Origin of the sequence: Citrobacter sp. KTE30, assembly GCF_000398825.1 — a bacterium.
Classification (GTDB): domain Bacteria; phylum Pseudomonadota; class Gammaproteobacteria; order Enterobacterales; family Enterobacteriaceae; genus Citrobacter; species Citrobacter freundii.
This window is the reverse complement of sequence record NZ_KB976055.1, coordinates 1,782,519-1,838,976: the sequence shown is the minus strand read 5'-3', so window position 1 is coordinate 1,838,976 and position 56,458 is coordinate 1,782,519. Positions and strand designations below refer to the sequence as shown.

Sequence of the window (56,458 nt, the reverse complement as noted above, 5' to 3'; positions counted from 1 at the left end):
CCCGTCGTGGCACCCACGCTCAGTACCGATATTGCCGCCGTTGCATTAGCAAACAGCGCGCAGTCGCGAAGCGGTTTGCCTTCTAGCAGCGCGGAGATAAATCCTGAAGCAAAGTTATCCCCCGCGCCGATGGTGTCGATGGCGGTAATTCCTGACACCGCCGGGACCTCCATTTTCATGTCAACACGCTTGATAAAACAGCCTCTCTTGCCGGTCTTAATCACGACGGTTTTCACGCCACAGTTCAGAAAACTGTCGGCAATCTCATCCAGCGTCTCTTTCCCAGTGAGCAGTTTTGCCTCTTCAAAATTGGGAAACAGATAATCCACGTAGCTCAGCGCTTCACGGATATCGTCCAGCGTTTCATTCAGTCGCGGTTTAATCATATCCGCGCAGATAATGAGCTTATGCGCTTTCGCCTGAGTGAAAATTGCCGTCAGTGCATCACCATCCAACAACGGGCTATTAAAAATACTCGCCAGCGACAGCAGCTTTGCTTGAGAGAAACGGTCAAAATCAACATCGTTTATATTCAGTTTCCATAAGCTGCCGTTACGGTTAGTCACAAAGGTGCGTTCACCATCAGCGGTGACTAAACCCACGTTAATGGAAGTATCAATATCAGCATCCTGCTTCAGGCTTTTAATATCAATATTCTCCCGACGGCAGTGGTCGACAATAAAATGCCCCGCAGCATCGTCACCTATCCGGCCTATTAACGCCGTGCGATGGCCGAGGCGAGAAATAATCGTCGCCTCATTAATAGCGTCACCTCCCGTGGTCATAGCTATTCGTTCTAATGGATAAGAGTCAACATCAAAGATATTTTTACTCACTGGTTGCAAGGGAATATCAACAATTGCCGCCCCTATACAAATAACCTCGATATTATCCATATTGTCATTCCGCTTTACCGTCTGAACCAAACAATTTGATTTTCTCCAGCGCGCGCGCTTTTACGGCTTTACGTACTTCACGTTCAACGTGCAGGAACGGCTGGTCCTGGTTCTCCTGCACCGCCACCATTGCGGCCTGGCACAGTTCGGTGTGAATATTGATTTTCGAAATGCCTAATGAAATGGCTTTTTTGATATCCGCGTCGCTAATGCCGGACGCGCCGTGCAGCACCAGCGGAACGGATACCGCCTGACGCACTCGTTTAACCACGTCAAAGTTCAGTTTCGGTTCGGAGGTGTAGACGCCGTGCTGGTTACCAATCGCTACCGCCAGCGAGTCACAGCCGGTACGCTCGACAAACTCAGCCGCCTGGCTTGGGTCAGTGTAGTGATAACCCGCCAGCGCCTCTTCGTAGACCGTTTCATTACCCACATGGCCCAGCTCTGCTTCGACCGGAATACCCAGCGGGTGGAAGAAATCGACCGCCTCTTTGGTCAGGCGAATATTCTCCTCGAAATCAAAAGCGGAAGCATCACGCATCAGTGAATTCATGCCGTGGGCCCATGCGTTATGGATTATCTCCATGCTGCGTCCGTGATCCCAGTGGGTAATAACCGGCACCGAGGCTTTTTTCGCCATAGAAACCATCATATGCGAAAAATCTTCAAACGAGGTATTACCCACAAAGCCGGTACCGAAGGAGATAATTACCGGCGATTTAGATTCTTCCGCCGCATCAATCACTCCCATTAACATTTCCGCATTCCACACGTTAAAGTGGGCAATTGCATAATGTTTATTTTGAGCATCATTTTCCCAATATTTAATATCTGCCAGCATGGTTATTTCTCCCTTTTCAATAGATTAATAATTTACTTTAATAACGCCTTTGATAATTTCACATTTGTTATTAACGGATTCATCAAACGCGCGCTGAACATCTTCATAATCGTAAATATGCGTCACCATCGACTTCACATCAAAACGCCCTGAGGAGATGGCTTCAATCGTGACCGGGTAGCGGTTGGCATAACGGAAAACGGTCTGAATAGACACTTCACGGTTAATTTTGAGGAAATTAATCGCTGAATCACCAGGTACAGTACCCACGATCATGATTTTCCCGCCGCGCATTACCAGATATGGAGCCTGCTTAACAGTGATCGCTGAACCTGCGGTTTCAAAAACAATATCGGCCCCCATATCTCCGGAGAACTGCTGGCAGCGGACAACGGTGTCCTCTTTCGCCCCGTTGATCACGGTCGTCGCGCCAAGTTGCTCGGCCATGGTCAGACGCTTTTCCAGGACATCAACCACCGCAATGTCGGTAGCACCCAAACATTTACAGGCTTGCAGGGTCATTAAACCAATACAGCCCGCCCCCAGAATGACGATTTTCTTGCCCGGTTTAACGTCCGCCAGCATTGCGGCATGCATCCCTACCGCCGCGGGCTCTACCAGCGCGCCTTCCATGGTGTCCATATTATCGGGCAACTTGTAAGTGAAGCTCTCCGGATGGCACAGATAGTGGGTTAGCGCGCCGCGATAATTAGGCTGCGTGGCCATAAAGTCAACATCAGGGCAGATGTTGTATTTCCCTTCCAGGCAGTAGCGGCAGTGACCGCACGGCACGCCCGGTTCGATATTCACCCGGTCGCCGGGTTTAAATTTAGTCACACGGTTCCCTACTGCCACCACCGTACCGGCGCATTCATGCCCCAGACCAATTTCCTGATTGGGATCTTTCGGCGGAATAAAAGGACCCGATTCAAAACCATGAACATCTGACCCACAAATTCCAACGTATTCCACTTTAATCAGCACTTCGTGCTCTTTTGGCACCGGGATATCGGCGGCAATAATTTTCATCGTGCCCGGCGTTTTTAATATCGCTTTTGAATTTTTCATTTTATTTCCCATCAATATTATTTGCTGGTAACTGCATCAATACCGAGACTTTCGACAGAGACGCCTTTGGTTTCAATTCCGATGGTAGCAATGGCGACAGCGACAATAATGGAGACCGCCCCCAGCAGTACAAATACACCCGTCACTCCATAACCGTTAAGCAATACCGCGACCGCATAAGGCGCAGCGATACCACTGATACGCCCTACTGCATTCGCCAGACCAGAACCGCGGAGTTTCGCTTCGGTTGGCCATATTTCCGGAACATAGACTGCCGAGGCGTAGCAAACGTACATATAGACAAAAGTAATCAGGAAGAAACCAATTAGCGTAATCAGCAGCATGCTGGTTTGCAGTGAATAGATATATCCCAGCACGGCAATTAACACTAATAACCCCACACCCATGGTCTTTCTCGGAATTTTATCCATTACCAGCATGGCGATAAAAATCCCAAACGGCGCGCCGAACATACTCATGGTATTTAAGACAATGGAGTCTTTCAGATTAATGCCCTGTGTCATAAATATTGTCGGTAGCCAATTAATTAAGGTGTACTGGACGACGTTCATGGCAATCAGAACAAAGGAACCCAAAATAACCCGCTTCAGTAACACCCCTGTTAATAATGCGGAGTACGGAACAGAACACGGTTGTTTGCCATCATCATCTATTACGACTGGTGGCAGCGGCTTACCGGTCTGTCGAATGACACCTTCCTCAATTGCCCGCATCACCTTTTCGGCTTCCTGGTAGCGCCCGCGAGACTCCAGCCAGCGAGGCGACTCAGGGAAACTGCGCCAAGCAATAACCGTTGCTATGAGCGACAGCACCGCAGGAATCAACAACTGTACGCGCCAGTTCCATTCCGCGCTGATAAGTGGCGTCAGCCCCATCGCAATCAGCGAACAGAGTGGATAAGACCAGTTGCCGATAAACGAGACCCGACTCGACCATGTACCACGATTTCTACCAGGCATATATTCGGTAAACCCGGCAAATAAGGTCACTAACAGCGCGCCTAATCCAACTCCCATTACAAAACGGCAGGCGATCAGAAAGGTCATATTGGGTGAAAACGCACCCACGATCATAGAAATAATATGAATCGCTTCATATAGAATAAATGCGTTTTTACGCCCGATTTTATCGCCAATAATTCCCCCACCGAGCGCGCCGAGAAACATTCCAGCCGTCGTAATGGCAGAGAACGTGGCGGTGGTGGAATTATCAGTCCAGCCAAGTTCTTTTAACTGCGCGAGAATTAATCCGCCGACGGCATTACTCCAGCAAACCAGTAATCCGAAGGCAACCATCGCAAACATTGACGTATGCCAGCGACAGTCAGGTAGCCTGTCCAGTCTGGCGCCGCAGTGCGGTTTTGCTATTTGTTCCATGCGATAACGTCCTTTTAATAAACATGTTATTCATCAAAGTCGTAAGTCATGATGACTTTAATCGCGGTTTTATTGACCATGGCGTCAAATCCTTCGCGCCATTGCGACAGGCCGATACGGTGAGTGATCATCGGTTTGACCTTGATCGCTCCGCTGGCCAGCAGGCGTATGGCGTTGCGCCAGGATGTAGAATCGTAGGCCATATGGCCAATGATGCTTTTGTTCCACGCGGTGATGTCGTTGATGGAGAAATCGAGAGGTTTAAAGCCCATGCCGACGCGAACGACTTCACCATTCGGGCGCAGCATTTCGATCGATTGTTTCAGAGCTATATTGGCACCAGAGCATTCAATGACTAGCCCCAGATTGTCTTTACCGCAGATTTCCTGGCAACGTGCAACCACATCTTCGGTCGAACCGTTAACGACAGCTGTCGCGCCCAGGTCTTTGGCGATGGGGAAGCGTACGGCAACATCCTCTTCCAGCCCGACCATCACAATATTAACGGCCCCCATAATGCGCGCCATTTGCACGGAAAAGAGCCCTAATGGGCCGGTGCCGAAAACCACGACGTCCTGGCCGGGAAGGAATTTGGATTGCTGAGCAATAGATTTGTAGGCGTTACAGATAGGATCCAGCACCGCCGCTTCTTCATAATCAACGCCTTGTGGGATTTCCCACAGCGCATGGCGGTGAATTTTGAGGATTTCTCCCGGCACCAGGCAATATTTAGAGAACCCTCCGCCCCATGTGTTGTTGTCGAGACCTAAGTTCACTTTTTCTGTACAACACAGAAAATCGCCTTGTTCGCAGGCCGGGCAAACACCGCAGACATGTCCACTATTGTCAGAAACCACCCGCTGACCGACTTTCCAGTCCTTAACTTTGTCGCCAACGCGGACAATTTTACCGGCGAACTCATGGCCGCGGATGGAGTTAAATTGATCAGATCCGCTATCAACATTGTAGTGTTTCATGTCCGCGCCGCAGATAGCCGCCGCTTTGATTTCAATCACGACGTCATCCGGGCCACAAACTGGTTCCGGTACATCAATCATCTTATAGCCGCCAAAGGCCTTGCCAAATCTTGCCAGTGCTTTCATTGAATTTTCCTTTGTGTTCAGTTTTGCATCAGTGACAATCATACTTATCCATATAATTTTTGAGGTCAACATCAAATCTTTAAAACACAGATTATTATCTGCATTTCACAACCAAGATCACAAATAAGTGCAAAGATGAATTGAAAACCAAGTGAACCTGGCAGCCGCTTCGCTAAAATGGCGTGAACCCCTTCGCATTTTTCCTGTTATGAAACTGTTAACCTGCGGGTGCTGTTTTTTTCGCCACGCCATTTCCGTGGCGTGTTTACTTGTTTAAATGTCAAAGAGGAACACCGATGAAACTATTGCCTTTGTTGGCAGCATTACCCTTGCTCTGCGCCAGCGTTGTTTCCGCCAACTCACTGATGTCAGTTGGCTACTTTAATGGCGGTGGCGACGTCACTGCCGGTCCTGGCGGCGACATCAATAAACTGGATGTTCGCCAGATAACTCATCTCAACTATTCGTTTGGCCTTGTCTACAACAACGAAAAAGACGAGACCAATGACGCCTTAAAAGACGCCAGCAAACTGCATCAAATTTGGCTTTCACAGAAAGTGCAGGATGATTTGCTGAAAATCCCACAGCTGCGTAAACAAAATCCAAACCTGAAAGTGTTACTTTCCGTCGGCGGCTGGGGAGCGCGTGGATTCTCTGGTGCGGCGGCAACGAAGGATACGCGCGCAGTGTTTATTCAGTCTGCGCAAGAGATAATTGCGAAATATGGTCTGGATGGCATCGATCTCGACTGGGAATATCCGGTTAACGGCGCCTGGGGACTGGTCGAAAGCCAACCGGCTGACCGCGCTAACTTTACCGCGCTGCTAACAGAACTGCGGGCCGCATTGGGGCATAAAAAGCTGCTGACCATCGCCGTGGGCGCAAATGCAGAAAGTCCGAAAAGCTGGGTAGATGTAAAAGCCATTGCACCATCGCTCGACTACATCAACCTGATGACCTATGACATGGCTTACGGCACCCAGTATTTTAACTCGAACCTGTATGATTCGACGCAATGGCCGACGGTCGCCGCGGCGGATAAGTACAGCGCCGATTTTGTGGTCAGTAACTATCTTGCTGCCGGTCTGAAACCGAGCCAAATGAATCTGGGCATTGGCTTTTATGGACGCGTACCAAAACGCGCCGTTGAACCAGGCATTGACTGGAGCAAACCTGACGCGCAGAAAAATCCTGTTACCCAGCCCTATTTCGAGCCTGCGCAAATTGAGTTGTTCAAATCACTGGGCGTCGACCTGAGCAAAGATACCTACGTGAAGTACAACGATATCGTGGCGAAGTTGATCAACGATCCGCAAAAACGCTTTAGCCAACATTGGGATGATGAAGCGAAAGTGCCGTGGCTGTCGGTGCAGTCTGCAGATGGAAAAGCACTTTTTGCCCTCTCCTATGAAAATCCGCGTTCGGTGGCGATCAAAGCCGACTACATCAAAAGTAAAGGATTGGGAGGCGCCATGTTCTGGGAATACGGTGCAGATGACCAAAACCAGTTGGCGAAGCAGTTAGCCGATTCGTTAGGCATCAAACACTGATCCCAACGCCTGGCACAATAGGTTATGATTAGCCCATTCTGCTGCGTCAACCTTTGGCGCAGCTCTTCATTTTCTACTGGAGGCATGCGCTTTTATGGCTTTTATCCCTAAAAATTACGCCCGTCTGGAAGTCGGATATCGGGAAAAGGCGCTAAAGCTCTTCCCCTGGGTTTGTGGACGTTGTTCCCGTGAGTTCGTGTATTCAAATTTGCGCGAGCTGACAGTACATCACATCGATCACGATCACTCCAATAACCCGGAAGACGGTAGCAACTGGGAGATGTTATGCCTGTACTGTCACGATCATGAGCATTCGAAATACACTGAGGTGGATCAGTATGGTTCTACCGTAGTGGCAGGGGAAGATGCGCAGAGAGACGTCGGCGAGGCGAAATACAATCCGTTTGCCGACCTGAAGGCGATGATGAACAAGAAATAACAGCAACTGCGGGCCCGACACCGATGTTTGCCGGGCCAGGTTAATCAGGATTTAAACGTCGCAATCGGTTCGGGCGTAATACCAAACTCAACCTTCAACTGCTGCTTGCTCTTCATCACCATCTCACCGTTGGTATCAATCGTCATATGCTGCGCGTCAATATTGTTTCGCGCCTGCCATAACATTACCAGCTGTAAGCTGTTCTCTTTTTGTTCTGCCGTTAGCGCTACCCCATCCGGCCATTTTCCGAGTTCAACGGCAGTCGATAAGCGCTGATAAACTTCCGGCGTCATACTGTTGATCATCTCATCAAGATTCATGTTAAATCCACTCTCCGTAGAATAATTTGCTGAATCGTTTCTTCAACCCTTGGTTTGCTCACCGTTTTCACTATCGGTGAAGTTCAAAGACGCTGAGTTAACGCAGTACCGTTCACCGGTAGGTTTCGGACCATCCGGGAAGACGTGTCCCAGGTGCGCATCACAGTTTCCGCAGCGGATTTCTATGCGCTGCATGCCGTGTGACGTATCTTTTATGTAATGGATAGCCTCATCGCTGACAGGCTCGTAAAAGCTGGGCCAGCCGCAGCCAGAGTCATATTTTGTCTCGGAACGAAATAGCGGTTTGTCGCAGATCAGACAGTGGTAGATGCCGTCACGCTTGTTATGCAGCAAACGCCCGGTAAATGGCGGTTCTGTCCCGTGATTCTGCGTCACGTAGAACTGCATTTCGGTTAAATTTTTTTTCAGTTCTTCTGGAGAAGGTTGATTAGCCATTTGCTCACATCTCGCTTTATCTAAACTCACATCGCGAGACAGATTCTAACAAAACATTAACACCGGAGTGCGAACTTTTGTTCTAAACTTGATCCTTGCGAAATGGCAGCCTGCAATTCGTGATCATAATCACGTTTTTATCTTGATTGCCCTTTAAAATTCGGGCCGCCGACCCCATGTGGTTTCAAGCCCAAAGGAAGAGTGAGGCGAGTCAGTTGCGCAAAGCTTAGGCAGCAGATTGATTTGTCGCAATGATTGACACGATTCCGCTTGACGCTGCGTAAGGTTTTTGTAATTTTACAGGCAACCTTTTATTCACTAACAAATAGCTGGTGGAATATATGACTATCAAAGTAGGTATCAACGGTTTTGGCCGTATCGGTCGCATTGTTTTCCGTGCTGCTCAAGAACGTTCTGACATCGAGATCGTTGCAATCAACGACCTGTTAGACGCTGACTACATGGCTTACATGCTGAAATATGACTCCACTCACGGCCGTTTCAACGGTACCGTTGAAGTGAAAGACGGTCATCTGATCGTAAACGGTAAAAAAATCCGTGTTACCGCTGAACGTGATCCGGCTAACCTGAAATGGGACGAAGTTGGTGTTGACGTAGTAGCTGAAGCTACTGGCCTGTTCCTGACAGATGAAACCGCTCGTAAGCACATCACTGCTGGCGCGAAAAAAGTGGTTCTGACTGGTCCGTCCAAAGATAACACTCCGATGTTTGTTAAAGGCGCTAACTTTGACAAATACGAAGGTCAGGACATCGTTTCTAACGCTTCCTGCACCACTAACTGCCTGGCTCCGCTGGCTAAAGTTATCAACGACAACTTCGGCATCATCGAAGGTCTGATGACTACTGTTCACGCGACCACCGCTACTCAGAAAACCGTTGATGGCCCGTCTCACAAAGACTGGCGCGGCGGCCGCGGCGCATCCCAGAACATCATCCCGTCCTCTACCGGTGCAGCTAAAGCTGTAGGTAAAGTACTGCCAGAACTGAACGGCAAACTGACTGGTATGGCGTTCCGCGTTCCTACCCCGAACGTATCCGTTGTTGACCTGACCGTTCGTCTGGAAAAAGCTGCTTCTTACGAAGAAATTAAGAAAGCAATCAAAGCTGCTTCCGAAGGCCCGATGAAAGGCGTTCTGGGTTACACCGAAGACGACGTAGTATCTACCGATTTCAACGGTGAAGTTTGCACTTCCGTGTTCGATGCTAAAGCTGGTATCGCACTGAACGACAACTTCGTGAAACTGGTATCCTGGTACGACAACGAAACCGGCTACTCTAACAAAGTTCTGGACCTGATTGCTCACATCTCCAAATAAGTTGAGATGAGTATCTGATCCAAAAAGGCGACTTCGGTCGCCTTTTTTTATGACCAAAATATTCACATACCAAGGATTGCATCATGATTAACAAAATTTTCGCTCTCCCGGTCATTGAACAGCTTACCCCTGTCCTCTCCCGCCGTCAGCTTGATGAGCTTGAGGTTCTTGTTGTCGATCACCCCCAGGTTAAAGCGTCTTTCGCGCTACAGGGCGCACATCTTCTTTCCTGGAAACCAAACGGCGAAGAGGAAGTCCTGTGGTTAAGCAACAATACCCCGTTTAAAACCGGCGTAGCGCTGCGTGGCGGCGTACCAATTTGCTGGCCGTGGTTTGGTCCGGCTGCTCAGCAGGGCCTGCCTTCGCATGGTTTTGCCCGTAACTTGCCATGGACGCTGAAAGCGCACAACGAAGACGACAATGGCGTGGTGTTGACGTTTGAACTGCAGAGCAATGCCGAAACACGTCAGCTTTGGCCGCACGAGTTCTGCCTGCTGGCCCGTTTCAAAGTGGGAGCCACCTGTGAGATGGAGCTGGAAGCTCACGGTGAGTTTGAAACCACCTCGGCACTGCATACCTATTTCAACGTTGGTGACATTGCGGCAGTGAAAGTTAGTGGTCTCGGCGATCGCCTGATCGATAAAGTGAATGATGCTAAAGAAGATGTGCTGGCTGATGGTATCCAGACCTTCCCGGACCGCACCGATCGTGTCTATCTGAATCCGGAAGCGTGCAGCGTGATTCATGATGATGCGTTGAATCGCAATATCGACGTTGTCCACCACCACCACCTGAATGTCGTGGGCTGGAACCCTGGCCCGGCGCTGTCCGTCAGTATGGGCGACATGCCGGATGATGGCTACAAAACGTTTGTTTGTGTAGAAACGGCTTACGCGACCGCTCCGCAGAAAACCACCGAAGAAAAACCATCTCGCCTCGCGCAGACTATTCGTGTTGCTAAACGCTAAGACAACTCTGCACAACATGCCGGATGCGGCTAACGCCTTATCCGGCCTACAAACACACGCAGTCGTAGGCCTGATAAGCGCAGCGCCATCAGGTAAATCAGTGCAACATGCCGGATGCGGCTAACGCCTTATCCGGCATGCAAACCACACGCAGCCGTTGGCCTGATAAGCTGCGTGAGCATCGTCATTTGGCAAATCAGGCCATATCCAGCGCTGTTTTACCTTTTGGCGCCGGATACGCCTTATCTAACTGCTTCAGCTCATCTACAGAGAGCGTTATCTGCAGCGCGGCGGCATTTTGTTCGACATGCGCTACGCTTGCGGCTTTCGGAATTGCTATTACACCCGACTGACGAATCACCCACGCCAGCAAAATCTGCGCAGCACTAACATTGTGCACGCGCGCAATGTCATTCACCACGGAATTAGAAAGCAAATCGCCACGCAGGCGTCCCGCCTGGGCCAGCGGACTGTATGCCATAACCGGCATCTGCTGCTGCTGGCACCACGGCAGTAAATCATATTCAATACCGCGCGAGGCTAAATGATAAAGCACCTGGTTAGTCGCACACTCCCGTCCACCGGGTACCTGCCATAACGCCTGCATATCATCATAATCGAGATTTGAGACGCCCCAACGGCGGATTTTCCCTTGCGCAATCAGTGTTTCCATGGCATCGACGGTCTCTGCAAATGAAAAATCGCCCATCCAGTGCAGCAAATAGAGATCCAGATAATCAGTTTTCAGTCGACGCAGGCTGGCTTCGCAGGCGGCAATGGCTTTCTCTCCACCGGCATTCCATGGGTAAACTTTCGAGACTAAAAAAGCGCTATCACGCCGTCCCGTTAATGCTTCACCCACCACCTCTTCCGCTGCACCATCAGCGTACATTTCTGCGGTATCAATCAATCGCAGGCCGAGATCCAGTCCGGCCTGCAGCGCAGACACTTCATCCCGGCGTCGGCTTGGATCCTCGCCCATGTACCATGTTCCCTGCCCAATAGCAGGAAGCGATACCTGGTTTGTAAACGTCACCTGTTTCGCTGTCATCGCACCCTCCTGTGTTAATGCACCACAGTAAAGCAAAACAACGTGCATGTGTCCTGTTAGGGTGCACAAATTGCACCATCATGATCTGGGGGTTGTCTTAAATTTAATGACGTAAAAAAGCCCGCAGAGATGCGGGCTAGTGTTTGACACGCAGTGGCATCAGAACTTATAGGTCACACCTACCGAGAAGATGCCAGACCAGGACTTATCGACCATCGGGCTGTCTTTCACTTCATCACTCAAACGCACATAACGGCCAGTGCCGTACACGTTCCAGTTGCCAAGGAAGTTATAGCTCGCGGTCAACTCCAGGTACGGATCCCATCCATCGTCAGCGTTGTAGCTATTCAGACCACTGCGGCGAGACTCGTGATTGGACACACCATAATAGTAGTCGTTGTAGTTTTCGCTGCTGTACTGCACACCGATACCCGGCGTCAGGGTCAGACCACCATTGGTGTAACGGTAGAGCCAGGCCAGATCCCAGATAAAGCCGTTGCTGTTATCCAGGGTATCACCCGCCAGCGCGGTACGCAGGAAACCATACTGGGTGTTATGTACATATGATAGGCCAGCCATCAAGCTGCTTTTACGCTTGTCGAGTTGGCGTAAAGCATGGCTATCGCTATCACCCGGCTTGAAATGCGTCGGATCATAGTACGCCATGATGGAAAGCTTATCTGCCGTATCATTCCACAAATAGTAACCGCCACCCAAGCCGCGGAACCACACATTATCGCCTTCATAGGTGACAACCGGAACAGGGTAAACATCGCGGTCATACTGTTTGTACGGGCTGTTAATCACACCAACACCCGCGCCAACAGTCCACTGACTTTCCGCCTGTGCGGTGCTAACTGCGGTTGCGGCAAGGACGCCAAGTGCCAGAAGTTTGAGTTTGGTCACAATCCATAATTCCTTATTCAAATGTGTAGCGGTCAAAGTGTAACCGCCAATACGCTTCAGCCCAACTATTTTACGTATTCACCCCAGAATGTAACCCCCTAATTTCTCAGCGAGTGATGACATTTTGCTTGCAGCACGGTGAACACCGCATGAATCCCGCTCCAATTCTTTACATAAGATGTGCTTTTTTTGCTGATGAGTTATTGATATGCCATTGAAATTCATTTGCGCACACAGGCAAGTTTTGCAAATGCCATCTACGCTTAATTTTAGAAGGTGTATCACCGAATACGTTGATCTCCTGACCACTAAAATGGCATGAGAGTTGCTTATTTCTTCAGCAGCGACGTCGTTCAGTTTACCTCTTCAGGGGCCTCTACTATTCATATGAACGGCTCTTAACATGTGCTAAAAAACGAAAGGACGGCATACCATGAATATATTCGATCACTATCGCCAGCGTTATGAAGCTGCCAAGGACGAAGAGTTCACGCTGCAGGAGTTTCTTACCACTTGTCGGCAAGATCGCAGTGCTTATGCCAACGCGGCAGAGCGGCTATTAATGGCTATTGGTGAGCCTGTCATGGTTGACACTGCCCATGAACCTCGACTTTCTCGACTCTTTTCGAATCGGGTAATTGCACGCTATCCCGCTTTTGAAGAGTTTTACGGCATGGAAGACGCCATTGAGCAGATTGTTTCTTATTTGAAGCATGCGGCTCAAGGTCTGGAAGAGAAGAAGCAGATTCTGTATCTGCTGGGGCCTGTGGGAGGGGGGAAATCATCTCTTGCTGAGCGGCTGAAGTCGCTGATGCAACGAGTACCGATTTATGTCCTGAGCGCCAATGGCGAACGTAGCCCGGTCAACGATCATCCGTTATGCCTGTTTAATCCGCAGGAAGACGCGCAGATCCTGGAAAAAGAGTATGGGATCCCGCGTCGTTATCTCGGTACGATCATGTCGCCGTGGGCTGCTAAACGTCTGCATGATTTTGGCGGGGACATTACAAAATTCCGCGTCGTCAAAGTCTGGCCGTCTATTCTGGAGCAGATCGCTATCGCTAAAACGGAGCCTGGTGATGAAAACAACCAGGATATTTCTGCGCTGGTCGGGAAAGTGGATATTCGTAAACTCGAACACCACGCCCAGAACGATCCTGATGCCTACGGTTATTCGGGCGCACTGTGCCGCTCAAACCAGGGGATTATGGAGTTCGTTGAGATGTTTAAAGCACCGATTAAAGTGCTGCATCCTCTGCTGACCGCCACCCAGGAAGGAAACTACAACGGGACAGAAGGTATCTCCGCCCTGCCGTTTAACGGGATTATTCTTGCCCACTCGAACGAGTCTGAATGGGTAACGTTCCGTAATAACAAAAACAATGAGGCGTTCCTTGACCGTGTTTACATCGTCAAAGTGCCTTATTGCCTGCGGATCTCTGAAGAGATCAAAATTTACGAAAAACTGCTTAACCACAGTGAGCTGACCCATGCGCCTTGCGCACCGGGCACGTTGGAAACGCTCTCTCGCTTTACCATTCTTTCTCGCCTGAAAGAACCTGAGAACTCGAGCATTTACTCGAAGATGCGCGTTTACGATGGCGAAAGCCTGAAAGATACCGATCCAAAAGCGAAATCCTATCAGGAGTATCGTGATTACGCCGGGGTTGATGAGGGAATGAACGGTCTGTCCACGCGTTTCGCGTTTAAGATCCTCTCTCGCGTATTTAACTTTGACCATGCTGAAGTGGCAGCTAACCCGGTTCATCTGTTCTACGTACTGGAGCAGCAAATCGAGCGTGAACAGTTCCCGCAGGAGCAAGCTGAGCGTTATCTTGAGTTCCTGAAAGGCTATCTGATCCCGAAATATGCTGAATTCATCGGCAAGGAGATCCAGACAGCTTATCTCGAATCCTATTCCGAATACGGACAGAACATTTTCGACCGTTATGTCACTTATGCGGATTTCTGGATTCAGGATCAGGAGTATCGCGATCCAGATACCGGGCAGCTGTTTGATCGCGAGTCACTGAACTCAGAACTGGAGAAAATTGAGAAGCCGGCGGGTATCAGTAACCCGAAAGATTTCCGTAACGAGATCGTCAACTTTGTTCTGCGTGCCAGAGCGAATAACAGCGGTCGCAATCCAAACTGGACCAGTTACGAAAAACTACGCACGGTTATTGAGAAGAAAATGTTCTCCAATACCGAGGAGCTGCTGCCGGTCATTTCGTTCAATGCTAAAACCTCGACTGACGAGCAGAAAAAACACGACGATTTTGTCGACCGTATGATGGAAAAAGGCTACACGCGTAAACAAGTGCGTTTACTGTGCGAATGGTATTTGCGCGTACGTAAATCGTCTTAACATAAGTGCCCGGTGGCGCATGCGCTTACCGGGCTTGCAAAACAATGTTCCGTAGGCCGGATAGCGACAGCGCCATCCGGCACTTACAGACATGGCGAACAGTTGGCAGTACGGGGGGCTTATGACCTGGTTTATTGACCGGCGTCTTAACGGCAAAAACAAGAGCACGGTAAACCGCCAGCGCTTCTTACGCCGTTATAAATCGCAAATTAAACAGTCGATCTCCGAGGCCATTAACAAGCGTTCGGTGACTGATGTGGATAGCGGCGAATCTGTCTCTATTCCGACTGATGATATTAGCGAACCAATGTTTCATCAGGGACGTGGTGGCCTGCGCCATCGCGTACATCCGGGTAACGACCATTTTGTGCAGAATGACCGCATTGAACGCCCACAAGGCGGCGGTGGCGGCTCAGGAAGTGGACAAGGCCAGGCCAGCCAGGATGGTGAGGGTCAGGATGAGTTCGTCTTTCAGATCTCTAAAGATGAATATCTTGATCTGTTGTTCGAAGATTTAGCACTTCCTAACCTGAAGCAGAATCAGCAGCGTCAGTTAACGGAGTATAAAACACACCGGGCAGGTTTTACCTCTAACGGTGTGCCTGCCAACATTAGCGTGGTGCGATCCCTGCAAAACTCACTGGCGCGCCGTACGGCGATGACAGCGGGTAAGCGTCGCGAACTGCATGCTCTCGAAGCGGATCTGGAAACCATCGCGAAAAGCGAACCAGCGCAGTTGCTGGAAGAGGAACGGTTACGCAAAGAGATTGCCGAACTGCGGGCAAAAATCGAACGCGTGCCATTTATCGACACCTTTGATTTACGCTACAAAAATTATGAAAAACGCCCCGACCCTTCCAGCCAGGCGGTGATGTTCTGCCTGATGGACGTCTCTGGTTCGATGGATCAGTCGACCAAAGATATGGCTAAACGTTTTTATATCCTGCTGTATCTGTTCTTAAGCCGGACCTATAAGAACGTGGAGGTGGTTTATATTCGCCACCATACCCAGGCGAAAGAAGTGGATGAGCACGAGTTCTTCTACTCTCAGGAAACCGGGGGGACCATTGTCTCCAGTGCACTGAAGTTAATGGATGAAGTGGTGAAAGATCGCTACAACCCTGCCCAGTGGAACATCTATGCTGCACAGGCATCGGACGGTGATAACTGGGCAGATGATTCACCGCTGTGTCATGAGATTTTGGCGAAAAAGCTGCTGCCAGTGGTACGCTATTACAGCTATATCGAAATCACTCGCCGCGCTCACCAAACCTTATGGCGTGAATACGAACATCTGCAATCAACCTTTGATAACTTTGCGATGCAGCATATCCGCGACCAGGATGATATTTACCCGGTATTTCGCGAACTGTTTCATAAGCAAAGTACGACCAGTAACAATTAATCTAAACAAATCAGTCAGCGCGTAGATGTGCTGACTGATTTTATAAATAGTGCCCCATCCTGTTTTTATTTTCCCTTAACAGAGCAGCAGGCAATGTAGTTTAACTGATGACGTTGCGAACGGAAGAAGCGAAACATTTTCAGGAACCGACGACGATTTTCGCTCGTGCGTAAGCCGTTAAACACAATTTTAACTGCCCCTGTAAGCCCTTCATCACGAATTAATCCGCGCGGTGACATCAGCGACATGTTGCCATTCTGCTGCAAGACCTGTTCGAACCCGCAGTTAAGAAACAAATCACGCCAGCCTTGTCTGGTCATTGGGCTAACGTTTGATTTCACCACATCGACAAGCTGGCCCTGTTCGCCCGCGCCCAGTTTTTGGGCGGTGAACATAATATCGTGGGTGAGCAGGCGCCCACCGGGCTTCAACACGCGATAATATTCGGCTATTAACTTCGCCTTCGCTTTATCGGCATACATTGTCAGCATGGCTTCGTTAATCACAACATCGAAACTGTTATCCGCAAAAGGCAGGGTACTGGCATTCGCAGCCATCACATGAATGTGATTTTCCAGCCCATTTGCTGCCACATTATTTCTGGCATTAGACAGCGCGGTTTTATCCATATCGATAGCGTAGACCGTACAACCAAAGCGTTGAACTAACTCTATCGCCGTCGTGGCCATGTTGCACGCCACTTCAAGCACCTGGCTGCCGGGCGTCAGCTGTGACTGGCTAAACAACCATTCTGTTGCTTCAACGCCGCCCGGACGCAGACGGGTTTTGCCCAAGCTGGCTAAAAATGTATGACCCGCTTTTTCAGTCGCGCTCATTGGCCTGTCTCCTTTTATAAGTTGCATTATAAATACAATATTAAGAGTTAAAGGTGAAGCGCGCGAATGATTTTTATTACAAAATGTCCTTGCCCGTAGCGTTAGAGCGGATGTATGCCGTGTGATAGACTGAACTATCAGACTTACAGGGCTGTAAATCATTATGAAATTGCATCATAAAGCGCTCAGGCTCTTTATCTCCGTCAGCGTAATTGTTTTGACGTCTTCTTTTTTGGTTTATGAGCTCATTGCCAGCGATAAAGCAATGAATGCGTACATGCGCTATATCAATGAGAAAGCCGACTCATCGTTTCTCTATGATAAGTACACAAATCAAAGCATCGCAGCCCATCTGATGCGCACATTTTCGTCCCCCCAGGAGCCAGCCTCTCTCGAACAGCAAAAAGCACTTTGCACCGCTTTCGACAGCGTTAACGGCGCTCATGGGCTCAACCTTACTAAGCACAACTATCTGCCATTGCACGGTACGTTGCAGACCACCTCAACAAAATGTAGTGAACAGCTTGATGACATTTTTCTGCTGCCTTCTTTTGACCGGGCGGTCAATGTTAATCGTCAGCAGAAAGATTACGGTCAGGGATTAGGGACGTTAGAGTATAAATTTCGATATTACGTCGATCTCAAAAATAACTACGTCTATTTCTATGATTTGATCGACTCGCGGAAATTTGCGATACACAACTGGTCGTTTTTGCAAAAAGGTACGCTGGGAATCGACCAAAATGATATTGATGGTATTTTCACCGGCCGCACGGTGATTTCCAGTATTTATGAAGATAACCTGACCGAGAAAAAAGTGATGAGCTTTTTAACACCGGTCTACTACACCGGTAAGTTAAAAGGTGTGGTGATGGTAGATATTAATAAAGAGAATTTACAGAATATTTTCTATACTAGCGACCGCCCTCTCGTCTGGCGCTATCTTAACGTAACGGTCTCGGATACCAGCTCCGGTAAAGAGATTCTCGTTCATAAAAGTGAAACCGATCTGTTCCGCTATGTTGACTATGAGAAGGACATACCCGGTGGTATACGCATCACACTCTCACTCGATGTTATGTATTTTATTGTCTCGTCCTGGAAGATATTCGCATTCTATTTACTGGCAACGATATTACTGCTGAATATGGTCAGAACGCATTTTCGGCTGTATCACAACGTCACGCGGGAAAATGTTAGTGATGCGATGACCGGGCTCTACAACCGTAAAATTTTAACGCCGGCGCTTGAGCAGCGTTTGCAACAGTTGGTGAACACGGGAACGCTCGTCACCTTTATCGCCATCGACTGCGATAAACTGAAAGTCATCAATGACACGTTAGGGCATAAAGAAGGCGATCGGATTATCACCCATCTGGCCAAAGCCATTCAAAGCTCTATTCGCAAAAGCGACTACGCCATCCGCCTCGGCGGCGATGAGTTTTGTATTATCCTCATCGACCACCCCAGTGATTTAACGCCCCGCCTGCTGGAGAGAATTCGCTATAACTTACAAATTATTGCGCATGATATATCCATCAGCTTCTCCGCCGGGGTTTATAATATGCAGCCGAACGACACTATTGATGATGCTTACAAAGCATCTGATGCACAGCTCTATCTGAACAAACAGAAAAAACACGCCGGTGCGTGATTATTTTTCTGCAGGATTTTCATTGTTGTACCAGGAGTAAGTCATGACGGAAGTGAACAAAGGTAACGCAACGCATCAGCGTTTAATTTCGCTGTTGTCAGAGCAAGGCGCAACGTACCGCGTGGTAAGCCATGAAGCCGTCGGCAAATGTGAGGCAGTTTCTGAAATTCGTGGTACCGCACTGGGCCAGGGAGCAAAAGCGCTGGTCTGCAAAGTAAAAGGCAACGGCGTCAATCAGCATGTCCTGGCGATCCTCTCAGCCGATCAGCAGGCCGACCTGAGCCGGTTAGCCAGCCATATTGGCGGGTTGAGAGCCTCTCTTGCCAGCCCGGCGGAGGTAGATGAACTAACAGGCTGCGTATTTGGCGCTATCCCACCGTTCAGTTTTCATCCTAATCTCAAGCTGGTCGCTGATCCGCTACTGTTTGAGCGTTTTCATGAAATTGCGTTTAATGCCGGGTTGCTGGAAAAATCCGTGATCATGGATACCGCAGATTACCTGCGTATCGCGCAACCTGAATTAATGCCTTTCCGCCGCGAACAATAATGGTCTGCGTTAGCAGTAAAAAACGTCGCATCGTGCGTTAGCCCAAAAAAAATCATAATCATTAAAAAAAGCCTGTTCCGTCACGCATTTACGCGTACAGTAAGCAGGCTTATTTTTTCTTTTGGCAAGGAAACTACGATGTTTGATGTCACTCTGCTGATCCTCCTCGGACTGGCAGCTCTGGGCTTTGTCAGCCACAACACCACTGTCGCTGTTTCAATTCTGGTGCTGATCATTGTCCGTGTTACCCCTCTGAATACTTTCTTCCCCTGGATTGAAAAACAGGGCCTGACCGTCGGGATTATCATTCTGACCATTGGTGTCATGGCACCGATCGCCAGCGGAACGCTACCGCCCTCCACGCTCATCCACTCCTTTGTAAACTGGAAATCACTGGTCGCTATTGCCGTCGGGGTATTTGTCTCATGGCTCGGCGGACGCGGCGTTACGCTAATGGGCAGTCAGCCCCAGCTTGTTGCCGGATTACTAGTGGGCACGGTACTGGGCGTGGCACTGTTTCGCGGTGTGCCGGTGGGGCCGCTTATTGCGGCAGGCCTGGTCTCGTTGATTGTTGGGAAGCAGTAGCCAGCCCGTTCAGATAACGGCCTGGCGTCTGCCCCAGGCCTTTTTTGAACATAGTGATAAATGCCGTGGTCGAATCGTACCCGAGCATTTGCGCGACCTGTTGTACATTGCGGCCATCGATCAACGCCTGCAGCGCCAGAATCAGCTGGAGCTGGTGACGCCAACGGCGAAAACTCAACCCCGTTTCTTTGACGACCAGACGAGCAAGGTTACGTTCACTCATCGCAAATACGCTGGCCCATTGTCCCAACGTCTGCCATTGTGCTGGCTCTTTCGCCATCGTTGCGACCATTCTGCGAATTTTCGGGTGATCGGAAACCGGTAACTGCATCTGCTCCTGTGGTTGCTGCGGGAGTTCATCAAACAACACTTGCGTCAGCCGCTGGGTTGCCGGCTCCAGTCGCTGAGCATCAGATTTGGACGCCAGCGCCAGAATGAGTTCCCGACATAACGGGGCGATTTTCAGCGTGCAGCAACGTTCAGGCATCACGACAGCCTGCGGCTCAATAAACAGAAAACACAATTGCGCGCCTACGGTAACGTGGTTGCTGTGTGGAATTTCGCCAGGGATCCACACAGCATATTGCGGAGGCACCATCCACATAGCATTTTCAACTTCACAGGTGATCGCGCCATGCAGAGCCAGGATCAACTGTCCCTTACGATGCTGATGCAGCGGACTGAAAAGTTCATCTTCCCGAGCCTGAATACAAAATGCGACCGCCGCATCGTGGTGCAAATCGGGTTCATATCCATCCAGTCTCAGCCCCAACATAAGAATGTCCTATTTTAGCGATAATCTGTCATTTTAGCTTGATTCATCCATAGTGTAAAAACGCTAAAGTATCGCCTCGCCTGACGATATGAGAAAAAAATGATTACTACACCTTCCTCCCGTGGCAAAAATGCAGCGTTGCTGATCGCGGGGATCCTGATGATTGCCACCACACTGCGCGTCACCTTTACCGGCGCAGCCCCATTGCTGGATGCCATTCGCGCCGACTACGGCTTGAGTACCGCCCAGACTGGACTTCTGACTACCCTGCCGCTGCTGGCCTTCGCGCTGGTATCCCCCCTGGCTGCCGCCGTTGCGCGCCGCTGGGGCATCGAACGTAGCCTGTTTGCCGCGATGTTGTTGATTTGCGTAGGTATTGCGATTCGTTCGCTGCCTTCCTCAGGGTTCCTGTTTAGCGGTACCGCCATCATTGGTTGCGGAATCGCGTTGGGAAATGTGCTGTTACCCGGATTGATTAAGCGTGATTTTTCCCAGCATGTGGCGAAACTCACTGGCGCATACTCGCTGACCATGGGCGCGGCGGCGGCACTGGGCTCGGCAATTGTGGTTCCATTGGCACTAAATGGATTTGGCTGGCGCGGTGCATTGATGGTGCTGATGGCCTTCCCACTGCTGGCGCTGATTATCTGGTTGCCCCAATGCCGCCAGACTGCTCATGCCAGCCTGAGTAACTCGCGCGCCTTGCATTCCCGCGCGATCTGGCGCTCTGGCCTAGCCTGGCAAGTGACGCTGTTTCTGGGGATCAACTCCCTTGTCTATTACGTCATCATCGGCTGGCTACCCGCCATTTTAATTAGCCATGGCTACAGTGAATCTCAGGCCGGTTCGTTGCATGGTTTACTGCAGCTGGCGACTGCCGCGCCGGGAATATTGATCCCTCTCGTCCTGAACAGATTTAAGGATCAGCGCGCCATCGCCGCTCTGGTTTCGTTAATGTGCGCTGTCGGCGCGGCGGGATTCGCCATAATGCCCGAACAGGCATTGCTATGGACCATCCTGTTTGGCTTTGGCTCAGGCGCGACGATGATCCTCGGCTTAACCTTTATTGGCCTGCGCGCAAGCTCAGCGCATCAGGCTGCAGCGCTCTCCGGCATGGCACAGTCTGTCGGATATTTACTGGCCGCCTGCGGGCCACCGCTGATGGGGAAAATTCACGACCTCAACGGTAGTTGGCTGATTCCATTAACGGGTGTCGCCGTGTTAGCGATGCTGATGGCGGTGTTTGGTTTGTGCGCGGGGCGCAATCGGGAGATCGCGAGCGCATAATGCAGAGGGCAGGTTCGCGGACAACCTGCCCAATATTTATCCGCGCGCGGCGCGCAGCATCGCCTGAACCAGAGGTACGGGTTTTCCCGCCAGCGCTCCGCGTTCATGCTGAAAGAGCGTGCCGACATAAAATGGATGTGTCACCAGCTCAATGGCACGAATATCACCAGCCTCATCCCAACCGGTCACACGGAGATCGCCGCGCTCCAGCTCAGCGGCAAAATCTTCCGATACGCCATAGTTGCAGTGATATCCCTCCGAGATAACATCCCGTCCGTAGGCTTTGGCAATCAGCGTATTGGCCCGAAGCTCAATATCATCCGTTTTTTCTACCAGCGAGCAGGTCAACGGTGCTATCACCATCCGACCCGTGGTGTCCGTCTCCGCGTGGGCAGCGTCGATCCAGCCCAGCACGTTGCGGGCATACTCCAGAATGGCATGTTGAAAGCCGCCACAGGTACCCAGGAATGGGATGCTGTTTTCACGCGCATAGCGTATCGCGATCAGCGCCCCTTCCAGGTGACGATAAGGACTGCCTGGAACGACCCAAATGGCATCATAACCTACAAGGTCCTCACTGCTGCTGATATCAGATGTGGTTAGCCAGTCATAATCAGCCACTAATTCCAGGACGGCAGCGGCATCATCAATGGCAAGAGGAATAGCCTGATGCGCCACAATATCGGGGTTGTAATCGCCCACCAGCGCAATGCGAAGCGTATCTTTAATCGGGGAAATTTCCATTAAACTTTCCTTATGTCCAGACAATGAGGGACACTATAAGGAGCCTCAGCCTACCGATTTTTTGTTGGTATCACAATCCCTTAAATTGGGAGTCAGGGCTGGCGGAATGCTATAATGGTCACGTTTTACGATCTTATTTAACCGTAATAGCGATAGCTTAATGGAGCGGATGAAGAGATGAATATTCAGTGCAAACGTGTGTATGACCCGGCAGAAAAAAGCGATGGTTACCGCGTGTTGGTCGACCGGTTGTGGCCTCGCGGGGTGAAAAAGAGCGATCTTATTTTCAACGAATGGAATAAAGCACTTACCCCGTCATCTGATTTACGTAAGGCATTCCACGCAGAGTTGATTGATTTCTCGCATTTTTCTGAGCAATATCGCGCTGAACTGGCTCAACAGCAGCAAGAAGGAAAGCGCCTCGCAGAGATTGCCCGACAGCAAACCTTAACGCTACTGTATGCGGCGAAAAATACCCAGCAAAACCACGCGCTGGTGCTCGCTGAGTGGCTACGTCAATGCTGACCGCGTATCACTTGCCCGTTGTCGGATGATCTCTACGCCAGAGCGCCCATTCATCAATCACTTCCCCACCGGGTAGTTTGCAGTCTGACCTTACGCCTTGCGGAGTCTGCACCGCAACCAGCGTACCGCCCTTTTGTTCGCAATACACCGATGCCGGATTCGCCATGCCGATTTTTGGTGGTTTAGGGGCATCAGGCTGCGTGGTACACCCCGCCAACACCAGCAAGCCGGGCAAAATAATAGACGCAAGTTTCATCTCTACTCCTGTTTAAAAGCATTATTCCGGCAGGTTACCCCGACTTCCCTTCTATCTCCATGTTTTACGTTCTAATTTCAATTTTATGATTACATTTCAGCCAGAAACACGTGTTTCATCTTGCTCCCTGATGTTCTATCATGCGCCCACGCCAGCCTTGTCATCACTCAGGAGTATTTACACCTCATGTCGGACATGATCCTTGCCAGAGTCTCACAATCCTTAGCCACGGAGCAGTCAGTTGAGAGTCTGGTACGCCAACTTCTGGAAATGCTGGAAGTAGTGACTGAGATGGAATCTACATACTTGACCAAGGTCGATCTGGATGCCCGTCTGCAGCATATTCTGTATGCGCGTAATAGCTGCCAAATGCAGATCCCCGAAGGGCTGTCCGTACCGTGGGATGAGACGCTGTGCAAACGCGCTATTGAGGAAAACTGTCTGTACAGCGACAACGTGCCCGTACGATGGCCGGAATGTACCACCGCTCGCGCACTGGACATCACCACTTTTCTGAGTACTCCCGTTCATCTTCCGGACGGAACGTTTTACGGTACGCTCTGCGCCACCAGTCGCCGCCAGCATGCGTTAAGCGAACGTGGTGAACAGGTGTTGCATCTGTTTGCCGGACTAATCGCCCAGTCTATTCAAAAAGAGTCGCTGGTTGCTCAGTTACGTGAAGCGAACGCTGCGCTGATTGCTCACTCCTACACCGATGCCCTGACCGGATTACCGAATCGGCGCGCAATTTTTGAAAATGTAGAGACCCTTTTTTCGCTCGCCCGCCACCTCAGGCAGAAGATAGTTGTCGCCTATATCGATTTGGATGATTTCAAATTGATCAATGACCGCTTTGGCCACGAGGTTGGCGACCAGTTCCTGATCCGGATTGGCCACCGCCTGCTGCGTAAATGTAGTGATAATGACATTCTCGGTCGACTGGGCGGTGACGAATTTTTAGTCGCTCGCCTGTCGCCGGATGATGACAGGGAGCAACGCGTTCGTCTGCAGCAGGTGAAACATCAGTTGCAGCAGCAAATTTGCGGCGACTACCAGCTGGGCGATATTCATCTGTTTTATCCTGGTGCCAGTCTGGGCGTGGTGGAAATTGATCCGCTGGAGACTGATGTAAACTGTGCGCTTCATCTCGCAGACAGCGCAATGTACAAGGATAAAAAGCGTCAGGATAAAACCGCTTTTGTCGTACATTAACCCCTGCTATGCTGGCTCGTCTTTAAATAACTCTGGTAGATAATCGTATGCGACTCGGTATTATTTTCCCTGTCATTATTTTCATTTCCGCTGTCGTTTTCTTATCCTGGTTTTTTATTGGCGGTTACGCTGCGCCTGGAGCATAACGATGAAAAAAACAACGCTTATTATGATTGGCGTGGCTATCATCGTGGTTCTGGGCACGGAACTGGGGTGGTGGTAACCAAAGAAAAAGGCCACTTATCAGTGGCCTCTATTGTCTGCATGTTTACTTAACTTTTGACTTTTCTATAGATAAACAACACCACAATCGCACCGATAACCGCTACGACAAAACTGCCAAAGTTGAAACCATCAACTTTACCAAAACCAAAGAAGGTACTGATCCAGCCACCTACTACCGCACCGACAACCCCTAAGATGATGGTCATAAAGAATCCGCCGCCATCTTTACCCGGCATAATCCATTTTGCCAAAATCCCAGCGATAAGACCGAAAATCACCCATGAAATAATGCCCATAATATCCCTCACTTATGTTTTTAAGTTAACGATTCGCTCGTTGTATAAAAGCATAGCATAGCGCTGAAAAATTAAAATTTGTGATCGGTATCACCTGCTATTTTCATCTTTTTCTGATCTTTCATAAGGTTAAACCATTCGATGGAGACATTTTCCCTGACGTAGCTCGTCATTAATGTCGAATCGTCAGTCATTCTGCTTTACTCATTCGCCCTCAGTCCCTGCAATTACTAGGTTTTCACTTCTGGCACGATTTATGCTTAAACAGCCGGTCACTATGACAAATCGTAGTCCGCGATGTGTATCGCGCGGCTCCGTTTACAATTCGCGCTATTTCAGCATTTAACAGGTCTGTTATTGATGAAAAAAATCACCAGTGTATGCCCATACTGTGGGGCCGGGTGCAAGCTCAAGCTTGTTGTTGAGAATAACAAAATCATCCGCGCCGAGGCCGCAGAGGGTGTAACGAACCAAAATCAGTTATGCCTGAAAGGCTACTATGGTTGGGATTTTCTTAACGACACTCGCCTTCTGACTCCCCGTCTGACTCGCCCGATGATCCGTTATGAAAAAGGTGGAAAATTCACTCCCGTTAGCTGGGATGAAGCCATTCGTTACACCGCAAAACGCTTATCTGAAATCAAAAATACCTATGGCCCCCGCGCCATTATGACCACCGGGTCTTCACGTGGAACAGGGAATGAAACCAACTACGTGATGCAAAAATTCGCACGTGGCGTTCTCCATACCAATAATGTCGATTGCTGCGCCCGTGTCTGTCACGGCCCTTCCGTTGCCGGGTTACAGGAAACATTAGGCAATGGCGCCATGAGCAATTCCATCAGCGACATTGAAAACTCAAAATGCCTGCTGATCTTTGGCTATAACTGCGCCGACTCGCACCCGATCGTGGCTCGCCGGGTAATTAAAGCTCGCCAGAACGGCGCAAAAATCATTGTCTGCGACCCACGTCGTATTGAAACTGCTCGTATAGCTGACCAACATTTGCAGTTAAAAAACGGTTGTAATATGGCACTGGTTAACGCCTTTGGCCATGTCCTCATCGAAGAGCAACTCTACGATCGCGAGTATGTACAAAAGCATGCGGAAGGACTGGAAACATACTGGGAAACCGTGAAGGACTATGCGCCTGAAGCCGTTGAACATTTAACGGGTGTTCCCGCACAGCAGGTTCGTCAGGCGATGCGTACATTTGCCGCAGCGCCATCGGCAACCGTGATGTGGGGAATGGGCGTCACCCAGTTTGGCCAGGCCGTTGACGTGGTTCGTGGTTTGTCGAGCCTGGCGTTGCTGACCGGCAATCTGGGACGTCCTAACGTCGGCGTTGGGCCGGTGCGTGGGCAGAATAACGTGCAAGGCGCGTGCGATATGGGGGTACTGCCTAACCAGTTCCCTGGGTATCAGGACGTGACCGATTTCACCGTCAGGGAGAAATTCGCCAACGCCTGGGGCATTGACGTTAATCAGATGGATGACAAGGTTGGGACGCGCATCACCGAAGTTCCGCATCTGGCTATTGAAGGCAAAATTAAAGCCTACTACATCATGGGGGAAGATCCGTTGCAAACCGAGGCCGATTTAGGTCTGGTCCGCGAAGGGTTTAACGCGCTCGATTTTATTGTCGTGCAGGATATCTTCATGACCAAGACAGCGGAAATGGCCGACGTCCTCCTGCCGGCTACCTCCTGGGGCGAACACGGCGGCGTCTTTACCTGCGCCGATCGTGGATTCCAGCGTTTTGAAAAAGCGATTGAACCCTCAGGTGATGTCAAGCGTGACTGGGAGATCATCAGCCTGCTGGCCAGTGAAATGGGCTATCCCATGCGGTATCAAAGTAACCAGCAAATCTGGGATGAGATGCGCGAGCTGTGCCCGCTGTTCTACGGCGTAACCTATGAGAAAATGGGTGAAATGGGGCATGTTCAGTGGCCATGTCCGGAGCTCGATCACCCCGGCACACCTTACCTTTACGCGAACAGCCAGTTTGATACCGCCAATGGCAAAGGCAAACTGTTTGCCGCACAATGGCGAGCGCCCGCAGAAGTTCCTGATGAAAAGTATCCGCTGGTCCTGTGTACAGTGCGTGAAGTTGGGCACTACTCCTGTCGTTCAATGACCGGCAACTGCGCAGCGCTGCAAGCCCTGGCAGATGAGCCTGGGTATGTGCAAATCAATACTCATGATGCAGAAAAACTGGGTATTCGTCATCGTGACCTGGTATGGGTCAGCTCGCGTCGTGGTAAGGTCATCAGCCGCGCGGATGTATCCGAGCGTATCAATACCGGAACGGTGTATATGACCTACCAATGGTGGATTGGTGCGTGTAACGAGTTAACTCAGGATAATCTCGATCCTATTTCGAAAACGCCGGAAACCAAATATTGCGCCGTAAGTATTGAGCACATTAGCGATCAGGGATGGGCTGAAAAGTATGCCGCACAGACGTACAGCGACATGAAATCACGCTTGTGCGAGGCCATTGCGTAAGTCACCTCGCTAACCGCCTGAGTCTGGTCATCCAGACTCAGGTTTTTCCCGTTACTTCGCCAGCTGTGGTTCACTAAAGCGAATGGCAGCAGATTCTTCCTGCTTATCCCGCTGCATAAAACCGAGGTTCATCAGGAACAATCCCACCATAAACGGGAGTTCATACAGCTCTTCAATGAGATCGCCGTACTGCGCGTTGTGCAAAAAGACAGGGGCCAGCAGACGATGATGCTCTACCGTATCGGAGATCAAAAATGCACAGGTGGTGATCGCTAACAGCCATAGCGGCAGCGGTTCATTGCGTAAGCGACGGGCAATATCCTGGCGTAAGCGTTTTGATATCAGGACAGGCAGAATAATCATTGCAATCAATACCACTGAGATAACTCTGAACAGAAGTTTAGGGTGCTCCGGGAAATAATCACGGCCCCAACTGGTACTGCGACCCAGCAACACCAACCACCACACAGCCGCCCAAAGCCAAAATTGTTTCTCGCCTTCAGGACGTGATAAAGGCCGGATGTAGCTGAGAGTAAAAAGCGCTCCAAACAGCAGCCATAACGCCTGGCCATTCTCAATCCATCTGACGACAGTACCGTTGAGCAAAGGTAGATTCCAGTTCGCAGTGAACGGGATCGCTACGATGATCAGCCCAAGAATGAAAGTGGGTAATGTTAGTCGGGTATTCAGTTTCATAAGCGAGGTTCTGTATTGTGACTGTTTCACGATCATAACCCCTGTGAATGATCCAACATTAGCAATCAATGCGGATTTCTTAAGGTATTCTTAAGAAATCTTTTTCCGGATATTTCCAGGTTTAACACGGATAAAAAAACCGCTCTGCGTCGTCAAAACGCAGTGCGGTTATTAGATTAAAATTCAGCGCATTCAATCAGTAGGAGTAATTAACGCCTACCATCCGCACACTTCATGCTCATTCTCGGTATCGTATGAACGTACCGTATTGACCAGGTCTTTAACCACTTCAGCGGCCACATCCGGAATCAACAGCGTCATCGGCGCTTCAGTTTCATAATCGACTGACACGCCGTTGCTGTTATTGGTCACTGTTACGGTATAGGTTGCTTTGCCCATGATTTACTCCTTGCCGGTGCGCACGACTTTTCGTTGATTCGCGCTCTCCATCAGAACTTCCGGGGCAACGAAAAAATCGATATTAAAGTAAGTGTCGTCGGTCATCACTTCGATGTTATGCCATTTTTCCGGTGGAAAAACGCCAAACTGACCGGCTTCAATAACCATCACCTCTACGGGCTCCGGGCTATGTTCATCTGCGTATCCGAGATATTTGACCGCCCCCTGCATAACCGAAAGTCGAGGATAAACCCCGGCACGGGTTCCTTTATCAAGGTGGCGTTCGAAAATTCCGGCAGGTGCCGTTTCTTTGTTCCAGAATGGAGTAGAGCGTGTATGGATATGGTTCTGTGGAATTTGAAGCATTTTTCTTCCCTTTTCCAGTCGACAACCAGCGAGTTCTTACTGAACCGCTGCTGTACACAGGGTACGCCTCATAATATACATTTAAAATACCATTTATTGGTTATAACAATACAATTATAAATGAATTGCAGGGTGTAATATTGAAGGCCCGCCGTAACCAACGGGCCAATGGCGTCACGACTGAAGCGTGGCCAGACGAGCGGCAAAACCAACAAAAATCAGACCAATAAGGGAATTACCCACTTTGGCCAGTTTTTTCTTCGTACGGATATACTGCGTCACGAACGCGCCGGAGAAAATAAGAAAGCTCAGATAGAAAAAGCTCACTATCTCAAGCGTAATAGCCAAAATAAAGAATGACAGCCCTGAGTGCGGCGCATTGACATCAATAAACTGCACGAAGAACGACACATAAAACAAAATAGCTTTAGGATTCGTCAGGCTCAGAATTAACGCACGTTTAAAAATAGCGCCAAACGGGACTTCTTCAGGCGCGGCATCGCCAGTTTTCGATTTCAGTGTTGCATACAGGATCTTCGCACCGAGGTACAGCAGATAAAACGCGCCAAGATAGCGAACGATGTTGAACAAAACGGGCGTTGTTTTGATCAATGCGGCAACTCCGGCATAGGCCAAAAACATTAACACGGCATCGCCGATAAACACACCGCTTGCGGCGAGATAACCGCCCTTCACTCCCCGACCAACGCTGTTCTTCAACACAAATATCGTATTTGGCCCCGGTACCAGCACGATAAAAATAGCCCCCACCAGATACGTCCAGTAATTCAGAACTCCATACTCTGCGAACACGTTAACCTCTTCCTGAAAAAACACATGCACTTGCTGCGAGACAATATGCTAACGAATGCATCGGGTGATGGAAAGAGAAGGTTATGAATTAAAAAACCCGCCACTGGTGACGGGTGTGTACAGATAAGGTTAGCCCGGATTAATGGTGCAGCATCTCATCCACAACCTCTTCTCCCTTCAACTGGTAAGGGTAGTAGGTAGGCCAGTTTTCCATCTCTTCAAGCAAGGCTGCCTGCGAGGTATTTCCCATAAAGATATGGAAGTGGCTCGATTTACGCGGCGCGATAATATGATCGCTGAATTGCACGTATTTAGGTGCTTTGCTGTTAGCGTCTTTACACTCAAACAGATAACGTACACCTTTCTTGCCTGACTTATAGTGCAGAATTTTATAACCGGCGTAGTCGTATTTACATGATGCAACCTGATTACCGGTGTGAAATTCCATTACGTCATTTTCGATGCCGATGGTGTCTACGTTGGTTGCATAACCTTTACGGTAGTAATCTTTAATTTGTTCTGCCGTTTTGCTTTTGTCTTTCTCCGCTTTCTTTTTGAAGACCGGATCAAGCTCGCCGCTGACCAGATACGGATAGACAGATTGCCACATGCCATCCCAGTCGGTCAGCGCCCTATTTTGCACCTGGTTATCATCAAAAACCCCTTCCGACGCCTTTTGTTCTGCTTCGCTCATCGGCGCACCATGGGAATGATGACCGTGCGCCATAACCGAACCACTGACTACAAGCATCCCCAGAGCAATTGTCAGTTTTTTAATACAAATAGCCAAAATTTCACCCTCAAATCATTTGCGAGTGAATGTTATAATATAACATATCAATTTAATCAATAGATCAGCTACAAGCCTTATCTCATTTCACGTTACAAGGAGTTTGCTGGAACAAAGCTGCTCAAGCAGGGCCTGTTGATGGCTGATAATCAGCATAGCCAATGGCCGACGCTGGCATTCTTCAAGCAGCAGCGCCCAGATATCCCGTTGAATGGAAGGATCGAGCTGGGCGGTAATTTCATCAGCAATAAGAAAACGTGTCCGCGGGTCCAGCGCACGAAGTAAAGCAATTCGCGCCAGTTCACCGCCAGAAAGTTGTCCGGGGCGGCGAGTTAACCACTCTGGGTTGATGTGAAGACGGGTAAGCATTTCAGCATCCGGTCGCCAGGCATCATGAACCGCATCACCGGTGCTGCGTCGGGGGTTAAAAGTTAATTCCGGATGCTGTGGCACCAGTTGTACCGGGCAATACTGGTGCATCGGTAACGGTTGTTCATCAACCAGAATGTCACCCGAAGTTGGTTTCTGCCAGCCCGCCAGTACGCGTCCCAGCGTCGTTTTGCCCGTCCCACTTGGCGCACAAATCCCAATACGTTCTCCAGGGTGTAGAGAGAAGGTCAGATTTTGCCACAGAACCTTTTCTCCCTGACGGATTGTTACATCACGACAGCACAACATCGCGCTCTCCAAAAAGTTGATTTCTTTCAGGCAGCGCCCGCCATTGTCGTTGCAGATGTTCGCTAATCTCTCCGCGTAACAGCTGTTCCCGGCTGACGTTATCCGACACCCTTCCCTGATGCAACGCGACAATACGATCCGCATGGCGGGCCGCCAGCGTGAGGTCATGCGTTACCCATAAAACGCCAGCCCCTTGCTCACATTGCTCACGCAACTGTTCAAGGAGTTGATTAGCCAGAGGTGCATCAAGCCAGGCGGTAATCTCATCCGCCAGAATATAGCGAGCCTGACTCAGAGACGCATGACAGGCCAGGACACGTTTCGCCATACCGCCTGAAAGCTGGCGCGGAAAAGCATCTAATACGCGACTTTCCAGTCGGCTACGCTGGAGCAATCGTTCAATTTTTCCGGCATTCCATTGCTGGCCAGAAAGCTGGCATGCCCTGCGCAGATGCTTTTCAATCGAGAGCAGCGGGTTAAGCGCCTGAACGCCTTGCGGGACATAGCTGAAGGTATCGCCACGACATTGGCGAATATCATCGCTGTTCAGCGTTTTTCCCTCCAGCGTGATAGTGCCCTGGAAGCGCAAATTCTCCGGTAAGAGATCGAGCAGGCATTGCAGCAGCAGGCTCTTACCCTCCCCGCTTCCTCCCACTAACGCCACCATTTGACCCGGTGCCACGTCGAAAGAGATATCCTGCAACAGCGAAGACCAGTTTCTCGCGCCGTACCAGCGATAACGCGCCACCTCCAGCGAGACCTGTCTTAAACTCAACATGCGTCACCTCGTAACCATAAACGATGTACCGCCCTTGCGAGCTGATCGAATAACATCACCAGACTGAACAGCATCAGTCCCGGAAACAGCACCAACCACCAATCGCCATGACTGATAAATCTCAGCGCATCCGCCAGCAGCAGTCCCAGTGACGGTTCATGCGGTGCCAGCCCAAAACCGAGGAAGCTTAACGCCGCACTGTGCAACACCGCGTGGGGAAACATCAGTAGTGTTCCCGTTAGCCATTGAGGTAATAAGGCGGGTAGATAGTGATGTCGCCAGCAGTAAAAATGGCCGTGTCCCAGACGCCAGGTCAGCGTCAAGTAGTCACTGTGGGCCACGCGCTGCGCTTCAGCACGCAGGATCAGCGCCAGACGCGGCCAGTGGGTCAGCGCAACCGCCATAATCACGCCGTTTTTCCCGCCGCCCAGCGTAAAGCAGATCAAAATGAGCAACAGCAGATGCGGCATCGACAGCATGGCATCGGTAATCAGGCGCATAAGCACATCCAGACGCGGATGTATGCGCGAAACCGCCGCCATCACTAACGCAATGAAACCGCTGCACAACGCCGCACCAATACCAATTTGCAGACTGGTTAACGCACCCTGAAAACAACGGATCCACAGGTCGCGACCAAGGTTGTCGGTGCCAAACCAGTACAGCGCATCAGGCGGTAAATGCCGGGCAAGCAGATTAACGCTCAACGGGTTATCCAGCATTGCGGCACCATACACTGCAATGAATAACAGGCAGCTAAATGAGAGCAAAAGACGAATCAGCGTCGGCGTCGGGTTATAGAGCATCAGGTCGTTCCAGAGCACGGTTCAACATACGGACAAGCCAGGTAGACAGCGAGTTACCAATAAACACCAATACGGTACTGAACAATACAATTCCCATCAGTAACGGCAGATCTCCACGTAATCCAGCATCAATAGTGGCCTGCCCCAGTCCCGGGTAAGCAAAGACTTTTTCGGCCAATAATGCGCCTCCCAACAGCTCCCCCAGCGAGGCAAACTGCAAACACAGCGCAGGCGTAATTGCATGACGCAGAACCTGATGGCGTAACAGTGACCAGCCTTTATCTCCCTGAGAACGCGCAAAACGGACAAAATCGCTTTTCATCACGCTGGCGATGCTTTCCCTCGTATGAAGCGTAATTTGTCCCAGTCCCAGCAAACTGAGCGCGCAAACGGGAAGCACCTGATGGCGCAGACGCTCAGTCAGCGTCGCCATATCGCCGCTATTGCCCGGCTCCCACGCGCAGCAGACCGGAAATACCGGCCAGCGCACGGCAAATAATGCCAGCAACAGCATGCCAATCCAGAAGGTCGGCAGCGAAGAAAGCAGATAACTGAGGCGACAGATTGCTTTATCCGGCCAGCGATTCAGATAGCGACCCGCGACAAACCCCATTGCCGTTCCCAATATGCCAGAGAGTAGCCACGCGCCACCAAGCAGCGCAAACGAAGTCGCAAAGCGCTCCTTGATCACGCTGGCAACCGGCGCGTTAAACAACATTGAGTAGCCGAGATCGCCCTGTAATACACGGCCAAACCAGTGACCAAAACGCTCCCATAGCGGTTGGTCCAATCCCCAGCGAGCCGCGATACGCGCATATTGCTCCGGCGGCACATGCAGGAGATCGTTGCCGATATAAGCCCGAATCGGATCGACCGGAGAAAAGCTGAGCAGCACAAAAGTGCCAGCCGCAACCAGCACTAATAACACTATCAGCCGTAGAAAATGGCCCACAACAGACTTCATCAACGGCAGGTCCAGGTCCATTCATCCAGATTATTGAGCAGTGACCAGCTACCGTGAATCTCCGGTGCGCCTTTACCTAAGTCAATACACGGATTTGCCAGGTAGGTATGCTGAATATTCAGCAGCCATGCCCAGGCAGCATCGCCCTGCACGCCAGCCCCTTGCTTGCCATCCCACTCAACTTGTTGCCAGAACGGCAACGCTTTTTGCCAGTCCGGAGCGTCAATTGCCTGTTTAAGATGCTGCTCAACGACAGGATTGCTGTAATAGCCTGGATTGTAGTATTCCACGCCCGCAGCCTGATTACTGTAGTGATGGAAAAGCTCCATCGGATCCAGACTTCCCCAGCCAAACAGCGTCGGGTTGGCATGCATATGCCGCTCAACAGTTTCCCAGCTCCCGGATTGCAGAGAAATCTGAATACCCACTGGCTCCAGCATCGCACGTACGGCTTCGGCTAAATCCCGGCGTGTACTGTCACCGCTGGCATACCACAACGTTAAGCGAGCCTCTTTACCGTCCTTCACGCGTACGCCGTCTTTACCCACTTTCCAGCCGGCTTCTTCCAGAATCGTTCGCGCTTTTTCGCTATCGCCATCTTTGAACGCAACTGATTGTCCCTGCCATGGCAGACCCTGAACCGCGCTATACGCCGGAATCGCATGACCTTCCATGACCTGATCGGCAAGCTGCTTACGGTCGATGGCGTAGTTGATGGCGCGCCTGATGGCAACATCGGCAGTGATATCGTTCCCAATCGGATAGCCATTGGCGTCTTTTTTACCTGCAGGAACCATCGGGAACACAATGCCGCGGTTTTCCACGCTGTCGCGTACCCAAAGTTTCAAATTTTTCTGCTGAGGAGCGACTGCCATCGATGGCGCGATACGTACGAGTCCCAGTTGGCCGCTGCGCGCTGCGGCATAAGCGTTATCTTCATCAAGGAAGACAAACACCAGCTTACTGAAATCATTTTTCTTACCGGCATACCAAGGGTTAGCCTCAACGATCAACTGCTGCCCCGGCTGAAAACTCACCAGTCGATACGGACCCGCGCCAATCGGATTTTTAGCGAATGTTTTTTCGTCATACCGTTTTTGCGGAACAATTCCTAATGAACCCAGCACGTTCACAAAGGTACTTTGCGGGCTACGCAACGTAATTTCTACCGTGCGGTTATCTTTCAGACTGGCATGGGTGAAGTTTCCCATGTCTATTTTGCCGCCGCTTTTTGCTGCTTTGTTATAGGTGAACACCACATCTTCAGCGGTTAGCGGCGAACCATCAGAGAATTTAAGGTCAGGTTTTAACGTCAACGTCCAGGTTTTGCCGTCTGCGCTGGTCTCTACTTTTTCCGTCAGCAGGTTTCCCCAGCTCATATCTGCATTTTGTTTTAATAATGGTGCATGCAAAAGCAGATAGCTGCCATGACTCCAGCCCAGCATCGGGTCAAAACCTTCCGTTGGCTCCGGTCCAATTGCCAGTTTTAACGTCTGCCCTTCGCTCGCATTTTGCGCGGCGAGAAGTGGTGAGGTTAATGCGAGAGTCAATGCGCACGTAAGCAGTGCCAGCTTGCCTTTGATCATTATGTTATCCAGATTTACGTTATTTTTATGCTGCATAACGATTTACAGTCGTTAAGCAGTCTCCTGGGGAAGGGATTATGGCGGACAGAAATGACGAAAAAAATGATGCGGCGCAGAAAAGTATGACGATTTTCTAAAATTATCATACTTTTTTCTGATACTCCGTTATGAGTACGATGTGAATCTCAGAATATAGATTAATCCCTCGCCATTTATTCAAAGGAATATTAATCCCGATCTAATAATTACTCATGCTGACTATTTATCCTTCCTGCTATTTCCTTATCTAAAATTAATGACAATTTATGTATATTTATTCAAAAAAAACACCAGAAGTGACAAGTTATGTAAATTTGTAATGATAATTATTTGTATTATCATTACGATCACTTATCTTACTGCCTTTGATTTTTAACAAAGGAAGTTTGACTATGCGTTTAAAACCCGTTGCCTCTGTCGTTCTGTCCTGTTTAGGATTTTCCAGCCCCCTGGTATTTGCTGAAGATGTCATGGTGGTAACCGCTTCCGGTTACGAAAAGAAAATCACCAATGCCGCCGCCAGCGTCTCTGTTATTTCGCAGCAAGAGTTACAAACCAATAAATATAATGACTTAGGTGAAGCCCTGCGTTCTGTTGAAGGGGTAGATGTTGAAAGCAGCACCGGTAAAACTGGCGGTCTGGAGATCAGCATCCGTGGCATGCCCGCCAGCTATACCTTGATCCTGATTGACGGTATTCGTCAAAACGGCAGCAGCGACGTGACGCCAAACGGCTTCTCTGCCATGAATACCAGCTTTATGCCCCCGCTGGCGGCAATCGATCATATTGAGGTTATCCGCGGCCCGATGTCGACGCTTTATGGCTCCGACGCAATCGGTGGCGTGGTGAATATCATCACCAAAAAAAGCACCGATAAATGGAGCACTTCCATCAATACCGGCGTTAACCTGCAAGAGAGTAATAAATGGGGTAACAGTACGGTCGCCAACTTCTGGTCAAGCGGCCCGTTAATCGCGGGCGTACTGGATATGCAGGTTCGGGGGAGCACCACCCAGCGTCAGGGTTCCAGCGTCACTTCGCTGAGCGATACCTCTTCCACCCGCGTACCTTATCCAACCGAGTCGGAAAACTACAATATTGGCACGCGATTCGACTGGAAAGCCAATGAAAGCAATACGCTGTGGCTGGATCTCGACTCCGCCAGACAGCGTTATGACAACGATGACGGTCAGTTGGGTAACCTGACGGGAGGTTATGATAAAACGCTGCGCTATGAGCGTAACAAAGTGACCCTCGGCCACGATACAGCCTTAACGTTCGGCACCTGGAAATCCTCCCTCGGCTGGAATGAGACCGAGAACAAAGGCCGACAACTGGTCTCCTCCGCACTCACGCCAGAGAACGCAGGTCGTGCCGGTGACGCGCGTGAACTAAAGAACACCAACGTCATTCTGGACTCCGTGCTGCTGACACCACTAGGTGATTCGCATCTGTTAACCCTCGGCGGGGAATACTGGGATGCACGAATGAAAGATGGTGTGGTGCTGGCCAATACCGGCGAGACGTTCCACCAAAAAACGTGGGCAGCCTATGCGGAAGATGAATGGCATATTCTCGATTCGCTGGCCTTAACCGCAGGAACACGCTATGAGCATAACGATGTCTTTGGCGGTCATCTCAGCCCACGAGCCTATATGGTCTGGGACGTATCTGATGAATGGACCCTCAAAGGCGGCGTAACGACAGGTTATAAAGCACCATCACTGAGCCAGTTACATAACGGGATCAGCGGTGTAACCGCGCAGGGAACGGTGAATACAGTCGGTAACCCGGACCTCAAACCTGAGGAAAGCATCAGCTACGAAACCGGGCTGTATTACGAGAACAACGCCGGGCTTAACGCCAACATTACCGGCTTCTATACTGAATACAAAAATAAAATTGTCTCGTATTCTATCGATGATAATACCAACAGTTATACCAACAGCGGCAAGGCGAGGACCGATGGCGTTGAATTTGCCAGCACCTTCCCTCTATGGTCGGATGTGCTGACCTTATCTCTCAACTACACCTACACTCAGAGCAAGCAAAAAGATGGTGACAATAAAGGCGCGACGTTAAGCTATACACCAAAGCATATGGCTAACGCCCGTCTGAACTGGCAGGCAACGGAAGATATGAACGCCTGGCTGAGCGCACGTTATCGCGGTAAGGCCCCACGCTTCACGGAAAATTACGACAATCTCAGCGCAGTACAAAAAGCCGTCTATGACGATAAAGGTGCTAATTTAAAAGCCTGGACCGTCCTGGACATGGGAATGTCTTACAAACTGACCAAAGATCTGACACTTAATACGGCAGTTAATAACGTGCTGGATAAAGACTTTAGCGAGGTTAAACTTTACCAGGTGGGCCGTAATAGCACCTACGCAGGTGATTATTATCAGACTGCACAATCCACCACCGGATACGTAAACCCGGGTCGTAACTACTGGGTATCGTTAAACTATCAGTTCTAATGTTGTTTTCCCTTCCTGACGGACTGGAATTGATAGCCCGTCAGGAATTATGTTACATCAAATAACAGGCGGATGATGTTATAAAATCGCACTCTTTATAAGGATATGATTAAAACACTCTCAGCCACCTGTAACTAAAAGTAACTAATTTTCATGTTAAATTCTTACCAGGCAAGAACACCAGAATCAGATTTATTCACACAACAAATGCCTGGATTTTAAAAATCGAAAAACAAAAGCCAACATCATCATATTTTTCTGAGTTACCTGACCTTACTCTCAAAAAAACATTTATCAAAATAATAATAAAAATACATTCACATAATCAATTCTTCAAGTTTGAAAAACAAAAAGAAACATCTTCTTTGATTTGGAACGGATACTCAATGTTATTATTTCAAAAATAACATCCACGGTAACCGCCATGCTCATCACACACGAAATACTTAATGGAATAATGGGTGAAAGAGTTTCCGATGATTGTATTATTTACTTGTCTGGACCTTCATCATTAGATACGCCCCTTGAGATAATGCGTAGTAAAAGCTGCATTTGCGTAAATGGTAGCGCAGGCTATTTAATTAACAACAATATCCCTGTATTTCTTTATGTTGTTTGTGACGGTTCTTTTTATGAAAACAATAAAGACTTATTTTATAAGTATTCCGCCTATGCTCAGCATACCTTTATTAGTGAAGATGTTATTAAAAGAGCTGATTCAACAGAGGCAGAGAACTTGCTCAACACATGTTTTCTGTTAAAGGACATTTGCAAATCCAGAGGTGGTATCGGTAGAAAGATTCGCTATAAAATAAAAACAATGACTAACAGGAATCTCCGAATTAAATGCTCTGCATTCAGAAAAGTGAAAACAATTGCATTTTCAACTGATGTAGCACATGGTCATTTTGGTAGTGCTACGGTCGCATTTAGCGCGTTACAAATAGCCATTAGTCTAAAATTTGAAAGAATAATTTTTTCAGGTTTAGATTTGAAAGATAGCTGTAAACGGTTTTACAATGAAGTTAACGCTCAACCCACGACTCTACCCGCTGATCTTAGCTTTATATTAAGATCATTTTCTTATGTAAATAGCCACTATGACGGTAAGATCTACAATCTTTCTCCACAAACAGCTATTCCCTACGATGTTATTCCGTTCATCAATACAGAAGAAGTAGCTTGTTCCACCTCCTACTAGCAATACACCAACGATAAGAATATTTAAATGATTAATACAGAAACACCCCTTCATGCACCATTAGATACAATGCCAAAACAATAACCCCGACGATACCACCTAAAAACAGTGCTGCGGCAATCGCAAGCTGGTTGCGGTTTGTGTACTTCGTATTGTTTCGTACATCCAACTCTTTTTTCGCTGCGCTGTGACTTGAATCACGCTCCATCGCGAATGTTATATCTGCCATGCCATTATCCAGTTGCTGTATATGAAAACACAAATAACCACTACAGCGATAAGGGTATAGATTTTAAATAACATAATCTGAGATTTGTCTCACAATAAAGATAATCATCGGATTTTTACTCCCGAAGCAGATTTCATGCCCCCTTTTCATCAATAAGGTTATCCTGTATTTATTCGACATAAACCTTCACTTTAGGCTTTGCCAGCAGAAGCATGACGAACTCAGTGAAGGTTACTGGTTTATAGAAATAGTACCCTTGTAGGAAAACAATGTTGTTTTTGTTGAGATAATCGAGCTGAGCCTTCGTTTCAACTCCTTCTGCAACGATGCTTAAAGACAGTTTGCGCGCCAGATCGAGAACACAATCCAAAATTCGGGTTGAATCGGGAAGCTCATTAACCCTTCCCACAAAGCTCTGATCGATTTTAATGTAATCAATGTGCAGGTCATGCAAATAAGAAAGCCCAGAATAGCCCGTACCAAAATCATCAAGCGCAATCACAAAGCCATTTTCATGCAGGATATTGAGCCTCTGCACAAGTTCTTCATCTATATGTAATGGCTCACGCTCAGTAACTTCAATCACCAGGTTGAGATCATGGCGGCTGAAGCTATCTTTGAATTTCAGACACTCTTCAACAAATGTAGGGGTAGTGATATGGGATGCGCTGAAGTTAATACCGACATGGAATCCAGATGGCAGTTTGCTGGCAATGGCGTTCATATTCGCCGCAACCTGCCTCATCAGACTTTGAGTTAGTGGCACTATCAGGCCTGATTTTTCGGCGACGGGAATGAAGGAGGCAGGAGAGATATATCCGGCTGTTGGATGTTTCCATCGGGCCAGCACTTCAACACCGCGTAACGTCCCCTCACGACCATTTACGATAGGTTGATAAAAAGGCACGATCTCTCCTTTTACTATCGCTCTGCGCAACGTTTCTTCTGGGGTATCGTTCTTATTTAGATATTTATCAATGGCATAAGCGGCTGCGAAAGATATTAACAGGATAAAAACCAGAATCCCTGAACCTTGTGTAACCAGCCTTTTTGCACTAAACAATGGCGGTTCATTATAAATAATGCTGAACGGATACTTTGCGGAATTCACCTGACCAGACATCTGTGAGCTTGCTGTAACGGTTTTCACATCACCCAATAAACCAAGCACTTCGTCACCTACGAGTAGTGAATATGTCACCCCCTTTAACGGAACATTTAATGCTCCACGGATATGCACCCCGCTAATAGTGACAATGATGTGGTTGGTTTGAAAACGAGTTTGATACAGCAGAACGGGTATCTCATTTTCCGTATTTCTTGCGGGAGTAAGCAGCAGATTTGTATCAGTAATCACCGGAATTTGCTTAAGCAAGATCCGATTACCTGGCAGTGACGTACACCAAAGCTTCCCCTGTCGGATAATGATCAGCGTTCGCAAATGAGGGCGAAGTGCAGCTTCAGTTCCAAGTTGGTATTGACCCTCCAGATCGCATTTTTTTTCGGCGATGTGCATAGCGGTTCGAGTTGCCTGGAAAGCTTCATCCAGTATGTTATCCATATTTTTCGCGGCATATCTGGCTCCTCCAAGGATTTCTGTCGAAGAGGAATACCACAGCTGCATATTAAGAATAAAAACACCTATCAAAAAAAGACACACCGCTGCGGTTACCGGTAAAAGTACTTTGCGCATTCTCATGTCCCGTGGTGAAAACTGATCAGTCGTTGCGATGAGCATTGACGTGTTCTAATTTATCTCTACAGAGCATGGTAGATAGAATCAAAAGTCGCCATGCGCCCAGTCACACTTCCAAAGCTACAACATAAGAAATTGATTTTTATAAAAAATAATCCCTGGAAAGATCATAACGATAATGACATCCCTCCTTCCAATTTTGCTATCATATGAATGTACTAATAAGAGGTAAGCAAATGAAAATCTTTATCACTGACAATGAAGGGAATCTCATTCCTGTTGACGGAAAAAGCGTCGTGATCGAATTGAATAGCGGCGGAACTATTGAGATCGCCGAGGAGTACAGTCGGGACGATGTTCCTGAAGGTATTAATCTGTGGGGAGGACGAGAACCTTCCCCTTCACTCTCATTCGAGGAAATTAAAGCTCGAACAGAAGGCCTTGGTGTTTACCCCATTGCAGCCAATGCCCTGCACGTATTCCCGTACAAACTTTCATCAAAAGAATGATTGCATACAGCAGGCGAAGCGTTTTTCTCAAACCAAATTAAGGCCATTGTTATCATAAATACCTCTGGCCTTGGGGGGAGTCAACTCGCCAACATCTGTTACTTCTGATTGCAGTCCATGCTGGCGCTGCATTATTTCATCACTATATACAGAAAAAAATACGCTTTTGAGAGTGATTCCTGAGCATAAGCATTTGAATAATTAATAAATGATTATAATGTTAAGAACATAAACACTCAAGACAGTATGTACGTGGTCTAAAATATTAATCGTCATCATAATGCTTATGCTTCTTGCGATCACTCATAGACTCTTTAAAAGCATCTGCTTGTGTATTAGCAGCCTGCAGTCGACTCATGTTAGCACTGTAATTATTCCAATATTCTTTTTCTTCGTGATAACAAACATCACGGCTAATTCCCTTCGCTTCGCACTTAGCTAAGCGTTGTTCTTCTGATACGCAACCAGACATCAAAGAAACAGTAGAAAATGCAACCAGTATTATCATTAATTTATTCATATAAATAACCTTAGAATTTCCAGCCGGCGCCGACTACAATACTATTAGCTTGCGCGCCAAAGACCTTAGAACCTTCATAGCCTGCATCAACAGTGAAAGCTGCAATGGGGGTAAACTGAATACCAGCACCATAGGCAAAACCTGTAGAAGTATCAGTTTCACCATTCGCTTTGATCGCACCTCTCCCAATACCCACCATTACATAAGGTTTTATCACATCATTTACTTTATAACTTGCACCGACTAATGCAGAACCATAACCACGATCTATATCATTATCGTCATTTGCTGAAATAGTTAAGGATGTTATAACGCCTAAATCACTTTCATCTGGGGTATAACCATATTTAGCGTTAAGACCGTTAAGGTTCTGTCCATCTGTCCGGGTATGTACATAACCGCCGGTGACTACGCTTTCTCCTGCATAAACTGTCATAGCAAAACATAATGTAACAGCCACTAAACCCGTTTTTAAACTTAGCATTTTAATAACCATTTTCATCATCAACTAATAGTAAGCAACACACATAATAAGGAGTCATGCTTTGAATTTTATGTCTCAAGCATGTCGCCAAGATAAAAACAGAAAGGTAATAAAAAATCAATCGGGAAAAATATTCTTTTTTGGACATTATTAGCATTCAGAATAATAAATTATCATAGCATGCTGATAAAAATGGATTTAAAATTAGAGTAAAACAACATTAAAATGCCACCACCTTTAATATACTCTCAATATTTTCTTGTTTTTAAAACGACTGTTTTTCATATAATAATTAACAATATACAAACACCACTCAATTATATTTAGTTCTCATACCCGGATGAATTTAAATAAATATTAAAAGATATGAATATCTTTTATCAATAAATAGAATTGTAATGACAAAGATAAAAATTTAATCTTTAGTGCTATTAAAATGAGTTTAATAGTCTGAGTGCCCGGAAAGCACTTTGCAGGTAAAAAAAACGGGAACCAATCGGCTCCCATTCTTATACAACCCAGAATCTGGATTACATGTTTTCGATGATCGCGTCACCAAAATCTAAATATTTCAGCAACTTAGCGCCGTCCATCAGACGTTCGAAATCATAGGTTACGGTCCTGGCGTTGATCGCACCTTTCATACCTTTAACAATTAAGTCAGTCGCTTCGGTCCACCCCATGTGGCGCAACATTTCATTGCTAAAATCATAGCAACCATTTGATAAAGTCGAAATTATCATCCTCTCTACTTTCAAATCAGCCAGTAGCTACCATTTTAAACTCATTGATTATCTAAACTTTGGTTTTAGTTTTGGGGAAGAGTTTTCGCCAAGAATCCAAGTTTTTCACGCCAGCGCATTCAACACACTACCACTAATGGCAAGCCTCGATGGTAAAGCTGTTGCTGCCGCAGAGGTCCGATTTGAGCGAAAACCGGACGCCCGCATAGCGTGAACAGACATCCGGTATTTTGAAGTGGCAGATTACTTAATCTGCTTACCCGTTTCGTCAATGACCTTCTCGCCATCCTCTTTGGTAAACGCTCCTTTCTGACCTTCCGGTAGAATATCCAACACTATTTCTGAAGGGCGGCAAAGACGAGTGCCAAGCGGCGTAACGACTACCGGCCGATTAATCAGGATCGGATGTTGAAGCATGAAATCAATTAACTGCTCATCACTAAATTTCTCTTCATCAAGACCCAGGTGTTCATAAGGCTCAACATTCTTACGCAGTAATGCACGCACCGTAATTCCCATATCTGAAATAAGTTGAATCAGCTCATCACGGGTCGGTGGCGTATCGAGATAATAAATTATCGTTGGTTCGTTGCCGCTGTTACGGATCATCTCCAGCGTGTTGCGAGAAGTGCCGCAGGCAGGGTTGTGATAGATGGTAATGTTGCTCATATCTGTATCTCATTACAAAGTGATGGAGAGCCGCAACGCCAGCGCGGCCAGAGTGACAAACAGCACGGGCAGAATCATGATAATACCCGTACGGAAGTAATATCCCCAGGTAATCGTTATATTTTTCTGGGCAAGCACATGCAGCCAAAGCAGGGTTGCCAGACTGCCAATCGGGGTGATTTTCGGACCTAAATCGCAGCCAATCACGTTGGCATAAATCATTGCCTCTTTGACGATGCCAGTTGCCGTGCTCCCGTCAATCGCCAGTGCACCAATCAGCACCGTCGGCATATTGTTCATCACCGACGACAGGAACGCGGTCAGGAAGCCGGTGCCGAACGTTGCTGCCCATAACCCCTTTTCTGCCAGTAAGTTCAGCACGTCAGACAGATACTCCGTAAGCCCTGCATTGCGCAGGCCGTAGACCACCAGGTACATACCCAACGAAAAAATAACGATCTGCCATGGCGCACCGCGGAGGACTTTTCCGGTGTTGATGGCATGACCTCTTTTCGCCACTATAAACAGTATTGCTGCGCCAGTAGCCGCTATCGCACTGACCGGGATCCCCAGTGGCTCCAGAACAAAGAAACCGACAAGCAGCAATAACAGGACAATCCAGCCCGCCCTGAACGTTGCCGGATCCTTTATCACACTGGCAGGCGTCTTCAGCAGCGAAACGTCATACGTCGCCGGAATGTCCCTGCGAAAGAAGAGATGCAGCATGACCAGAGTGGCCGCAATCGCTGCCACATCTACGGGGATCATAACGGAGGCATACTGCGTAAAGCCCAGACCGAAAAAGTCCGCCGAGACGATATTCACCAGGTTAGAAACAATTAGCGGCAGGCTGGCCGTATCTGCAATAAATCCTGCGGCCATGACAAACGCCAATGTCGTGCCCTGGCTGAATCCCAGTGCGAGCAGCATCGCAATTACAATCGGCGTCAGGATCAGCGCAGCGCCGTCATTGGCAAACAACGCAGCAACAGCGGCACCAAGCAAGACTATCCAGGTAAACAAAAGGCGACCACGTCCGTTACCCCAGCTGGAGACGTGCAGTGCGGCCCATTCAAAGAAGCCGGACTCATCAAGCAACAGGCTGATGATAATGACCGCAATAAATGCCGCTGTCGCGTTCCAGACGATATTCCAGACAACGGGAATATCTGCGATATGGATGACTCCGGTTCCCAGCGCCAGCGCAGCTCCAATACTCGCGCTCCAGCCAATGCTCAGGCCTCTGGGTTGCCAGATAACCAGTACCAGCGTCAGTAAAAATATACTCCCTGCCAAAAACATTTCAGACTCCATTATATATGATTATGTAAATATGTTTTCCTGCCTCAGCAGGAGGTACAGGCCGACTTTGCCAACCATTCCCGCACATCCTCCCGAAGGCACAGCCAGGATGTCGTGATTGTCTCCGCGGCCCACGCCGGAATATGAGGTGACAGACGATAGTGGATCCATTTCCCTTCCCGACGATCAAGAACAAGCTTTGCCTCGCGCAGGACGGCCATATGGCGTGATATTTTGGGCTGTGATTCGGCGGTAGCTGCACAGATATCGCACACGCACAGTTCTCCGGACTCCCGCAGAAGCATGACAATGGCGAGACGAGTTTCATCTGACAAGATTTTGAAAAGCTGAACAGGTTGTAGCATTTTTCTCTCCGTTCCCTTTAGAATACATATATGGTAAATCATATGTATCAACTTTGAAATCATCAGCTCTCTCTGGAGGAGAAAAATGGAACAATTTCCTGCCTTGAATACTAAATGCTTTGATCAACACATCGCTGAACGCCTGAACGTGCAGGAGCCACCACGGATTCTGATCCTGTATGGTTCAGTGAGAGAGCGCTCCTACAGCCGCTTTGCCGCGGAGGAAGCCGGTCGCCTGCTGACGGCGATGGGCGCGGAAGTGAAACTGTTTAACCCCTCCGGTTTACCCCTGCCGGATGATGCGCCGGACACGCATCCCAAAGTCACCGAGCTGCGCGGTCTGGTCAGATGGTGTGATGGGATGGTGTGGAGTTCTCCGGAACGGCACGGTGCTATGAGCGCAGTCATGAAGGCGCAGATTGACTGGATACCCTTAAGTGAAGGAGCGATTCGTCCTTCGCAGGGCAAAACACTTGCGGTAATGCAGGTCTGCGGCGGTTCACAGTCCTTCAATGCCGTGAACCAGATGCGTATACTTGGTCGCTGGATGCGGATGTTTACGATCCCCAACCAGTCCTCTGTAGCCAAGGCATGGCAAGAGTTCGACGAAAACGGACGAATGAAACCTTCTTCATGGTATGACCGCATCGTCGATGTAGCCGAGGAGCTGTTTAAAATCACGCTGCTGCTTAAGGGACAAACCAGTTATCTTGCAGATCGTTACAGCGAGCGAAAAGAGAGCCATCAGGAGCTTTCATCCCGTGTCAATCAGGACAAAATATAACGTATGTTCTTCGTGAATCCATACTGCATGAGCTTACCAATGTCCGCTTTGGCAGATTGATTATGCCGGATGATCTCTAAGTGTGAATGGCACGATTATGCGGGCTACTTACAATTGCACATATCAGCAATGAGCCATCGCAGGCAGTAAGTGACGCATCCACAACAAGCAGCCCCCCTGAAGTATTCCTTCCCTGAAATGTGAACGCGATGCCCGCATGAAATAAGTCGCTGCGGGCTGGCTGATTAGTTGCTGATCGAGGGAGATTCGTGTTTCAACATAATCTGCCGCAAGTGAAGGAAAGCCCATGTTTATGCCCTCTCTTGAATACCGGATAAAAACACAGTATAAATACTGTATATCCATCCAGCAAAGAGACGATAAGCAATGTTCGTGGAACTCGTTTATGACAAAAGGAATTTTGATGGGCTGCCCGGTGCAAAAGATATCATTCTGGGCGAATTGACCAAGAGGGTTCACCGAATTTTCCCCGACGCTGATGTCCGGGTTAAACCGATGATGACATTGCCGGCGATCAACACTGACGCCAGCAAGCACGAGAAGGAACAGATAAGCCGTACTGTCCAGGAAATGTTTGAAGAGGCTGATATGTGGCTGGTTTCAGATTAAGTGCGTTCGATTCATCTTCCTTTACCCTATCCCGCTCAACTGTATTCTGCTGCTATACGCAGACAGCTGTCACAGCCGGGATTAAGTGCAGCAGTCAGTAATTCATCTGTGTTGAGGCCTGATTAAGCCGTATCGCGGTTAAATAGCCAAGGAACCTTAACTGGAGAAGCATTGATGGAGTGGGTAAACGCGTTGATGAGCCATTTCGCGCTTCATCCTTTCAGCCTGTGGGGCCTGCTTTTTGGAATAGCATTCGCAAAATCTACGTTCCTCATTTCAGCTGTATTACCGCCAGCATCTGTTATGTTGGTTGCTGTAATTTCCGTCGGCAAGGCGACTATTGCGCCATGGGAAGCGGGAATTGCTGTAATGATTGGCGCATGGTGCGGGACAATTGTTAATTATCACCTTGGAATGATGATGGGACATCTACCCTGGCTGGCACGCATCATGTCGCGTCATGCCGATACAGTAGTACGGGTTCGACGCCGGTTGCAAAACAGTTCTGTACCGATACTTTTTACTTCGCGCTTTATTGCCGTGCTGCGTTACATTGTGCCATTAGTTGCTGGAATGTTGCATCTTCATCCAGTGAAAGTGTATGCAGTCAGTCTGATCTCTGCGGCGACCTGGTCAGCGCTTTATGTCGGAGGCTTTAGTCTCGTTTTGCCTTTTTTTAGCTAAATCAAACATAAATAGACCACAACAAGCCCTGATCCCCCTAGGTACTGAGCGGATAAAATGACAGGGAAAGAATTTATCAGGCACAAAAAAACGGGAACCAACCGGCTCCCGTTCTCATACAACCCAGAATGTGGATTACATATTTTCGATGATCGCGTCACAAAACTCTGAACATTTCAACAGCTTAGCGCCATCTATCAGACGTTCGAAGTCATAGGTTACGGTTTTCGCGTTGATCGCGCCTTCCATACCTTTAACAATCAGGTCAGCCGCTTCTACCCAACTCATGTGGCGCAGCAGTAGTTAGATGCTTCATATACAACCAAATGATAAATAACAATAATTCTATAATTTTATTGTAAAGCAACTGGCTTTCAGCTTTCCCCTAACTGATTGATTATCAATGTATGTTTTTGGGTTTTGATAACCGTTTTAGAGGGCAAAAACAAGTGCCTGCACCTATCAGCCCTTTCACGATAAAGGGATTTTAAATCATGCGTGTTATTAATAATTATCAATCGGTTACATCATTTTTTCGCCAATAGTTCAGTAACTTGACCTATGAACATTCAAAGGGTTATCACTAAGATTAAACCTCAATGGTGAACACATTTAACCAGATCATGTTTCTACTGCAGTCAAAACCCCGACATCAATTCATGAACGAGGTTTACTCTATCATGTGAATTTAATCCTAAACTTATAGCGAAAAAATGAGCATTATCCTCGTTATGCTCATACCCATTTCGTTCAAGAAACTCGCGATATTGTGTCCTTTTGCTACTTCTTGCCTCAGTCTGACGCGCAACATTCGCATAATAGTTTTGGTCTTTTTTTGGCATTCTATTCCTCCTGTTATCATTCCAAATCTGAAGTATATTCATTTTGTTTGATATGATTTGGTCCCAATAATGCCATTTACTACTTGCATCGTGGTTCAGGTGTAGGGTTCAAAACGTTTCTTGTAGGACGATATCCTATACTTCCAGTCTTACATATGGCTGGAGGTTTCTATGTGTGGACGTTTTTCACAGTCAATGACACGTCAAGACTATCTCGCCCTTCTCGCAGAAGAAGCCGAGCAAGACATTCCATATGACCCGGAACCGATCGGACGTTTCAACGTGGCGCCGGGTACCAAAGTTCTGCTTCTGAGCGAACGTGACGAGAAACTCCATCTTGATCCAGTTATCTGGGGATACGCCCCCGGATGGTGGGATAAACCACCGCTAATTAACGCACGCTCTGAAACTGCGGCCACCAGCAGAATGTTTAAACCACTCTGGCAACATGGTCGCGCAATTTGCTTTGCTGATGGCTGGTACGAATGGAAAAAGGAAGGTGACATACAGCAGCCCTACTTTATTCATCGAGCCGATGGCCAGCCGATTTTCATGGCGGCGATCGGCAGCACACCATTCGAACGTGGAGATGAAGCTGAAGGATTCCTGATAGTAACAGCTGCTGCCGATAAAGGACTGGTAGATATTCACGACAGGCGGCCACTGGTACTCTCACCAGATGCTGCTCGCGAATGGATGAGGCAGAATGTTGGAGGGAAAGAAGCGGAGGAGATTGTAGCTGACGGTTCCGTGTCCGCTGATAAATTTTTATGGCACGCCGTGACGCGTGCCGTCGGGAATGTTAAGAATCAAGGGCCAGAGTTAATCCAAACTATACGTTAATGTACGATGCGACAGGGGAAAACGTCTGCTTTGAGCGAAGAGCGGACATTGCTAACAGCGTTCTGTGCGAATCAAGCCGGTCAGTCAAATAATTTTATCATCTGCCTCATAAGTTTCCTGAAACGTGAGGCTATTTGCGTTAGGAACTGGATCATCTGAGTGTTGAATAATGGTTTGGCTTTTTAAAATGCTTTGCTTGAAAAAGCGTTTGCAAATTATCTCACCGTTAACTGGAAGCCAATGCGTGGCCTCTGGAAATAGCTCAGGACTTATAGGATTTTCCGCGTTTGGGTTATGAAAAATTTCAATTTCTGAAGTCCATGGCTCATAACTATAGGGTTCCCAAAGACGACGATATTGGTCACTGGCTACATCCATACTGAAGGGGGTGCCACGTAAGGCTCCCGCCGAGTCATTAGCGAACTCGCCAATCCTTATGTACCGGTAGCCTTTGATCAATGCGCCGGAAGAAACAGGTACTCTGCTCAGCTTGGATAAAGTCGCAGAATTAGAAAAAATAACCGCTGAGAGAGCAATGTTATCGTGTGAATTAAACAAACCAGCACGGATTTTGGGGTCGCTTTTGAGGCAGTCGACAGTTTCTGCTACAGCCACAACCTTCCCATCTATTTCTTTTTCTCTTCCATAAAATCCATAGAGATAGGTAATTAGAGCCTCACGGCTCCACATCATTGAACCAGGAGCGTGAAAGTCCGCGATGGCAATGGCAAACGGCTTTCCTTCGACATGAGTGAGACTAGTGTAATTCTTGCGCAGTTTATTCCTTAGGGTCCGCGCATAACGTTCAGCCGCAATTCCCGATACCCTGTCTTGTCGGTTTAAAGGAAACGTCAGAGGTTTAGCCTTGGCATGGTCATAACGGTCCGATGGATTAACTGTCACAGCTTCAATCCAGGCTTCTCCACCTGACCTGTTTATTACGTGAAAATCAGGAGAGGGGTACTCCTGAGTGACTAACAACCCCTGTTCACGGAAACTGGCCAAGAGCATGGCTTCCCAAATACGTGTATGAAAATTATCAGTCTGGCACTCTCTTGCCCAGTGAGTATCCGGATTTGGCATTGCAAGATACAATTGATTAAGCATCCATGCGCCAGGCGCTCTACAAGGATGTCCAAGTAGTTTGAATTGTTACTTGGTTCTCTACCTTCAACATCCCAAAGCGGTGCGCGCCTGCGTGTACCCGGAGGCAAAGGGACGCGACTCGCAGATTCATCGCATGCCTTACCTATAATTGTGAAAGCCTCTTCTTCACTATATGAATCTGACTCCCAGCGTAGCACTGCCCATACATCGTCTTCACGACGCCGCATTATAAGAATGCCATGCTTTCCGCTGTGACAATTACGTGTCAGTGCACAGACTGTGACATGATCATGACTACCCCAAGCGCTAACTGGAGGATCATCCCCAAATCCTAGACCTCGGGGAAGCGATAAGGCATATACATCGAATACACAAGACGGAATGGGAGTCATCGAAAAATCCCACTTAATGAGCCTAAAGATAGCGGCAAGCAGGCCATAAAATACCGGTCCATAAGTAGGTACCTTCTCCATTCGTTAGCGATTTTTTTGACTTTGCTAGCAGTCAAACCCAACAATTAACTCCTCAGTAATTTCACTTAAGGAGACCATGCCTTTATATCCAGTTTCAACATATGGGACCACCCTATCACTCCATGCCGCTTCTTCTTTCCATGCAGTCCAGGGGATCAATTTATCGAATTTGCTTTCATGAAGAAATAGTATTGAAATTCTATCATTAGGCACATGTTTTATAAACTGAGTTGGAAAACATTTATAGGCATGTTCTTCCCAATGCTTAGTCCCATAACATCTGTAGTCAAAAAAGGAAACACAGTTGCGCCGTCTGAAAAAACCATTTGATGAGTTTCCAAATTTTGATATCTGCAATAATTCCGAGTTTGGGATCAAAGCGCCGGACTGTTTTATGAGAGACATATTATTTTCAGGCGTAACATGGAACACTCTTCCTGAAAGGGCAGGTAATATATCATTGTGAGATATGATTTTGAGTTGACTGACTTTCATATATCTTGACCATCGAAATATGGATTAGTGCAATACGTTAACATAGCATAATGTCACTAGCGTCTCCTATTGGCACAGGGCTGCTGTTGCAGCCCTGACAACCTTAGACTTCAATCGATTCAGAGATCTCTAACGCATCATCGACTTCAATGCCCAGATAACGGACTGTGCTTTCCAGTTTCTTATGACCCAACAGAAGTTGGATCACCCGGAGATTCTTGGTTTTCTTGTAGATCAGGTAAGGTTTTGTTCTTCTCATGGAATGTGTGCTGTAAAGCGAATCTTCGAGACCAAGCTTTTCTACCCACCCATGAAAGATTCGGTTGTATTGCCGGGTTGAAATGTGCTGGTTAGTTCCGACCCGAGACCGAAACAAGAAGCCTTTACTGTGCAAATTGCTAAATTTTATCAATGCAGCAACAGCTTCTCTTGTCCCTTTAGTTATCTCAAATTGCACAGGGCTACCGGTTTTCTGTTGCAACACCGTTGCTCTGCTTGAAACAGAGCTACCATATGCAACATCAGATACTTTGAGTTTGACCAGATCACAACCTCGAAGCTTACTGTCCAGGGCCATATTGAACAGAGCTAAATCGCGCGTTTTACCTTCCAGTTCAAGTCGAATTCGGATACCCCAGATATGAGATATCTGAAGTGGTCTTTTTTGGCCTATGATACGGTCTTTGTTCCACGGTGACGTGTTCATACTCAAATCTCCTGCAATGTGGGAGATTTGAGTATGGTTGTCCCTTATGAGCGATCTTCGGACATTGCTAGCAGCACTTCATGTTGATCAACAGGGAGCTGGTCAACAAGTTGTTCCGGGCATCATGATCCCATACCCAGTTCACTACACAATGCCCAGCATTTGCATGTTGTAAGTTATTTTGGGGCACATCCTGAGGAATATAAGTTTGCATCCCTGACTCAGCAGGCCGTTTCAGTATCATGAGATCATCGACATCAATAAGGAGATACCGTATGACTGATCACGTTTCTGAAAGTGTTTTATATGACCACTTGGCCCATTTCGGGCAGGAGCCTGAGCTTGCCACAGAAGATGCTCTTCGTGATGAGATAAATCGTGCTATGGCAATCCTGGCTCCGCATTTTAAAACCGGACAGTCTTATAAGGATGTGGATGACCTTAAAAATCACCGCAACTCTGTACGTTCTCTGCTCGGCCCAGAAATCGCAAGGGTACAATATTCAAACCATAAAAATACGCAGAGCGACAGGCGTCTTGTTCTCCTGATGGCACCTCTCAACGTGTTGGCCAAAAAATGGCGTAAGTCATACGTGTTGAAAGATGATCCTGCTTACTACTCATTGGGCTATTACGATTTCCATGACGACAGGAAGCATTACAGCGCGATCGCTTCTGATATGTTTGAAACCTATATTGCGAATCACGGCAATTTTATGCGTCTTGCACAAGAAACGGCGGGTGCTATGGAAAGCATGGTCGTCGAAATACTGCGTATGAAGCCTCGTGTTGATAATGATTATGATGCTCCGGATGCAACTTATCTGACCGGTCTGTCGGACACCTTACAGTTTCTTGATAGGATGATTGATGCAGTGCTGGAAAAATACACGGTGAATACTCACTCCGCTGCGGATGAAGAAAACACGCTGGCTTTCTTTAAGCACGTGTGTAAGAACGCAGGGCTACACGTCCTCATCAATGAAGGTATGTATTTCATCAAAGAGAGTGAAGAGTTCGAAGGTAGCGTCTCAGCATATTTGCATTGGCGTAAAGACCAGGAATCTTTCTCATCGCCAAAAGCAGGTAGTGAAGAAATGATGATCGCAACATGTATTGCTGTCATTCATGCGCTTGAAAGAAGCGCGGGGGGCAACTGGTGTGCTCAATTAGAAAAGAACATGAATCCCAAATACCTTGGGCGTGTCGCCGATTTTGTACGTTATTTACGTTATGCGAAAAATGAAGATAACTCACCTCTGAGCCTTCAGCTACTTCGCCGTGGAGGGACATCTAAGGGGCTGGCCATTTACAGCGCGTTGATGGATATGGGCAACCTTATCTATCGGAAGGATTTTGATGAGCTGGCTTCAAGAGCGATTGCTGTGCTTAATGAGAGAAAACTGCATGGGGAGTTTCGTAAATACGTCGGCAATATTTTTAGTGTGATGAGTTGTTGGGAGGGATTTGAGTCCGACATTAGTGCTCAAATGTCGGACTATTGTGTCAGCAGAAAGCTCTCATGGACTTATCGTACCGGCTTTATTCGGAAGCTGTTGAGACTTGATTACGTCCAGCTGCAGCAATTTCATCAAGACATTGTTCCTGTGATGTATGACGAATGTGCCCGCCTGGAGTCCGCGCTAGACCTTAAATTGATGCATCGAGGAAAAAAATAATGAAATTAACTGGTAGCATGACAGTCCATGTCAGTCACTACAGCACTGATGAACTGATTGAATCGTTCGATGTTGAGGCTCGTGAGTTTGGACTTGAAGAAACCGGCGTGAGAAATTACGACGGAGAAAAAGGGTATCGTGGGTTATACATCTACTTTAACCAGGAGTATGGCTTCGATGTGCTGGTTGAACTCGAGGAGATGAATCATCGGATCACAGAGTTTGATCTCAGTATCCGCAATGATAATGGTGTATGCCGCATCGCGGTCGATACTGATTACCTTACTGCTCATCCTTCTTCATCCGACTATGAAGACGATGAATGGTTTTAATCTGTGTTAATCCCTTCCGGCCTTCACTACATGTATTGAAGGCCGGATAATCGCTTTCGTACCCTCAAAATTCTAAATGCTAGCTCTGCTCATGGGACTCAGATTTATATCGCACTTTCCCCACCGAGCCATCAGCTCAAAATGGTACGGCTATACCTATGTCTAATTTACTTAGCCCACTACAGCAGTAATAGGGGCTTTTTTTAAGCTCTTGATTCACGAGCGATGTCCTGCTGACCTGCTCCCCGGTTATCATAACAGAGTGTTTCTAACTACTTCCGCTAATGGCACGAATCGGACCGCCTGAAGCGCCGCGAGATCCGCTACGAACGACGGTCAAAAGTAATAAATGCGATGGCCGAAAAATAAGCACATCAGTATGTATGTATGTATGTATGTATGTATGTATGCTGAATTTAACCAAAAACATGCATAGCTTCCAATTGCTCTTTTTTCATTTCATTACAAGAGGATAAAAACTTATCTTTAAAATCTGGTGGGGGAGTTCTTAGTTGCTGAACTGCCGCTTTATTTACTTCTAACTCCCGTAATTGTGCAATTGTGCTTCTACGAATCGAGGAGAGAAAAAAATCCCCTGCATTTTCTTTATGACTCTCCAAATAATTAGTCAATATTTTAGACGATGCCTGAATTGCTTTTTCCTCAGAAAAACCCAAAGTAAAGCGAGAGTAGATGACATTGTATTGGTATAGGCATGCTGCTTCAGCCATTTGTTTAGCTTGCTCCCCTGGGGAGGGTTGATTTGCCCACGATTGGGAAGTGATGAGCAGTATAAGCAGTAACAATTGTTTTTTCATGTGTAGAATCCCTACCATTGTGAATGCAATATTTAAACCTATCAAGCCTGGCTTTGACAACAACCGCTAACCTGCTCCTCGTTGACCAACTAAGACTGTTGTTCTCCACGTCCGCTCCTGGCACATAGCTGCCATTGAAATGGTTGCGCACCGTAATGGGGTGTCGGGGGGCGGAGGTTCAAATCCTCTCGTGCGACCAAAAATCCTCTAAAAACCAGCCTGTTACGGCTGGTTTTTTTATGCCTGTTTTCTGAATGGGGAAGCTACGGGGAATAATAGGGGAAAAACCCCGACACAAAACATCAACTCTACCGTAAAGTTTCAACTATTCACATCACCGGGCAGTCATCAAACTCCGCATTCCTGGCATCATTGATGATGTACGTAATCACCCCGAATATAGCGGGTGCAGAACTGTAAGCATCATCATCCACTGGCAGCGCCTCTCTTCTTCCGTTTTCCAGATTTATCAGGTGAGGCTGAGGGTGAGCTCTGTATCGCTTGATCCTGAATTCTCCGTCTATCGCACATATCAGCAGTGAGCCATCACAGGCTGAAAGCGAAGCATCCACAACAAGCAGCGCCCCCTGAATTATCCCTTCCCTGAAATGTGAACGCGAAGCGCGCATAAAGTAAGTCGCTGATGGCTGGCTGATCAGCTGCTGATCAAGCGAAATCCTTTTTTCAACGTAATCACTGGCAGGTGAAGGGAAGCCCATGGCTACAGTCCTCCGTTTGGATTGAACAACTGAAAAGTACGGTTCTCTCCTTCCAGCGTTGATACATCGCGGAATGTTGTCACATACCACTCGATCCATTCGTTGGCCTGCTTCATCGTCCAGTTCCAGTTAACCTTGCTCAGTTCCTGTACAAATCGCTGTGTGGTGACAGTCTTCCGGCCATTCGGTTCTTGCTGTATCGAAGCATACCAGGCTATTTCAATATCGCTACGTCGTGGCATCATTTAACCCCTCTTGAACACCGGATAAAAACACAGCATAAATACTGTATATCCATCCAGCAAAGGAGCAATATTCAATGTTCGTGGAACTCGTTTATGACAAAAGGAATTTTGATGGTCTGCCCGGTGCAAAAGATATCATTCTGGGCGAATTGACCAAGAGGGTTCACCGGATCTTCCCCGATGCTGATGTCCGGGTTAAACCGATGATGACACTGCCGGCGATCAACACTGACGCCAGCAAGCATGAGAAGGAGCAGATAAGCCGTACTGTTCAGGAAATGTTTGAAGAGGCTGATATGTGGCTGGTTTCAGATTAAACGCCTTGAACCGTCATATTGCTTAAGTACAATCCGCCGTGACTGGCAATCATTCAATACTCGCACTATCGAACGTTCGCCAGTCGGCCGCAATCATGCTCTTGCATACGGTGTGG

The 56,458-nt window shown here is 48.1% G+C and carries 59 protein-coding genes and 7 pseudogenes (1 of these 66 running past the window's edge); 27 read left to right on the top strand and 39 right to left on the bottom strand.

Going from position 1 to position 56,458, the window contains the following annotated elements; all coding sequences use genetic code 11:
- The 5 genes in view from WC1_RS14255 to WC1_RS14275 are tightly spaced (at most 26 nt apart) and all read right to left on the bottom strand, a layout consistent with a single transcriptional unit that may run on beyond the window.
- A protein-coding gene (locus WC1_RS14255; protein ID WP_003840877.1) for a carbohydrate kinase family protein crosses the window boundary here: on the bottom strand, positions 1-896 show its 5' portion. The gene continues 52 nt to the left of window position 1, outside the view; only the first 896 of its 948 coding nucleotides appear in the window; its start codon is at positions 894-896; the stop codon falls past the left edge of the window.
- Between the two features lie 4 nt (positions 897-900).
- Positions 901-1,737 carry a ketose-bisphosphate aldolase gene (locus WC1_RS14260; RefSeq protein WP_003840876.1) on the bottom strand — a complete coding sequence of 279 codons (837 nt, stop codon included), beginning with the start codon at positions 1,735-1,737 and terminating at the stop codon, positions 901-903.
- 24 nt (positions 1,738-1,761) lie between these two features.
- A complete protein-coding gene (locus WC1_RS14265; RefSeq protein ID WP_003030683.1) occupies positions 1,762-2,805 on the bottom strand; it encodes an NAD(P)-dependent alcohol dehydrogenase in 1,044 nt (347 codons plus the stop codon).
- A gap of 17 nt (positions 2,806-2,822) precedes the next feature.
- Complete coding sequence (locus WC1_RS14270) at positions 2,823-4,202, bottom strand: MFS transporter (protein ID WP_003840874.1); 1,380 nt, start codon at positions 4,200-4,202, stop codon at positions 2,823-2,825.
- A 26-nt stretch (positions 4,203-4,228) separates the two neighbouring features.
- A complete protein-coding gene (locus tag WC1_RS14275; RefSeq protein WP_016150106.1) occupies positions 4,229-5,305 on the bottom strand; it encodes a zinc-binding dehydrogenase in 1,077 nt (358 codons plus the stop codon).
- A 296-nt stretch (positions 5,306-5,601) separates the two neighbouring features.
- Between WC1_RS14275 and WC1_RS14280 the strand changes: the two genes are divergently transcribed.
- Both WC1_RS14280 and yajD read left to right on the top strand, forming a co-directional pair.
- Positions 5,602-6,855, top strand: coding sequence for a chitinase ChiD (locus WC1_RS14280; protein WP_016150105.1), 1,254 nt, complete (start codon positions 5,602-5,604; stop codon positions 6,853-6,855).
- Positions 6,856-6,949: 94 nt separating this feature from the next.
- The gene (gene yajD / locus WC1_RS14285; RefSeq protein ID WP_016150104.1) at positions 6,950-7,294 is read left to right on the top strand and encodes an HNH nuclease YajD; all 345 of its coding nucleotides are present in this window, start codon (positions 6,950-6,952) and stop codon (positions 7,292-7,294) included.
- A gap of 44 nt (positions 7,295-7,338) precedes the next feature.
- Here the strand turns inward: yajD and WC1_RS14290 are convergent, their stop codons facing one another.
- A complete protein-coding gene (locus tag WC1_RS14290) occupies positions 7,339-7,614 on the bottom strand; it encodes a YeaC family protein (protein ID WP_003030693.1) in 276 nt (91 codons plus the stop codon).
- A 42-nt stretch (positions 7,615-7,656) separates the two neighbouring features.
- Positions 7,657-8,070 carry a peptide-methionine (R)-S-oxide reductase MsrB gene (gene msrB, locus WC1_RS14295; RefSeq protein WP_003030695.1) on the bottom strand — a complete coding sequence of 138 codons (414 nt, stop codon included), beginning with the start codon at positions 8,068-8,070 and terminating at the stop codon, positions 7,657-7,659.
- Positions 8,071-8,411: 341 nt separating this feature from the next.
- On the opposite strand from msrB, the gene gapA reads away from it, so the two are divergent.
- Positions 8,412-9,407: a glyceraldehyde-3-phosphate dehydrogenase gene (gene gapA / locus WC1_RS14300; RefSeq protein WP_003030697.1), complete on the top strand. Its 996-nt coding sequence runs from the start codon at positions 8,412-8,414 to the stop codon at positions 9,405-9,407.
- An 83-nt stretch (positions 9,408-9,490) separates the two neighbouring features.
- Entirely contained in the window at positions 9,491-10,375 is an 885-nt protein-coding gene (locus WC1_RS14305; protein WP_003846660.1) for a D-hexose-6-phosphate mutarotase, read from the top strand.
- 196 nt (positions 10,376-10,571) lie between these two features.
- Here WC1_RS14305 and WC1_RS14310 read toward each other — a convergent pair whose 3' ends face one another.
- Both WC1_RS14310 and WC1_RS14315 read right to left on the bottom strand, forming a co-directional pair.
- Complete coding sequence (locus tag WC1_RS14310) at positions 10,572-11,426, bottom strand: aldo/keto reductase (RefSeq protein WP_003846662.1); 855 nt, start codon at positions 11,424-11,426, stop codon at positions 10,572-10,574.
- A 159-nt stretch (positions 11,427-11,585) separates the two neighbouring features.
- Positions 11,586-12,332 carry a MipA/OmpV family protein gene (locus tag WC1_RS14315; RefSeq protein ID WP_003030706.1) on the bottom strand — a complete coding sequence of 249 codons (747 nt, stop codon included), beginning with the start codon at positions 12,330-12,332 and terminating at the stop codon, positions 11,586-11,588.
- A gap of 433 nt (positions 12,333-12,765) precedes the next feature.
- Here WC1_RS14315 and yeaG point away from each other — a divergent pair, with 433 nt between their 5' ends.
- Together yeaG and WC1_RS14325 are read left to right on the top strand one after the other, a co-directional pair.
- A complete protein-coding gene (gene yeaG, locus WC1_RS14320; RefSeq protein ID WP_003030707.1) occupies positions 12,766-14,700 on the top strand; it encodes a protein kinase YeaG in 1,935 nt (644 codons plus the stop codon).
- 121 nt (positions 14,701-14,821) lie between these two features.
- Entirely contained in the window at positions 14,822-16,105 is a 1,284-nt protein-coding gene (locus tag WC1_RS14325) for a YeaH/YhbH family protein (protein WP_003030708.1), read from the top strand.
- Between the two features lie 65 nt (positions 16,106-16,170).
- On the opposite strand, the gene WC1_RS14330 is transcribed toward WC1_RS14325, so the two are convergent.
- Positions 16,171-16,941 carry a class I SAM-dependent methyltransferase gene (locus WC1_RS14330; protein ID WP_003846666.1) on the bottom strand — a complete coding sequence of 257 codons (771 nt, stop codon included), beginning with the start codon at positions 16,939-16,941 and terminating at the stop codon, positions 16,171-16,173.
- Between the two features lie 163 nt (positions 16,942-17,104).
- On the opposite strand from WC1_RS14330, the gene dgcJ reads away from it, so the two are divergent.
- From dgcJ to WC1_RS14345, 3 genes are all read left to right on the top strand, one after another.
- Entirely contained in the window at positions 17,105-18,595 is a 1,491-nt protein-coding gene (gene dgcJ / locus WC1_RS14335; protein WP_016150102.1) for a diguanylate cyclase DgcJ, read from the top strand.
- 43 nt (positions 18,596-18,638) lie between these two features.
- Positions 18,639-19,142: a YbaK/prolyl-tRNA synthetase associated domain-containing protein gene (locus WC1_RS14340; protein ID WP_016150101.1), complete on the top strand. Its 504-nt coding sequence runs from the start codon at positions 18,639-18,641 to the stop codon at positions 19,140-19,142.
- A gap of 138 nt (positions 19,143-19,280) precedes the next feature.
- On the top strand, positions 19,281-19,727 hold the full coding sequence (locus tag WC1_RS14345; protein WP_003832453.1) for a DUF441 domain-containing protein: 447 nt from the start codon (positions 19,281-19,283) through the stop codon (positions 19,725-19,727).
- On the opposite strand, the pseudogene WC1_RS14350 reads toward WC1_RS14345, so the two are convergent.
- Positions 19,710-20,502: pseudogene (locus WC1_RS14350) on the bottom strand (helix-turn-helix transcriptional regulator); the annotation flags it as partial. The gene WC1_RS14345 and the pseudogene WC1_RS14350 sit on opposite strands and share 18 nt — an antisense overlap.
- A gap of 99 nt (positions 20,503-20,601) precedes the next feature.
- On the opposite strand from WC1_RS14350, the gene WC1_RS14355 reads away from it, so the two are divergent.
- The gene (locus WC1_RS14355) at positions 20,602-21,789 is read left to right on the top strand and encodes a CynX/NimT family MFS transporter (protein ID WP_003846669.1); all 1,188 of its coding nucleotides are present in this window, start codon (positions 20,602-20,604) and stop codon (positions 21,787-21,789) included.
- A gap of 36 nt (positions 21,790-21,825) precedes the next feature.
- Here the strand turns inward: WC1_RS14355 and WC1_RS14360 are convergent, their stop codons facing one another.
- Entirely contained in the window at positions 21,826-22,533 is a 708-nt protein-coding gene (locus WC1_RS14360) for a CTP synthase C-terminal region-related (seleno)protein (protein WP_003846671.1), read from the bottom strand.
- A gap of 177 nt (positions 22,534-22,710) precedes the next feature.
- Here WC1_RS14360 and WC1_RS14365 point away from each other — a divergent pair, with 177 nt between their 5' ends.
- Positions 22,711-23,058 (top strand): DUF488 domain-containing protein, encoded by a 348-nt coding sequence (locus WC1_RS14365; RefSeq protein WP_003030722.1) that lies wholly within the window; start codon positions 22,711-22,713, stop codon positions 23,056-23,058.
- 7 nt (positions 23,059-23,065) lie between these two features.
- On the opposite strand, the gene WC1_RS14370 is transcribed toward WC1_RS14365, so the two are convergent.
- Positions 23,066-23,314, bottom strand: coding sequence for a putative hemolysin (locus tag WC1_RS14370; RefSeq protein WP_003030725.1), 249 nt, complete (start codon positions 23,312-23,314; stop codon positions 23,066-23,068).
- Positions 23,315-23,500: 186 nt separating this feature from the next.
- Here WC1_RS14370 and WC1_RS14375 point away from each other — a divergent pair, with 186 nt between their 5' ends.
- The 3 genes from WC1_RS14375 to yoaJ are packed head-to-tail and all read left to right on the top strand — an operon-like array spanning position 23,501 to position 24,749.
- The gene (locus tag WC1_RS14375; RefSeq protein WP_016150100.1) at positions 23,501-24,526 is read left to right on the top strand and encodes a sensor domain-containing diguanylate cyclase; all 1,026 of its coding nucleotides are present in this window, start codon (positions 23,501-23,503) and stop codon (positions 24,524-24,526) included.
- 47 nt (positions 24,527-24,573) lie between these two features.
- Positions 24,574-24,672: a YoaK family small membrane protein gene (locus tag WC1_RS24660; protein ID WP_032941789.1), complete on the top strand. Its 99-nt coding sequence runs from the start codon at positions 24,574-24,576 to the stop codon at positions 24,670-24,672.
- Between the two features lie 2 nt (positions 24,673-24,674).
- A complete protein-coding gene (gene yoaJ, locus WC1_RS24655; RefSeq protein ID WP_099530266.1) occupies positions 24,675-24,749 on the top strand; it encodes a protein YoaJ in 75 nt (24 codons plus the stop codon).
- Positions 24,750-24,798: 49 nt separating this feature from the next.
- On the opposite strand, the gene WC1_RS14380 is transcribed toward yoaJ, so the two are convergent.
- The gene (locus WC1_RS14380) at positions 24,799-25,047 is read right to left on the bottom strand and encodes a GlsB/YeaQ/YmgE family stress response membrane protein (RefSeq protein WP_003030729.1); all 249 of its coding nucleotides are present in this window, start codon (positions 25,045-25,047) and stop codon (positions 24,799-24,801) included.
- A gap of 360 nt (positions 25,048-25,407) precedes the next feature.
- On the opposite strand from WC1_RS14380, the gene fdhF reads away from it, so the two are divergent.
- On the top strand, positions 25,408-27,555 hold the full coding sequence (fdhF, locus tag WC1_RS14385; protein WP_016150099.1) for a formate dehydrogenase subunit alpha: 2,148 nt from the start codon (positions 25,408-25,410) through the stop codon (positions 27,553-27,555).
- A gap of 51 nt (positions 27,556-27,606) precedes the next feature.
- Here the strand turns inward: fdhF and WC1_RS14390 are convergent, their stop codons facing one another.
- From WC1_RS14390 to WC1_RS14435, 10 genes are all read right to left on the bottom strand, one after another.
- Entirely contained in the window at positions 27,607-28,251 is a 645-nt protein-coding gene (locus tag WC1_RS14390; RefSeq protein WP_003840864.1) for a hypothetical protein, read from the bottom strand.
- A 216-nt stretch (positions 28,252-28,467) separates the two neighbouring features.
- The gene (locus WC1_RS14395; protein WP_003030733.1) at positions 28,468-28,650 is read right to left on the bottom strand and encodes a DUF1869 domain-containing protein; all 183 of its coding nucleotides are present in this window, start codon (positions 28,648-28,650) and stop codon (positions 28,468-28,470) included.
- Positions 28,651-28,653: 3 nt separating this feature from the next.
- A complete protein-coding gene (gene yeaR / locus WC1_RS14400; RefSeq protein WP_003030735.1) occupies positions 28,654-29,016 on the bottom strand; it encodes a DUF1971 domain-containing protein YeaR in 363 nt (120 codons plus the stop codon).
- 174 nt (positions 29,017-29,190) lie between these two features.
- On the bottom strand, positions 29,191-29,829 hold the full coding sequence (gene leuE, locus WC1_RS14405) for a leucine efflux protein LeuE (protein WP_016150097.1): 639 nt from the start codon (positions 29,827-29,829) through the stop codon (positions 29,191-29,193).
- Positions 29,830-29,968: 139 nt separating this feature from the next.
- Positions 29,969-30,619: a metal-binding protein ZinT gene (gene zinT, locus WC1_RS14410; RefSeq protein WP_003840861.1), complete on the bottom strand. Its 651-nt coding sequence runs from the start codon at positions 30,617-30,619 to the stop codon at positions 29,969-29,971.
- A gap of 87 nt (positions 30,620-30,706) precedes the next feature.
- On the bottom strand, positions 30,707-31,297 hold the full coding sequence (locus tag WC1_RS14415) for an ATP-binding cassette domain-containing protein (RefSeq protein WP_016150096.1): 591 nt from the start codon (positions 31,295-31,297) through the stop codon (positions 30,707-30,709).
- Positions 31,281-32,075 (bottom strand): ATP-binding cassette domain-containing protein, encoded by a 795-nt coding sequence (locus tag WC1_RS14420; protein WP_003030741.1) that lies wholly within the window; start codon positions 32,073-32,075, stop codon positions 31,281-31,283. Before WC1_RS14420 ends, WC1_RS14415 begins: the two co-directional genes overlap by 17 nt.
- Positions 32,069-32,881: an ABC transporter permease gene (locus WC1_RS14425; RefSeq protein WP_003030742.1), complete on the bottom strand. Its 813-nt coding sequence runs from the start codon at positions 32,879-32,881 to the stop codon at positions 32,069-32,071. The genes WC1_RS14420 and WC1_RS14425 overlap by 7 nt, the downstream gene beginning before the upstream one ends.
- Positions 32,871-33,845, bottom strand: a complete 975-nt coding sequence (locus WC1_RS14430; RefSeq protein WP_016150095.1) for an ABC transporter permease — start codon at positions 33,843-33,845, stop codon at positions 32,871-32,873. The genes WC1_RS14425 and WC1_RS14430 overlap by 11 nt, the downstream gene beginning before the upstream one ends.
- On the bottom strand, positions 33,845-35,467 hold the full coding sequence (locus WC1_RS14435) for an ABC transporter substrate-binding protein (protein ID WP_003030747.1): 1,623 nt from the start codon (positions 35,465-35,467) through the stop codon (positions 33,845-33,847). The genes WC1_RS14430 and WC1_RS14435 overlap by 1 nt, the downstream gene beginning before the upstream one ends.
- 395 nt (positions 35,468-35,862) lie before the next feature.
- Here WC1_RS14435 and WC1_RS14440 point away from each other — a divergent pair, with 395 nt between their 5' ends.
- Both WC1_RS14440 and waaZ read left to right on the top strand, forming a co-directional pair.
- Positions 35,863-37,950 (top strand): TonB-dependent receptor, encoded by a 2,088-nt coding sequence (locus WC1_RS14440; protein WP_016150094.1) that lies wholly within the window; start codon positions 35,863-35,865, stop codon positions 37,948-37,950.
- 424 nt (positions 37,951-38,374) lie between these two features.
- A complete protein-coding gene (gene waaZ / locus WC1_RS14445; RefSeq protein WP_016150093.1) occupies positions 38,375-39,151 on the top strand; it encodes a 3-deoxy-D-manno-oct-2-ulosonate III transferase WaaZ in 777 nt (258 codons plus the stop codon).
- Between the two features lie 31 nt (positions 39,152-39,182).
- Here the strand turns inward: waaZ and WC1_RS14450 are convergent, their stop codons facing one another.
- Together WC1_RS14450 and WC1_RS14455 are read right to left on the bottom strand one after the other, a co-directional pair.
- A complete protein-coding gene (locus tag WC1_RS14450) occupies positions 39,183-39,380 on the bottom strand; it encodes a hypothetical protein (RefSeq protein WP_016150092.1) in 198 nt (65 codons plus the stop codon).
- Between the two features lie 169 nt (positions 39,381-39,549).
- Positions 39,550-41,073: an EAL domain-containing protein gene (locus WC1_RS14455; protein WP_016150091.1), complete on the bottom strand. Its 1,524-nt coding sequence runs from the start codon at positions 41,071-41,073 to the stop codon at positions 39,550-39,552.
- 239 nt (positions 41,074-41,312) lie between these two features.
- On the opposite strand from WC1_RS14455, the gene WC1_RS14460 reads away from it, so the two are divergent.
- Together WC1_RS14460 and WC1_RS25115 are read left to right on the top strand one after the other, a co-directional pair.
- Positions 41,313-41,585 (top strand): hypothetical protein, encoded by a 273-nt coding sequence (locus WC1_RS14460; protein ID WP_003030757.1) that lies wholly within the window; start codon positions 41,313-41,315, stop codon positions 41,583-41,585.
- Between the two features lie 104 nt (positions 41,586-41,689).
- Positions 41,690-41,790, top strand: a pseudogene (locus WC1_RS25115) (cytochrome b); the annotation flags it as partial.
- Positions 41,791-41,850: 60 nt separating this feature from the next.
- Here WC1_RS25115 and WC1_RS14465 read toward each other — a convergent pair.
- The 6 genes and pseudogenes from WC1_RS14465 to WC1_RS14485 all read right to left on the bottom strand — a co-directional run bounded on the left by WC1_RS14465 (position 41,851) and on the right by WC1_RS14485 (position 45,668).
- Positions 41,851-42,105, bottom strand: a complete 255-nt coding sequence (locus tag WC1_RS14465; RefSeq protein ID WP_003846687.1) for a hypothetical protein — start codon at positions 42,103-42,105, stop codon at positions 41,851-41,853.
- Positions 42,106-42,115: 10 nt separating this feature from the next.
- The gene (locus tag WC1_RS14470) at positions 42,116-42,589 is read right to left on the bottom strand and encodes an Ail/Lom family outer membrane beta-barrel protein (RefSeq protein WP_224773599.1); all 474 of its coding nucleotides are present in this window, start codon (positions 42,587-42,589) and stop codon (positions 42,116-42,118) included.
- 530 nt (positions 42,590-43,119) lie between these two features.
- A pseudogene (locus WC1_RS23570) lies at positions 43,120-43,284 on the bottom strand (isocitrate/isopropylmalate family dehydrogenase); the annotation flags it as partial.
- 291 nt (positions 43,285-43,575) lie between these two features.
- Entirely contained in the window at positions 43,576-44,001 is a 426-nt protein-coding gene (arsC, locus tag WC1_RS14475) for a glutaredoxin-dependent arsenate reductase (RefSeq protein ID WP_003030760.1), read from the bottom strand.
- Between the two features lie 12 nt (positions 44,002-44,013).
- Positions 44,014-45,303 (bottom strand): arsenic transporter, encoded by a 1,290-nt coding sequence (locus WC1_RS14480; protein ID WP_016150088.1) that lies wholly within the window; start codon positions 45,301-45,303, stop codon positions 44,014-44,016.
- A gap of 44 nt (positions 45,304-45,347) precedes the next feature.
- A complete protein-coding gene (locus tag WC1_RS14485) occupies positions 45,348-45,668 on the bottom strand; it encodes a transcriptional regulator (RefSeq protein ID WP_003030762.1) in 321 nt (106 codons plus the stop codon).
- A gap of 85 nt (positions 45,669-45,753) precedes the next feature.
- Between WC1_RS14485 and arsH the strand changes: the two genes are divergently transcribed.
- Positions 45,754-46,452: an arsenical resistance protein ArsH gene (arsH, locus tag WC1_RS14490; protein WP_016150087.1), complete on the top strand. Its 699-nt coding sequence runs from the start codon at positions 45,754-45,756 to the stop codon at positions 46,450-46,452.
- Between the two features lie 112 nt (positions 46,453-46,564).
- Here the strand turns inward: arsH and WC1_RS23565 are convergent.
- Positions 46,565-46,770, bottom strand: a pseudogene (locus WC1_RS23565) (S24 family peptidase); the annotation flags it as partial.
- 69 nt (positions 46,771-46,839) lie between these two features.
- Here WC1_RS23565 and WC1_RS14495 point away from each other — a divergent pair.
- Together WC1_RS14495 and WC1_RS14500 are read left to right on the top strand one after the other, a co-directional pair.
- Positions 46,840-47,082, top strand: a complete 243-nt coding sequence (locus WC1_RS14495) for a DinI family protein (RefSeq protein ID WP_003840850.1) — start codon at positions 46,840-46,842, stop codon at positions 47,080-47,082.
- Between the two features lie 174 nt (positions 47,083-47,256).
- The gene (locus WC1_RS14500) at positions 47,257-47,766 is read left to right on the top strand and encodes a DedA family protein (RefSeq protein ID WP_003030767.1); all 510 of its coding nucleotides are present in this window, start codon (positions 47,257-47,259) and stop codon (positions 47,764-47,766) included.
- 135 nt (positions 47,767-47,901) lie between these two features.
- On the opposite strand, the pseudogene WC1_RS23560 reads toward WC1_RS14500, so the two are convergent.
- A pseudogene (locus WC1_RS23560) lies at positions 47,902-48,069 on the bottom strand (NADP-dependent isocitrate dehydrogenase); the annotation flags it as partial.
- A gap of 710 nt (positions 48,070-48,779) precedes the next feature.
- Here WC1_RS23560 and WC1_RS14510 point away from each other — a divergent pair.
- On the top strand, positions 48,780-49,451 hold the full coding sequence (locus tag WC1_RS14510) for an SOS response-associated peptidase (RefSeq protein WP_016150083.1): 672 nt from the start codon (positions 48,780-48,782) through the stop codon (positions 49,449-49,451).
- Between the two features lie 84 nt (positions 49,452-49,535).
- Here WC1_RS14510 and WC1_RS0122745 read toward each other — a convergent pair whose 3' ends face one another.
- From WC1_RS0122745 to WC1_RS14520, 3 genes are all read right to left on the bottom strand, one after another.
- A complete protein-coding gene (locus WC1_RS0122745; protein WP_231385708.1) occupies positions 49,536-50,558 on the bottom strand; it encodes a hypothetical protein in 1,023 nt (340 codons plus the stop codon).
- Between the two features lie 497 nt (positions 50,559-51,055).
- Positions 51,056-51,526, bottom strand: coding sequence for a hypothetical protein (locus WC1_RS14515; protein ID WP_016150080.1), 471 nt, complete (start codon positions 51,524-51,526; stop codon positions 51,056-51,058).
- A gap of 103 nt (positions 51,527-51,629) precedes the next feature.
- Entirely contained in the window at positions 51,630-52,232 is a 603-nt protein-coding gene (locus tag WC1_RS14520) for a site-specific integrase (protein ID WP_016150079.1), read from the bottom strand.
- A gap of 275 nt (positions 52,233-52,507) precedes the next feature.
- Between WC1_RS14520 and WC1_RS14525 the strand changes: the two genes are divergently transcribed.
- The gene (locus WC1_RS14525) at positions 52,508-53,911 is read left to right on the top strand and encodes a hypothetical protein (RefSeq protein WP_016150078.1); all 1,404 of its coding nucleotides are present in this window, start codon (positions 52,508-52,510) and stop codon (positions 53,909-53,911) included.
- Complete coding sequence (locus tag WC1_RS14530) at positions 53,911-54,243, top strand: hypothetical protein (protein WP_016150077.1); 333 nt, start codon at positions 53,911-53,913, stop codon at positions 54,241-54,243. The genes WC1_RS14525 and WC1_RS14530 overlap by 1 nt, the downstream gene beginning before the upstream one ends.
- Before the next feature lie 416 nt (positions 54,244-54,659).
- Here WC1_RS14530 and WC1_RS14535 read toward each other — a convergent pair whose 3' ends face one another.
- The gene (locus tag WC1_RS14535; RefSeq protein ID WP_016150076.1) at positions 54,660-55,061 is read right to left on the bottom strand and encodes a hypothetical protein; all 402 of its coding nucleotides are present in this window, start codon (positions 55,059-55,061) and stop codon (positions 54,660-54,662) included.
- 329 nt (positions 55,062-55,390) lie between these two features.
- Positions 55,391-55,896, bottom strand: a pseudogene (locus WC1_RS14540) (S24 family peptidase).
- Between the two features lie 30 nt (positions 55,897-55,926).
- Between WC1_RS14540 and WC1_RS24650 the strand changes: the two are divergent.
- A pseudogene (locus tag WC1_RS24650) lies at positions 55,927-56,004 on the top strand (DinI family protein); the annotation flags it as partial.
- Positions 56,005-56,099: 95 nt separating this feature from the next.
- A complete protein-coding gene (locus WC1_RS14550) occupies positions 56,100-56,342 on the top strand; it encodes a DinI family protein (RefSeq protein WP_003840850.1) in 243 nt (80 codons plus the stop codon).
- The last annotated feature ends 116 nt before the right edge of the window (positions 56,343-56,458 follow it).

Bases quoted from the DNA above. Each gene is read 5' to 3' on its own strand.
- WC1_RS14310 (WP_003846662.1), bottom strand. From the start codon at position 11,426: ATGACAGCGAAACAGGTGACGTTTACAAACCAGGTATCGCTTCCTGCT.
- WC1_RS14460 (WP_003030757.1), top strand. From the start codon at position 41,313: ATGAAAATCTTTATCACTGACAATGAAGGGAATCTCATTCCTGTTGAC.
- WC1_RS14425 (WP_003030742.1), bottom strand. From the start codon at position 32,881: ATGCTCTATAACCCGACGCCGACGCTGATTCGTCTTTTGCTCTCATTT.
- WC1_RS14525 (WP_016150078.1), top strand. From the start codon at position 52,508: ATGACTGATCACGTTTCTGAAAGTGTTTTATATGACCACTTGGCCCAT.
- WC1_RS14470 (WP_224773599.1), bottom strand. From the start codon at position 42,589: ATGCTAAGTTTAAAAACGGGTTTAGTGGCTGTTACATTATGTTTTGCT.
- fdhF (WP_016150099.1), top strand. From the start codon at position 25,408: ATGAAAAAAATCACCAGTGTATGCCCATACTGTGGGGCCGGGTGCAAG.
- WC1_RS14305 (WP_003846660.1), top strand. From the start codon at position 9,491: ATGATTAACAAAATTTTCGCTCTCCCGGTCATTGAACAGCTTACCCCT.
- WC1_RS14370 (WP_003030725.1), bottom strand. From the start codon at position 23,314: ATGAAACTTGCGTCTATTATTTTGCCCGGCTTGCTGGTGTTGGCGGGG.
- WC1_RS14280 (WP_016150105.1), top strand. From the start codon at position 5,602: ATGAAACTATTGCCTTTGTTGGCAGCATTACCCTTGCTCTGCGCCAGC.
- WC1_RS14415 (WP_016150096.1), bottom strand. From the start codon at position 31,297: ATGTTGTGCTGTCGTGATGTAACAATCCGTCAGGGAGAAAAGGTTCTG.
- WC1_RS14510 (WP_016150083.1), top strand. From the start codon at position 48,780: ATGTGTGGACGTTTTTCACAGTCAATGACACGTCAAGACTATCTCGCC.
- yeaG (WP_003030707.1), top strand. From the start codon at position 12,766: ATGAATATATTCGATCACTATCGCCAGCGTTATGAAGCTGCCAAGGAC.
- WC1_RS14355 (WP_003846669.1), top strand. From the start codon at position 20,602: ATGATTACTACACCTTCCTCCCGTGGCAAAAATGCAGCGTTGCTGATC.
- WC1_RS14270 (WP_003840874.1), bottom strand. From the start codon at position 4,202: ATGGAACAAATAGCAAAACCGCACTGCGGCGCCAGACTGGACAGGCTA.
- WC1_RS14530 (WP_016150077.1), top strand. From the start codon at position 53,911: ATGAAATTAACTGGTAGCATGACAGTCCATGTCAGTCACTACAGCACT.
- WC1_RS14440 (WP_016150094.1), top strand. From the start codon at position 35,863: ATGCGTTTAAAACCCGTTGCCTCTGTCGTTCTGTCCTGTTTAGGATTT.
- WC1_RS14325 (WP_003030708.1), top strand. From the start codon at position 14,822: ATGACCTGGTTTATTGACCGGCGTCTTAACGGCAAAAACAAGAGCACG.
- waaZ (WP_016150093.1), top strand. From the start codon at position 38,375: ATGCTCATCACACACGAAATACTTAATGGAATAATGGGTGAAAGAGTT.
- WC1_RS14375 (WP_016150100.1), top strand. From the start codon at position 23,501: ATGTCGGACATGATCCTTGCCAGAGTCTCACAATCCTTAGCCACGGAG.
- WC1_RS14395 (WP_003030733.1), bottom strand. From the start codon at position 28,650: ATGGGCAAAGCAACCTATACCGTAACAGTGACCAATAACAGCAACGGC.
- WC1_RS14340 (WP_016150101.1), top strand. From the start codon at position 18,639: ATGACGGAAGTGAACAAAGGTAACGCAACGCATCAGCGTTTAATTTCG.
- WC1_RS14265 (WP_003030683.1), bottom strand. From the start codon at position 2,805: ATGAAAAATTCAAAAGCGATATTAAAAACGCCGGGCACGATGAAAATT.
- WC1_RS14435 (WP_003030747.1), bottom strand. From the start codon at position 35,467: ATGCAGCATAAAAATAACGTAAATCTGGATAACATAATGATCAAAGGC.
- WC1_RS14260 (WP_003840876.1), bottom strand. From the start codon at position 1,737: ATGCTGGCAGATATTAAATATTGGGAAAATGATGCTCAAAATAAACAT.
- WC1_RS24660 (WP_032941789.1), top strand. From the start codon at position 24,574: ATGCGACTCGGTATTATTTTCCCTGTCATTATTTTCATTTCCGCTGTC.
- WC1_RS14290 (WP_003030693.1), bottom strand. From the start codon at position 7,614: ATGAATCTTGATGAGATGATCAACAGTATGACGCCGGAAGTTTATCAG.
- WC1_RS14275 (WP_016150106.1), bottom strand. From the start codon at position 5,305: ATGAAAGCACTGGCAAGATTTGGCAAGGCCTTTGGCGGCTATAAGATG.
- WC1_RS14535 (WP_016150076.1), bottom strand. From the start codon at position 55,061: ATGAAAAAACAATTGTTACTGCTTATACTGCTCATCACTTCCCAATCG.
- WC1_RS14345 (WP_003832453.1), top strand. From the start codon at position 19,281: ATGTTTGATGTCACTCTGCTGATCCTCCTCGGACTGGCAGCTCTGGGC.
- WC1_RS14360 (WP_003846671.1), bottom strand. From the start codon at position 22,533: ATGGAAATTTCCCCGATTAAAGATACGCTTCGCATTGCGCTGGTGGGC.
- WC1_RS14480 (WP_016150088.1), bottom strand. From the start codon at position 45,303: ATGTTTTTGGCAGGGAGTATATTTTTACTGACGCTGGTACTGGTTATC.
- gapA (WP_003030697.1), top strand. From the start codon at position 8,412: ATGACTATCAAAGTAGGTATCAACGGTTTTGGCCGTATCGGTCGCATT.
- WC1_RS14455 (WP_016150091.1), bottom strand. From the start codon at position 41,073: ATGCGCAAAGTACTTTTACCGGTAACCGCAGCGGTGTGTCTTTTTTTG.
- WC1_RS14515 (WP_016150080.1), bottom strand. From the start codon at position 51,526: ATGAAAGTCAGTCAACTCAAAATCATATCTCACAATGATATATTACCT.
- WC1_RS14520 (WP_016150079.1), bottom strand. From the start codon at position 52,232: ATGAACACGTCACCGTGGAACAAAGACCGTATCATAGGCCAAAAAAGA.
- WC1_RS14365 (WP_003030722.1), top strand. From the start codon at position 22,711: ATGAATATTCAGTGCAAACGTGTGTATGACCCGGCAGAAAAAAGCGAT.
- arsH (WP_016150087.1), top strand. From the start codon at position 45,754: ATGGAACAATTTCCTGCCTTGAATACTAAATGCTTTGATCAACACATC.
- WC1_RS14465 (WP_003846687.1), bottom strand. From the start codon at position 42,105: ATGAATAAATTAATGATAATACTGGTTGCATTTTCTACTGTTTCTTTG.
- WC1_RS14390 (WP_003840864.1), bottom strand. From the start codon at position 28,251: ATGAAACTGAATACCCGACTAACATTACCCACTTTCATTCTTGGGCTG.
- dgcJ (WP_016150102.1), top strand. From the start codon at position 17,105: ATGAAATTGCATCATAAAGCGCTCAGGCTCTTTATCTCCGTCAGCGTA.
- msrB (WP_003030695.1), bottom strand. From the start codon at position 8,070: ATGGCTAATCAACCTTCTCCAGAAGAACTGAAAAAAAATTTAACCGAA.
- WC1_RS14450 (WP_016150092.1), bottom strand. From the start codon at position 39,380: ATGGCAGATATAACATTCGCGATGGAGCGTGATTCAAGTCACAGCGCA.
- WC1_RS0122745 (WP_231385708.1), bottom strand. From the start codon at position 50,558: ATGCTTAATCAATTGTATCTTGCAATGCCAAATCCGGATACTCACTGG.
- WC1_RS14500 (WP_003030767.1), top strand. From the start codon at position 47,257: ATGGAGTGGGTAAACGCGTTGATGAGCCATTTCGCGCTTCATCCTTTC.
- WC1_RS14550 (WP_003840850.1), top strand. From the start codon at position 56,100: ATGTTCGTGGAACTCGTTTATGACAAAAGGAATTTTGATGGTCTGCCC.
- WC1_RS14485 (WP_003030762.1), bottom strand. From the start codon at position 45,668: ATGCTACAACCTGTTCAGCTTTTCAAAATCTTGTCAGATGAAACTCGT.
- WC1_RS14330 (WP_003846666.1), bottom strand. From the start codon at position 16,941: ATGAGCGCGACTGAAAAAGCGGGTCATACATTTTTAGCCAGCTTGGGC.
- yeaR (WP_003030735.1), bottom strand. From the start codon at position 29,016: ATGCTTCAAATTCCACAGAACCATATCCATACACGCTCTACTCCATTC.
- WC1_RS14380 (WP_003030729.1), bottom strand. From the start codon at position 25,047: ATGGGCATTATTTCATGGGTGATTTTCGGTCTTATCGCTGGGATTTTG.
- arsC (WP_003030760.1), bottom strand. From the start codon at position 44,001: ATGAGCAACATTACCATCTATCACAACCCTGCCTGCGGCACTTCTCGC.
- yajD (WP_016150104.1), top strand. From the start codon at position 6,950: ATGGCTTTTATCCCTAAAAATTACGCCCGTCTGGAAGTCGGATATCGG.
- WC1_RS14495 (WP_003840850.1), top strand. From the start codon at position 46,840: ATGTTCGTGGAACTCGTTTATGACAAAAGGAATTTTGATGGGCTGCCC.
- WC1_RS14430 (WP_016150095.1), bottom strand. From the start codon at position 33,845: ATGAAGTCTGTTGTGGGCCATTTTCTACGGCTGATAGTGTTATTAGTG.
- WC1_RS14420 (WP_003030741.1), bottom strand. From the start codon at position 32,075: ATGTTGAGTTTAAGACAGGTCTCGCTGGAGGTGGCGCGTTATCGCTGG.